43 protein-coding genes (1 of these 43 running past the window's edge) are annotated in these 57,671 nt (G+C 34.9%); 29 read left to right on the top strand and 14 right to left on the bottom strand.

What is annotated here, in order from left to right; all coding sequences use genetic code 11:
• Positions 1-714, top strand: partial view of a LacI family DNA-binding transcriptional regulator gene (locus FF52_RS01790; RefSeq protein ID WP_008462473.1) — the 3' portion only. 327 nt of this gene lie to the left of the window's left edge; 714 of the gene's 1,041 nt are visible here — the last part of the coding sequence; its start codon lies off the left edge, out of view; its stop codon occupies positions 712-714.
• 198 nt (positions 715-912) lie between these two features.
• Here the strand turns inward: FF52_RS01790 and FF52_RS01785 are convergent, their stop codons facing one another.
• A complete protein-coding gene (locus FF52_RS01785) occupies positions 913-1,551 on the bottom strand; it encodes a carbohydrate-binding family 9-like protein (protein WP_008462472.1) in 639 nt (212 codons plus the stop codon).
• Positions 1,552-2,228: 677 nt separating this feature from the next.
• On the opposite strand from FF52_RS01785, the gene FF52_RS01780 reads away from it, so the two are divergent.
• From FF52_RS01780 to FF52_RS01745, 8 genes are all read left to right on the top strand, one after another.
• Positions 2,229-5,315, top strand: coding sequence for a SusC/RagA family TonB-linked outer membrane protein (locus tag FF52_RS01780; RefSeq protein ID WP_008462471.1), 3,087 nt, complete (start codon positions 2,229-2,231; stop codon positions 5,313-5,315).
• Positions 5,316-5,351: 36 nt separating this feature from the next.
• A complete protein-coding gene (locus tag FF52_RS01775; RefSeq protein ID WP_157498485.1) occupies positions 5,352-6,863 on the top strand; it encodes a RagB/SusD family nutrient uptake outer membrane protein in 1,512 nt (503 codons plus the stop codon).
• A gap of 97 nt (positions 6,864-6,960) precedes the next feature.
• The gene (locus FF52_RS01770; protein WP_008462469.1) at positions 6,961-8,367 is read left to right on the top strand and encodes an aryl-sulfate sulfotransferase; all 1,407 of its coding nucleotides are present in this window, start codon (positions 6,961-6,963) and stop codon (positions 8,365-8,367) included.
• Positions 8,368-8,465: 98 nt separating this feature from the next.
• Positions 8,466-9,467, top strand: coding sequence for a c-type cytochrome (locus FF52_RS01765; protein WP_008462468.1), 1,002 nt, complete (start codon positions 8,466-8,468; stop codon positions 9,465-9,467).
• Positions 9,468-9,552: 85 nt separating this feature from the next.
• Complete coding sequence (locus tag FF52_RS01760) at positions 9,553-12,507, top strand: glycoside hydrolase domain-containing protein (RefSeq protein ID WP_008462467.1); 2,955 nt, start codon at positions 9,553-9,555, stop codon at positions 12,505-12,507.
• A 152-nt stretch (positions 12,508-12,659) separates the two neighbouring features.
• A complete protein-coding gene (locus FF52_RS01755) occupies positions 12,660-15,755 on the top strand; it encodes a DUF5107 domain-containing protein (protein WP_008462466.1) in 3,096 nt (1,031 codons plus the stop codon).
• 20 nt (positions 15,756-15,775) lie between these two features.
• Entirely contained in the window at positions 15,776-17,959 is a 2,184-nt protein-coding gene (locus FF52_RS01750; RefSeq protein WP_008462465.1) for a M1 family metallopeptidase, read from the top strand.
• Between the two features lie 99 nt (positions 17,960-18,058).
• Complete coding sequence (locus FF52_RS01745; RefSeq protein ID WP_008462464.1) at positions 18,059-19,438, top strand: Gfo/Idh/MocA family protein; 1,380 nt, start codon at positions 18,059-18,061, stop codon at positions 19,436-19,438.
• A 342-nt stretch (positions 19,439-19,780) separates the two neighbouring features.
• Here the strand turns inward: FF52_RS01745 and FF52_RS01740 are convergent, their stop codons facing one another.
• The 4 genes from FF52_RS01740 to guaA form a co-directional block, all read right to left on the bottom strand.
• Entirely contained in the window at positions 19,781-20,182 is a 402-nt protein-coding gene (locus FF52_RS01740; protein WP_008462463.1) for an OsmC family protein, read from the bottom strand.
• Complete coding sequence (locus tag FF52_RS01735) at positions 20,182-22,254, bottom strand: PBP1 and LysM peptidoglycan-binding domain-containing protein (protein ID WP_008462462.1); 2,073 nt, start codon at positions 22,252-22,254, stop codon at positions 20,182-20,184. The genes FF52_RS01740 and FF52_RS01735 overlap by 1 nt, the downstream gene beginning before the upstream one ends.
• A 93-nt stretch (positions 22,255-22,347) precedes the next feature.
• Positions 22,348-24,261 carry a muramidase family protein gene (locus FF52_RS01730; RefSeq protein ID WP_008462461.1) on the bottom strand — a complete coding sequence of 638 codons (1,914 nt, stop codon included), beginning with the start codon at positions 24,259-24,261 and terminating at the stop codon, positions 22,348-22,350.
• A 63-nt stretch (positions 24,262-24,324) separates the two neighbouring features.
• A complete protein-coding gene (guaA, locus tag FF52_RS01725) occupies positions 24,325-25,854 on the bottom strand; it encodes a glutamine-hydrolyzing GMP synthase (RefSeq protein ID WP_008462460.1) in 1,530 nt (509 codons plus the stop codon).
• A 236-nt stretch (positions 25,855-26,090) separates the two neighbouring features.
• Here guaA and FF52_RS01720 point away from each other — a divergent pair, with 236 nt between their 5' ends.
• A complete protein-coding gene (locus tag FF52_RS01720) occupies positions 26,091-26,618 on the top strand; it encodes a hypothetical protein (RefSeq protein ID WP_035690578.1) in 528 nt (175 codons plus the stop codon).
• 106 nt (positions 26,619-26,724) lie between these two features.
• On the opposite strand, the gene FF52_RS01715 is transcribed toward FF52_RS01720, so the two are convergent.
• Positions 26,725-27,438: a hypothetical protein gene (locus tag FF52_RS01715; RefSeq protein WP_008462459.1), complete on the bottom strand. Its 714-nt coding sequence runs from the start codon at positions 27,436-27,438 to the stop codon at positions 26,725-26,727.
• A 296-nt stretch (positions 27,439-27,734) separates the two neighbouring features.
• Here FF52_RS01715 and FF52_RS01710 point away from each other — a divergent pair, with 296 nt between their 5' ends.
• From FF52_RS01710 to FF52_RS01640, 15 genes are all read left to right on the top strand, one after another.
• The gene (locus FF52_RS01710) at positions 27,735-28,655 is read left to right on the top strand and encodes a DnaJ C-terminal domain-containing protein (protein WP_008462458.1); all 921 of its coding nucleotides are present in this window, start codon (positions 27,735-27,737) and stop codon (positions 28,653-28,655) included.
• Positions 28,652-28,957, top strand: coding sequence for a chaperone modulator CbpM (locus FF52_RS01705; RefSeq protein WP_008462457.1), 306 nt, complete (start codon positions 28,652-28,654; stop codon positions 28,955-28,957). Before FF52_RS01710 ends, FF52_RS01705 begins: the two co-directional genes overlap by 4 nt.
• Before the next feature lie 144 nt (positions 28,958-29,101).
• Entirely contained in the window at positions 29,102-29,482 is a 381-nt protein-coding gene (locus FF52_RS01700; RefSeq protein ID WP_008462456.1) for a RidA family protein, read from the top strand.
• Between the two features lie 95 nt (positions 29,483-29,577).
• Entirely contained in the window at positions 29,578-30,813 is a 1,236-nt protein-coding gene (locus FF52_RS01695; protein WP_008462455.1) for a voltage-gated chloride channel family protein, read from the top strand.
• A gap of 171 nt (positions 30,814-30,984) precedes the next feature.
• The gene (locus FF52_RS01690) at positions 30,985-31,989 is read left to right on the top strand and encodes a DHH family phosphoesterase (RefSeq protein ID WP_008462454.1); all 1,005 of its coding nucleotides are present in this window, start codon (positions 30,985-30,987) and stop codon (positions 31,987-31,989) included.
• A gap of 8 nt (positions 31,990-31,997) precedes the next feature.
• Positions 31,998-32,654 (top strand): gliding motility-associated peptidyl-prolyl isomerase GldI, encoded by a 657-nt coding sequence (gene gldI, locus FF52_RS01685; protein WP_008462453.1) that lies wholly within the window; start codon positions 31,998-32,000, stop codon positions 32,652-32,654.
• 15 nt (positions 32,655-32,669) lie between these two features.
• On the top strand, positions 32,670-33,746 hold the full coding sequence (locus FF52_RS01680; RefSeq protein ID WP_008462452.1) for a peptidylprolyl isomerase: 1,077 nt from the start codon (positions 32,670-32,672) through the stop codon (positions 33,744-33,746).
• Positions 33,747-33,775: 29 nt separating this feature from the next.
• A complete protein-coding gene (locus FF52_RS01675) occupies positions 33,776-34,900 on the top strand; it encodes a peptidylprolyl isomerase (RefSeq protein WP_008462451.1) in 1,125 nt (374 codons plus the stop codon).
• Positions 34,901-35,121: 221 nt separating this feature from the next.
• Positions 35,122-36,021: an EamA family transporter gene (locus FF52_RS01670; RefSeq protein WP_008462450.1), complete on the top strand. Its 900-nt coding sequence runs from the start codon at positions 35,122-35,124 to the stop codon at positions 36,019-36,021.
• A gap of 87 nt (positions 36,022-36,108) precedes the next feature.
• Positions 36,109-36,465, top strand: a complete 357-nt coding sequence (locus tag FF52_RS01665; RefSeq protein WP_008462449.1) for a DoxX family membrane protein — start codon at positions 36,109-36,111, stop codon at positions 36,463-36,465.
• Between the two features lie 25 nt (positions 36,466-36,490).
• On the top strand, positions 36,491-37,198 hold the full coding sequence (aqpZ, locus tag FF52_RS01660; protein WP_008462448.1) for an aquaporin Z: 708 nt from the start codon (positions 36,491-36,493) through the stop codon (positions 37,196-37,198).
• A 40-nt stretch (positions 37,199-37,238) separates the two neighbouring features.
• On the top strand, positions 37,239-37,478 hold the full coding sequence (locus FF52_RS01655) for a GlsB/YeaQ/YmgE family stress response membrane protein (protein ID WP_008462447.1): 240 nt from the start codon (positions 37,239-37,241) through the stop codon (positions 37,476-37,478).
• Between the two features lie 124 nt (positions 37,479-37,602).
• Complete coding sequence (locus FF52_RS01650; RefSeq protein WP_008462446.1) at positions 37,603-38,430, top strand: sterol desaturase family protein; 828 nt, start codon at positions 37,603-37,605, stop codon at positions 38,428-38,430.
• A gap of 121 nt (positions 38,431-38,551) precedes the next feature.
• Positions 38,552-38,830 (top strand): DUF2805 domain-containing protein, encoded by a 279-nt coding sequence (locus FF52_RS01645; protein ID WP_008462445.1) that lies wholly within the window; start codon positions 38,552-38,554, stop codon positions 38,828-38,830.
• 109 nt (positions 38,831-38,939) lie between these two features.
• Complete coding sequence (locus tag FF52_RS01640) at positions 38,940-40,796, top strand: peptidase M61 (protein WP_008462444.1); 1,857 nt, start codon at positions 38,940-38,942, stop codon at positions 40,794-40,796.
• 150 nt (positions 40,797-40,946) lie between these two features.
• Here FF52_RS01640 and FF52_RS01635 read toward each other — a convergent pair whose 3' ends face one another.
• From FF52_RS01635 to FF52_RS01625, 3 genes are all read right to left on the bottom strand, one after another.
• A complete protein-coding gene (locus tag FF52_RS01635; RefSeq protein WP_008462443.1) occupies positions 40,947-41,390 on the bottom strand; it encodes a hypothetical protein in 444 nt (147 codons plus the stop codon).
• Between the two features lie 80 nt (positions 41,391-41,470).
• On the bottom strand, positions 41,471-41,839 hold the full coding sequence (locus FF52_RS01630; protein WP_008462442.1) for a hypothetical protein: 369 nt from the start codon (positions 41,837-41,839) through the stop codon (positions 41,471-41,473).
• A 6-nt stretch (positions 41,840-41,845) separates the two neighbouring features.
• Positions 41,846-44,188, bottom strand: a complete 2,343-nt coding sequence (locus FF52_RS01625; RefSeq protein WP_008462441.1) for a GH92 family glycosyl hydrolase — start codon at positions 44,186-44,188, stop codon at positions 41,846-41,848.
• 140 nt (positions 44,189-44,328) lie between these two features.
• Here FF52_RS01625 and FF52_RS01620 point away from each other — a divergent pair, with 140 nt between their 5' ends.
• Positions 44,329-44,952 (top strand): M949_RS01915 family surface polysaccharide biosynthesis protein, encoded by a 624-nt coding sequence (locus tag FF52_RS01620; RefSeq protein ID WP_008462440.1) that lies wholly within the window; start codon positions 44,329-44,331, stop codon positions 44,950-44,952.
• Between the two features lie 44 nt (positions 44,953-44,996).
• Here FF52_RS01620 and FF52_RS01615 read toward each other — a convergent pair whose 3' ends face one another.
• The 3 genes from FF52_RS01615 to FF52_RS01605 form a co-directional block, all read right to left on the bottom strand.
• Entirely contained in the window at positions 44,997-45,353 is a 357-nt protein-coding gene (locus tag FF52_RS01615; RefSeq protein ID WP_008462439.1) for a hypothetical protein, read from the bottom strand.
• Positions 45,354-45,473: 120 nt separating this feature from the next.
• Positions 45,474-46,652 (bottom strand): AIR synthase related protein, encoded by a 1,179-nt coding sequence (locus FF52_RS01610; RefSeq protein ID WP_008462438.1) that lies wholly within the window; start codon positions 46,650-46,652, stop codon positions 45,474-45,476.
• A 215-nt stretch (positions 46,653-46,867) separates the two neighbouring features.
• The gene (locus FF52_RS01605; protein ID WP_008462435.1) at positions 46,868-49,057 is read right to left on the bottom strand and encodes a glutamine synthetase III; all 2,190 of its coding nucleotides are present in this window, start codon (positions 49,055-49,057) and stop codon (positions 46,868-46,870) included.
• 430 nt (positions 49,058-49,487) lie between these two features.
• On the opposite strand from FF52_RS01605, the gene FF52_RS01600 reads away from it, so the two are divergent.
• The 3 genes from FF52_RS01600 to FF52_RS01590 all read left to right on the top strand — a co-directional run bounded on the left by FF52_RS01600 (position 49,488) and on the right by FF52_RS01590 (position 53,654).
• The gene (locus tag FF52_RS01600) at positions 49,488-50,504 is read left to right on the top strand and encodes a glutamine synthetase beta-grasp domain-containing protein (protein WP_008462434.1); all 1,017 of its coding nucleotides are present in this window, start codon (positions 49,488-49,490) and stop codon (positions 50,502-50,504) included.
• A gap of 217 nt (positions 50,505-50,721) precedes the next feature.
• Positions 50,722-51,693: a TerC family protein gene (locus FF52_RS01595; RefSeq protein WP_008462433.1), complete on the top strand. Its 972-nt coding sequence runs from the start codon at positions 50,722-50,724 to the stop codon at positions 51,691-51,693.
• A 164-nt stretch (positions 51,694-51,857) separates the two neighbouring features.
• Entirely contained in the window at positions 51,858-53,654 is a 1,797-nt protein-coding gene (locus FF52_RS01590; RefSeq protein ID WP_008462432.1) for a T9SS type A sorting domain-containing protein, read from the top strand.
• Positions 53,655-53,712: 58 nt separating this feature from the next.
• Here FF52_RS01590 and FF52_RS01585 read toward each other — a convergent pair whose 3' ends face one another.
• Both FF52_RS01585 and FF52_RS01580 read right to left on the bottom strand, forming a co-directional pair.
• Positions 53,713-54,243: a hypothetical protein gene (locus tag FF52_RS01585; RefSeq protein ID WP_008462431.1), complete on the bottom strand. Its 531-nt coding sequence runs from the start codon at positions 54,241-54,243 to the stop codon at positions 53,713-53,715.
• Between the two features lie 221 nt (positions 54,244-54,464).
• A partial coding sequence (locus FF52_RS01580) for a T9SS type A sorting domain-containing protein (protein WP_008462430.1) occupies positions 54,465-57,671 on the bottom strand: 3,207 nt, incomplete at its 5' end.

Genomic DNA, 57,671 nt, shown 5'->3' with positions numbered 1-57,671 from the left:
AAATCGTTTCTAAAAACAAACGAAGCCATTGTAGCACAATCGCCAGATGCTGTTTTACTAACTCCTCTTTTCCATAAAGAAACCATAGAAATCATAAAACAATATGACGAATTGGGAATTATGGTAAATACTTTTAATAACCAGGTTGAATCTTCTTCCATAAAAAGTTTCGTTGGACAAGATTTATACAAAAGCGGACGTGTTGCCGCAAGTTTAATGAATTTGATTCTGCCTAAAGGACAGATTGCCATTATTCACGTTGACGAAAGCTTAAAAAATGCCGTCCACATGCAGGAAAAAGAACGAGGCTTTAGAAGCTATTTTCACGAAAAAAATCTTTCTGATTTCTCTTTAACCACATTAAAACTGAAATATTCCAACATAGAAACTAAGCTACCAGCGTTTATAAATGAAAACCCAGAGTTAAGCGGCATTTTCATTACCACCTCAAAGGCTTATCAAATCGCTTCTACTCTATCTAATATAACAGACGAAAAAATTGTTTTGATTGGCTATGACTTAATCGATAAAAATGTCAGCTTTTTAAATCAAGGATTGATTCATTTTTTAATACATCAAAACCAAAAGAGACAGGCGTATTTAGGAGTCAGCACGTTAGTAGAACACTTTTTATTCAGAAAAGACATTCCAGAAACCATTTTGCTTCCAATTGACATAATAAATGTCGAAAATGCTTCTTTTTATATTAGCTAAAGGTTTTTGCCGCTAAGACGCTAAGACATGAAGTTTTTTTTACTGTTATCAATTTAAATCTCGCAAAGACACAAAGACGCAAAGTTTTTTTTAGGTAAAAAAAGAAATATGAATTGCTTAAGCTTTAGCTGGAGGCAATTCAATTTATAGTTTGAAAGTTTTAAAAAAAACTTTGCGTCTTTGTGTCTTTGCAGCAAATCACTCCACTAAAACAAACTTTCCAAAAGAAGATGCTATGTGAAAATTCGGTTCGGGAGTATTTGGATCTACCCACGTAATCCAAGTTGGCTCATAGTTGCCATTTTTGCCTTTGGAGAATTTCGCTCTGTAAACCCCTGTTTCGATAACATTATCATGCATTAAATCTAATTTTTCTAAAGAAGCGATACTAATTACCCCTGCAACCGTAAAAGAAACCTCATCTGCAGAAGATTCCAATTTAATGTGATTTTCAGGCCATTTCCATTCGTAATCAAAGATTTTATTTGGCAAGGCATGGAAATCCAGCAATCTTGTCGAAGGATCAATTTCAAGACAGTAATACGGATTAAGCTCATCATTACTTCTAAAAAAAAGCTCCACGCGATCAGAATTACAAATACTGTCTACACTGTCATCTTTTTGATCGATATAAACATCCGTATCAAAAACCCTAAAGTTAAAATAGAAATTTTCTTGATCCCATAACGCGCGAAATTCAATTTTTAAGACCGGTTCATTATTCCACGGAGAACCAAAATCAGTTAAACAATGTGCTTTTTCCCAAAAAAAAGGATCTAAAATCTGAGTTTCGTTCTTTTGATTATTATCTATTATTTGTACGTGGTATTCTTTCAAAATTCTTCTTCTTAAAATCTGTTAATTTTTCATTTTCAAAAAGGTCAAAATGACCATTAAATCATCTTTCCATTTTTCCTTTTTCTCCATGACCAATATAGTTTAAAAATTGAATTGAAAAACAAATCAAATTCATAATTAAATCTAAATTTTCATTCTTTTTCAACATAAGAAAAGACTGCTTAATTTTTACGTTTTTACATTAGTCATTGCGAAATTCATAAGTTTTTATAAAAAGAGCATTTATTATTCAAAAATCAGTCAATTTTAAGAGCTTCAGCATTTCTAAAACATTTTAAAAATATCTCATCTTTTTAAGTCAAAAAAAACGTTTCGCACAATTTTATGTGCTCGAGAACATAAATTTTGTGTGTTCGAGCACATTTTTTGTGTTTTTTCTTGTTTTATAAAAATATAATCTCTAGTTTCGTCAGAGATTAATCTTAAAACTAAGTTAATTATGCAAAATTTCAGGTGATTTTTAAGCTCAAAAAAAGAAGAAAAACAAACTAAACAAGCCCTGTTTAGGAGTAAAAAAGAAGTCTCTGGTTGCATAAAAAAAAATTCAATCGAAAACACAACTAAAAAGACAAAATGAATTTCCAGATCAAAAAAGAAATCTAAAACCTACAAACAAAGAAAAAACAATTAAACATTAACCAAAACCAATTCAAAGTATGAAATTATTAACCCAAAAAAAGCCAAGAGATTTTCGGCTTAACAATTTATCCCGCAAAGAAATCGGAATAACAGTCCTCTCGTTATTAGTTTTTACATTTCAGGCTTCTGCAGCTTCTTCTATAAATATTTCAGACAAAACCAATACGGCATTGTTTTTTGAAAAAACTGTAAAAGGAAAAGTAACAGACGAAAAAGGTTTGCCACTTCCAGGTGCCAATGTTGTGGTTAAAGGTACTACTAAGGGAGTTCAGACTGATGTAGACGGAAGCTTTGCTATTACAGTTCCTGATAATGCCACAAAATTGATAATTACTTACATTGGTATGGAAGATCAGGAAGTTACTATTGGAACTGCGCCTCTAAAAATTGTCATGAAAGAAGCAGGACAAAAACTAGACGAGGTGGTGATTGGATACGGAAAATCTAAGAAAAAAGACCTTACAGGTTCTGTGAGTTCTCTTAGCAAAGACAATTTAAACTTAGGCGGAACGGTTGCAAACGTTGGACAGGCGCTTCAAGGACGAGCTTCTGGAGTGCAGGTGCAACAAAATAGCTATGCGCCGGGAACAAATCCGTCAGTAATAATTAGAGGAGGAAACTCTATTAATACTTCTAATGCTCCGTTGTATGTTGTTGACGGATTCATTACCAGTACTGGAGCTTCTATAAGCCCGAACGACATTGAAAACATTCAAATTCTTAAAGATGCCGCTTCTACAGCTATTTATGGTGCCCGTGGAGGAAATGGGGTAATTTTGATTACCACTAAAAAAGGAAAATCAGGAAAAATGAATGTTGAGGCTGAGATTTCTGATGGTTTTCAAAACATCATAAAAGAGCCTTCTTTAATGACTGGACAGCAATATGCCGATTATCAGAATGCTCTTAATGCTGAAAACGGAAGACCTCCGCTTTTCCCTTCCAGCTTTCCTGTTGCCAATACTAACTGGTTTGATGCTGCAACTCGTCCTGGTGAAGTGCTTAATAGAACGCTTACTTTTAGCGGAAGTGACCAAAGTTCTAAATTCTTTCTTTCTGGAAATTATTTAAAACAAACTGGAGCTATCGTAAACACTGATTTTGAAAGATATAGTGTGAGAATGGGTGGTGAAAAAAGATTCAACGAAAGACTAAATATGGGCACAAATGTATATGGTGCTGTTGCCGAAGGAAATAATAGCGATTTTGGCGATAATATTTTATCTCCGATGTTCTCTATCCAGACTGCTCCTCCAACTATTCCAATTTATAATGCAGACGGTTCGTATTATAAATTCCAAGGGAAAGACAATGCATTAGCACTTTTACTTGAACCTACAGATCACACGATCAATAGATTGGTAAACGGAAACATGTTTTTAGATTATCAGATCATTAAAGGTTTAACATACCATTTTGGTGCCGGTGCAGAATGGCAAGAAAATATTCAAGGAAAATATACTCCAAGTACTTTAGTAGCGGGAGCTGCGTTAAAGGGCTCTGGTTCTGAAGAAAATAAAACCTATTTCAGATGGAGTACAGAACAATATTTGACATATAAATTTGATATCAAAGAAGTACATGCAATTACTGCCATGATTGGTACTTCAAATCAAAAAGACACTTATGAAAGAGTAAGAGCAGCCGGTACAGGTTTCTCTAATGACTTATTGACGTATTATAATCTGCAAGGAGCTTCAGTGTATTTAAAACCTGAAACAGAAAAAACAGAAACAAAATTGACTTCTTACTTTGGAAGGTTAAATTATGCTTTCAACGATAAATACTTAGCAACTTTTACAATTAGAAAAGATGGCTCTTCTCGTTTTGGACCAAATAACCGATTTGGTATCTTCCCTTCTGGAGCTGTTGCATGGAAAATATCTAACGAATCTTTTATGCAAAACGTAAAAGCAATTTCTGAACTTAAATTGAGAGCAAGTTATGGTATTACAGGTAGTGACGGTATTGGAGATTACTCGTACATGAGCCGTTTGTCTTCTTGGGGGGTTACTATTGCGCCAGATGAATTTGTTGCAGGAACAGAACCAGCTAACTTAGCGAACCCAAATCTGAAATGGGAAGAAACAGCTCAAACTGATATCGGTTTAGATTTAGGCTTATTTAATGACAAACTTTCAATTACATTCGATTATTACAAAAAAAGAACTACAGATGCTCTTTTAAATGTTCCTGTTGGAGGATGGTGGGGATTTGGTACTCAAAGAGTTAACGCAGGGGTTATTGACAACCAAGGTATTGAGTTAGGAATAAGCACTACAAACTTCAGAACTGATACTTTTTCTTGGACTACTTCATTAAATGTAGCGTACAATAAACAAGAAGTAGTATCTCTAGCTGATAACGTTAAAATCATTAGCACAAACACTTCTAACCCAAGTGGAGTAGTTTCTGGTCAGGAATTTACCAGATTGGAACCTGGAAAAGAAATGGGAGTTTTATTTGGATATAAATATGCTGGAGTTATCAAAACTGGAGAAACTTATGCGCCTCAGCCATTATCTGCTCCTGGAGATCCTAAATATGTAGACATTGATGGCGATGGTACTATTACAGCAAAAGACAGAACTTATTTAGGAAATACTATTCCTCATTACGTCGCAGGTTTCAATAACGATTTTAAGTATAGAAATTTCGATATGAATATCTTTTTCCAAGGTGCTTTTGATTATTCAGTTTACAATATGACTAAAATGGTTGGGGAGTCTTCTACAAGTACAGATGCGTTAAACCGATGGGTTGCTGGTAAAAACGAAAACACTGATATTCCTAGAGACGGTTATTACAAAAGCACTTACGGAAGTTATGTGAATTCTAAATTTGTTGAAGAAGCTTCGTACTTACGTCTGAAAAATGTTTCTATCGGATATACGATTCCAGAAAGCGCATTAAAAACGGTAAAATTTATTGACAGTATTAGATTGTATGCCATCGGACAAAATTTATTGACAATTACCAACTATTCTGGAAATGACCCTGAGGTGAACGGGCATTCTAATAACAATTTAGGTGGAGGAATCGACTTTAACTCTTTCCCAGCCTCAAGAACTTTTATACTTGGAATTAAAGTGGCAATTCACTAGTCTAAAATGCTTTTTAGTAACATTAAAATGATTAAAATGAAAAAATATACAATCTTATTACTTTTACTTGCCGCTGGAACACAAGTTTCTTGCAATCAAGATCTTGATCCCACGGTATATAGCAGCTTGACTAATACTAATGGGTATCAGACAAAATCAGATGCTATTGCGGCTATCAATTCCATTTATGGAAGACTAAAAGGACCATCTGTGGGCGATAATTATTCATATTGGGCTACAAGACACTTTGCCTTGACTGATATTGCTACAGATTTAGGACACTGCCAATTTGGAGGAGATCCAGGGCAATTATCTTTAGGAACTTGGAATTCTGCAAATGGACTTTTAAGAGAAGACTGGAACGCCATGTATAAATTGATTGCCAATGCAAACAATGCTATTTTCAACATTATACCAATGAGTGGCATTACAGCTGCTGAAAAAGCACAATTTATTGCAGAAGCAAAATTCTTAAGATGTTCCGCTTACATGGATTTGACCGATTCTTGGGGACCAGTAATTCTAATTACCGAAGCCAATTTAGGAAACCCTGGGTATTTAGATCAAACTCCGCCTTCATCTGTTGAAGAAATAGACGCTTTCATGATTAAAGAATTGACGGAAGCTGCTGATGTTCTTCCAGTAAATTATAAAAACAATGAAATTTACGGTACAAATGATGTGGGACGTGCGACAAAAGGAGCTGCACTAACACTATTGGCAAAATTGTATTTGAGAAGCCACGATTGGCAAAAAGTAGTTACCTATACACAAAAAGTAATGGATTTGCACGAATACAGCCTATATCCTTCTTACTTAGGTTTGTTTAAAGAAAGCAACAAATGGTGCAGTGAAAACATCTTCTCTTCTTTAAGTGATGCCAACACAAATGGAACTGAATTATTAAACCACTTTGGCCCTGTTGATCACCCTGTGGTTCAAAACAGATGGCAATATTATACTGTAAACTGGGATTTCTACAACACTTTTGGCGATGAAGATGAGAGAAAACAATGTTTTTTTCCAGAGTATATGGGGACAGACGGTCTATTGCATAAACAAGCTCCATACTTAGGAGCTCAACCTCCAGCTGGAGAATTCTACATGCAAGACGTTTCTACAAAAAAATATGCTGATGATGAAACGACCACTTATTATGATGGACATAGTGTTAATATACTTCGTTATGCTGATGTTTTGTTAAGCAGAGCCGAAGCCTTAAACGAAATCAGTGGACCAACTCAAGAGGCTATTGATCTTATCAACCAAGTAAAAGGAAGATCTCATGCAAAACTTTTGGTTTTATCAGAACATACTCAAGCTAGTTTAAGAGATGCTATTTTACAAGAAAGAGGATGGGAACTTTTCTACGAAGGAAAACGTCGTGCAGATTTGATCAGAATGAACAAATATGATGTTTTAGTAAATGCATACCATCTTAGAGTTGGAGAAGCAGCTTTAATCAAAATGCCACAAAACAAATATTATACGTATCCACAGAGTCAGGTTGACCTTAATCCAAATTTAAGCAACGCCGACAGACAATAAGAATATCCAATCAAGAATAGACAGTTAAATGTCTGTCTATTCTTGATTATTTATAGCGATAAAAGTACTTTTCTGTTTCACAAAAGAAGCTTTTCAGATGATCAAAAAATTAATATTAAAAGGAAGTTTTATTTTAGTGCTGCTTACTTTGGCAAGTTGTTCTAAAAACCAAATTATCTCCAATATCAATATTGGCACTCATGGCAACAACGAATTGAAAATTCAGATCGATGTTACTACGAATGACCAAGCTCAGGTATATGCAGAATATTGGTCAGACAAAGAAGGAAATCAAAATAAAATGACCTCTCCTATTTCAAATTCTGGTTTAAAACATTCGCTGGTGCTTTGCAATATAATTCCAGAAACTGACTATAGTTTCCAATTAGTTACAGTTCAAGGTGGTAATAAACAAACCAGCAAAGTTTATAATTTTAAATCTAGAAAACTTCCAGAATGGCTACAGAAACAATTCAAAGCCAATTGTCCGAAACCAGAATTATTGCCTGAAAATTTCAAAAAAGGATTTTTGCTTTTAGCGAAAAGAGAAACTCCTGGAACTGCTTATATTGTTGATTACAAAGGAAATTTAAGATGGTACCATACGCTTGAAGGAACTGGTTTTAAAGTCGTTCATTTTACAAAAGACCAAACGATTCTTTCGATTTTGGGAACCAATGACGAGCCAACAAGCTATGGAAGCGAAATTCTTGAAATCAATCTGCAAGGTGATACTTTAACCCATATTAAAAAAGGTGATGGCGATTTAAAGCAAGTTCTTCACCATGAAATTATAAAAAAATCGGCTAACGAAATTGTCGCTTTAACTGTCGAACAAAAAATAATCGATTTAACTTCTATTGGAGGAAAAAAACAAGACACTATCAACGGTGACGGAATTATAATCTTAAATAAAAAAGGAAAACAGCTTTGGAAATGGAGTGTTTTTGATGATTTAGATCCATTTAAAGACAAAAATTTATTAAAAACCAAAAAGGACTGGACACATGCCAATAGTTTAAGCTATGATGCAGATGGAAATTTTTTAATCTCATTTTATAATAACGGCCAGATTTGGAAAATCAATTCGAAAACTGGAAAAGTAATCTGGAAATTAGGAAAAGGCGGAACAATGAAAATGGCTTCAGACACTAATTTCTCTCAGGCACATGCTGCACACATCGATCAAGATGGCAGTTTATTGTTTTTTGACAATGGCGTAGATATCAAACAATCTTCTGTTTTTGCCTTAAAAGTAGACGAAAAAAGCAATTCGGTAAAACTGGATTTTCATATAAAATTACCAAAAGATATTTACAACGATAGAATGGGAAGCGCTTATATGATTAATAAAGATGCCATATTAGTTTGCTGCTCAAAAAGACATATTACAGTTTTAACCAATAAAAAAGGCGTTTTATTATGGGCTTTAGAATCTGAAATTCCGCCATACAGAACCATCTTTATTCCTGAGGAAAAATTAAAACCTTTTCTTCTTAATTAAAGAAATGATTTCCTGCAAGGTTTAAAAACCTTGTAGGTATAAAATTTAGAAAAATACCTAACAGGTTTTAAAAACCTGTTAGGATAAAAATAATAGACATGAAAAAAACAATTCTTATCGGACTTTTTTCAGCATTTTCAGTTGCTGTTTTCAATTCCTGCAACAAATCAAATTCTCAAACTTTAGCTTCAAAAACAATTGAAGAAAAACAAGATGAAGAAGGCTATATTACAATTGATACTTCTCAGATTCCAGACGATCAATTTGGAGAATCGGTTCGCTATGGAAGAGAATTAATGATGAAAACGGCTTATTATATTGGTCCAAACGGAAAAAACGGACAATATTTGGGCAATAAAATGAACTGCACCAACTGCCATCAAAATGCAGGTACAAAACCTCATGCATTCAATTTGATGTCTTCACACGATAATTATCCACAATATCGCGGGCGCGAAAACAAAGTTCTTACATTGGCAGAAAGAGTTAATAACTGCATTATGCGCCCGCATTCTGGAAAACCACTTCCGCTGGATAGTAAAGAAATGGTGGCCTTTTTATCTTATTTCAAATGGATTAGCAAATTTGTTCCAAAAGATGGTAATTTTAAAGGAGCAAAAAATTTAGAAATCGAATTTCCAGATGTTGCTGCAAGTCCAGAAAGAGGAAAAGTTTTATTTGCCGAAAACTGCGCAAGATGCCACGGAAATAATGGTGAAGGAGTTTATAATGCAGACAAATCGGGTTACACCTATCCTCCACTTTGGGGCGAATATGGATATCAGCCAGGTTCAAGCATGCACCGCGTCATTAAACAGGCGCAATGGCTAAAAAGCAATATGCCTTACGATAAAGTACTGCTTGGAAAACCATATCTTACAGACAAACAAGCGCTTGACATTGCAGCTTATGTAAATGACGATTCACAGCATAAAAGACCAAACCCAAAAACGTTTGATTATCCAAATAAAATGGGCAAACCTATCGATTATGCACACAGTCCATTTCAAGATAATTTTTCGGAAGAGCAGCACAAATACGGACCTTACAAACCGATTATTGCTTACTGGAAAAAACAAGGATGGAAAGCCGTTTACTAAACTCAAAATATACTATTTAACTGATTTATACAATACAATGAAACTAAACCTAAACAACACAACGCTTTTAAACAGAATACTGATAATGTGTTTGATCACAATCAGCATTCCTCTAACTGCACAAATAAAATATTCAGACGGAAACGACAGCTGGAATCCGAATCAATTAGGAAATCACCGTGCTGTAATTGCCTTTTCTGGGTCTGGAAATGTTGCTAAAACGACAATCGAATGGCGAAGAAGAGACACCAATCCAGAACTTAAAAAAATTATCGTTCAGGATGCGTCTGGAAAAGAAATTCAGAACATCAAAACCGAAAATATCAATAGAGAAAACGGTACTATTTTCTTTGAACCTATTTCAGGCAAAGGAACTTATTACGTTTATTATATGCCTTATGTTGATGAAGGAACTGCAAATTATCCAAAAGGAATTTATCAAAAACCTGAAGATAAAGCTAATACTGAATGGGTTTCTAAAATCAAAAGCAATTTTAAAGAAAATGCTGCTGTAACAGAAATCCAAAGTGTAAATGCTTTCAATAGTTTTTATCCGATGGAAGTGATTGCTACAGCGTCTGAAACTTCAGCTCTTGTGGCAAAAAACAGCGGAAACTCTTTCTTGGTTTTCCCAGAAGACAGAGAGCATTCTATCAAATTAAAATCTGATTTACCGCAAAGATGGATTCAGAAAGGCGTTCAAAACAGTTTTGCTGATACGGCAATGAAAGGGGAATATTTAGCTTTTCAATTAGGTGTTTACACGCTTGAAGATTTAAAAAATGTAAAAGTATCTTTCACCAATTTAGTAAGCACAACTGGAGCTACAATAGACGCGAAAGATATCAGCTGTATCAATACTGATGGGACTCGATATGATGGCACTCCTTTTACAAATACAGTTTCAGTTTCAAAAGGAAAAATTCAAGCAATGTGGTGTGGAATTGACGTTCCGCAAACTGCTGCTGCTGGAACTTACAACGGAAAAGCAACTGTAACTGCTGACGGAAAATCAAAAGAAATCAATCTTCAAATTATAGTTTCTAACCAAGTAACAAAAAACGGAGGCATCGACAGTCCTGAAAAAATGACGCGTTTAAAATGGTTGAATTCGACATTAGCTCAAGAAAATACGGTTATTGCTCCTTATACTCCATTAACAGTAAACAATTCTGAAATTGCATTATTAGGAAGAAAACTGATTGTAGCTCCAAACGGGTTTCCTGCACAAATTCAGACTTTCTTTACGCCAGAAATGACTTCTGTTACAGCAAAAGCAAATGATATTTTAAGTGCTCCAATCGATTTTCATTTTGTTGATGCATCAGGAAAAGAAGTGCAATGGAAAAACAACGGTATAAAATTCACTAAAAAAGAAGCTGGAACGGTTTCTTGGGAAAACACCTCGACTTCAAAATCAGTTCAAATGGATGTAAACGCTTCTGTTGAATTTGATGGTTTTGTACATTATACAGTAAAAGTTACAGCTCTTGAAGACGTTTCTTTTAATGACATTAATTTCCAAATGCCAATGCAGCCAACTTCTGCAAAATACATGATGGGATTAGGTCAAAAAGGTGGAGATCGTCCTGCAACTTTCGACTGGAAATGGGATGTTGCTCACAAAAATCAAGACGGCGCTTGGATTGGTGCTGTAAATTCTGGATTGCAATTTTCTTTAAGAGACGAAAAATATAGCCGCCCTTTAAATACTAATTTCTATTTACAAAAACCTTTATTGCTGCCTACTTCATGGGGTAACGAAAATAAGGGCGGTATTACTATTAAGCCAAACCAAAAATCGGTTGTAGTAAATGCATATAGCGGTGCTAGAACAATGAAAAAAGGCGATGTTTTATACTATAATTTCAACTTATTGATTACACCATTCCATACCATAAATACCGATTTTCAATGGGATACAAAGTTTTATCACAAATACAGCCCAATCGATTCTATTGCTAAAACTGGTGCAACGGTAATTAATATTCACCATGCAAATGCAATCAATCCGTATATCAATTATCCTTTTATTGAATATAAAAAGATGAAATCGTATATCGATGAAGCACATCAAAAAGGCTTAAAAGTAAAAATCTACAACACGGTTAGAGAGGTTTCTAACAAAGCTTATGAAACTTTCGCTCTTAGAAGTTTAGGTCACGAAATTTATTCTCCAGGAAAAGGTGGAGGATTCTCTTGGCTGCAAGAGCATGTTGGAGATGATTATATCGCTGCTTGGTTTGTTCCTGAAATTAAGGACGCTGCAATCGTAAACAGTGGTATGAACCGTTGGCATAATTATTATGTAGAAGGTATGAACTGGCTGACCCAAAATGTGGGCATTGACGGAATATATCTTGACGACGTTGCTTTCGACAGAATCACAATGAAACGCATCAAAAGAGTTTTGACTAAAGATGGTCATCCTGGAATTATCGATTTACACAGTGCGAACCAGTACAACAAAAGTGACGGATTTAATAATAGTGCCAACTTATACATGGAGCACTTCCCGTACATCAATAGATTATGGTTTGGAGAATATTTTGATTATGAAAAAAATCAGCCTGACTTTTTCTTGACAGAAGTAAGCGGAATCCCGTTTGGTTTAATGGGAGAAATGCTTCAAGATGGTGGAAATCCGTGGAGAGGAATGGTTTACGGAATGACAAACAGACTACCATGGAGCGATGGTGCTGATCCAAGAAACATCTGGAAACTTTGGGATTCTTTCGGAATTAAAGGTTCTGAAATGATTGGATATTGGAGCGAAAACTGCCCTGTAAAAACAAACAACGACAAAGTACTGGCAACCGTTTACAAAAAGAACGGTACAGCTTTAATCTCAATCGCAAGCTGGGCAGATGCTGATGTAAATGTGAAATTAAATATCGACTGGAAAAAACTAGGAATCAATCCTGCAAAAGCAACAATTACAGCTCCAGAAGTTACTAATTTCCAACCAGCAAAAATATTTACAGCAAAAGACGAAATTCCAGTTTCTAAAGGAAAAGGCTGGTTGTTGATTGTGAAGTAATCAACAATTACCTCGTACTGTTTGTCATTGCGAGGAACGAAGCAATCTCACTAACAAAAGATACAAAGTGTGATTTAGCAAATGCGATTGCTTCGTTCCTCGCAATGACAAAAAACGCAAAAAAACAACCACAAATAACCAAGCTCTCCATCATGAAATTTAGACCATTATTATCAATTCTACTCCTTGGAAGCCTGTTTGTCAACGCACAAAACAAACCGACTGTAAAAGAATACAAAAAAGTATTTACCACATATCCGTTCTCAGATCCTGATCCGATTCCGAAACCTGATACTAAGTTTTATCCATATTTCCGTTTTGACGGTTTTACTGACAAACCCGTTCAGAAAGAATGGAAAGTCATCGAAATTGAAAACGATTATATCAAACTGATGATTTTGCCAGAAATTGGCGGAAAAGTCTGGTCGGCTATAGAAAAATCTACAGGAAAAGACATTGTTTACAACAATCATGTGGTAAAATTTAGAGACATTGCCATGCGCGGACCGTGGACAAGCGGAGGTGTTGAAGGCAATTACGGAATTATAGGCCACACGCCAAACTGCGCCACTCCTGTCGATTACAAAATTATAAACCGAGAAGACGGAAGCATTAGCTGCGTGATCGGAGTTTTGGATTTATTGACGAGAACTTCTTGGAAATTAGACATTAATCTGCCAAAAGACAAAGCGTATTTTACCACAAATTCGTTTTGGTCGAACACAACCGAATTTGAACAGCCTTATTACACTTGGATGAATACGGGAATAAAAGCAGCCGAAAATCTGCAGTTTATTTATCCTGGACAAACATATATCGGTCATAACGGAGAATACAATTCGTGGCCAATTGACAAAGAAAACGGCAAAGATTTATCTTTCTACAAAAACAACAATTTTGGAGGCTACAAATCGTATCACGTATTCGGGAAATATGACGATTTCTTTGGAGGATATTATCACGACGAAGATTTCGGAATGGGAAGATACGGTAATCACGATGACAAACCCGGCAAAAAAATCTGGATCTGGGGATTGTCGCAGCAAGGAATGATTTGGGAAAAATTATTGACTGATACTGACGGACAATATGTAGAAGTCCAAAGCGGCAGATTGTTTAATCAGGCAAGCGAAACCAGTAGTCTTACGCCTTTTAAGCAACGTTCGTTTGCGCCATATCAAACTGATACTTGGACCGAATATTGGTTTCCTGTAAAACACACAAAAGGATTTGTAAAAGCCAACAATTATGGTTCAGTTAATATCAAAAACGAAAATGGCTGGCTGAAAATCTATTTTTCTCCCCTTCAAAAATTAAACGAAAAAATTGAAGTTTTTGAAAACGATAAAAAAGTGTATTCTAAAGATATTGCTCTGAATACCATGCAGACTTTCAAAGATTCTATTCAAGTAAAAGTCGATTCTAATAAATTGAAATTCGTTTTAGGCCAAAATAAATTAGTTTGGAATTCTGCGCCAGAAGACGGAAACATCAATCGTCCTGTAGAAATTCCAAAAGATTTTGCTCATAATTCGGTTTATGGATTGTATCAGCAAGGAAAAAATTACATCAGTTTCAAAGATTATGTTTTGGCTGAAGAAAAACTAAATGCTTGTTTGAAACTAGATCCAAACTACGCTCCTGCCCTTTCTGCATTGGCTTCTTTGCAAATTAGAAAATTAGATTACAAAGCAGCTGTAATTTCAGCAAAAAAAGCTTTATCGGTAGATACTTACGATGCTTCGGCGAATTATTTTTATGCTTTGGCGAATTTCCATTTAGGAAATACTATTGATGCAAAAGATGGTTTTGATATTGCTGCTGCAAGTGTCGAATTCCGCAGTCCTGCTTACACCGCTTTAAGCAAAATTTATTTAGCAGAAAATGATCTGCCAAAAGCTATTGAATATGCCGAGAAAAGCTTAATCTATAATCAATACAATATAGAAGGTTTACAGGTTTTAGCGGTTTTATATCGTCTTCAAAATAATTCAGACAAGGTTAATTCAGTTTTAAAAACAATTACAAAATTGGATCCGTTGAATCATTTTGCTGATTTTGAAAAATACCTTTGGAACAATTCAAACGATTCAAAAAAAGCTTTCACAGATGCTATTCAAAACGAAATGCCAGAACAGACTTTTCTTGAATTAGGAATCTGGTATAATAATATAAGCCGAAAAGAAGAAGCTTTAAAAGTATTTTCTATTGCAGAACCAAGCGCTGAAATTATATATTGGAAAGCTTTCTTAGAAAACAAACCAGTTGATGTAAGTAAAACTAAACCTGGGACGAGTTTTCCTTTCAGAAATGAAACTGCTGAAATCCTAAAATCCTTAATTAAAACTAACGATCAATATCAGTTAAAATATCATTTAGGTTTAATTGAATGGAATCGCAACAGCATTTCCGAAGCTAAAGAATTGTTTTCACAATGCGGCGCAAAACCAAATGATCCTGCATTTTATGGAGCTAAAGCTTCTTTATTTAAAGACGATGCTTCGATAGTATTGGCAAGTCTTCAACAGGCTATAAAATTGGATCCGCAAGGTTGGAGATACCATAAAATGCTGGCAGAACATTACATCGCTCAAAAACAATTTGATAAAGCGCTTACAACGGCTGAATCTTTTTATAAAAAACATCAGAACAATTATTTAATCGGAATGCTTTACGCTAAAACTTTATTGCTAAATAAAAAATACCGTGAAGCCGATTCGTTCTTGACCAAATTGCAAATCCTTCCGTTTGAAGGCGCAACAGCAGGAAGGCAACTATATCACGAAGCGAAATTGATGCAGGCTTTGGCAGAAATTAAAAACAAGCAGTACAAAAAAGCATTACAATTTATTGCTGACGCCAAATTGTTTCCAGAGAATTTAGGCGTTGGAAAACCGTATGACGAAAATATTGACGAAAGATTAGAAAACTGGTTAGATTATCAATGTTATAACAGTCTTGGAAATAAAGAAATGGCTTCTAAATCTTTAGAAAAAATTATCGCTTTCAAACCAGTAGTCGATAATACGGTTATGAATTTCCTCCCAGCAAATCAATTGGTTTCGGCTTGGGCAATAGAAAAAACTTCCTCTGCTCAAGAAGCTGAAAAATGGATTAAAACTCAGGCAGATTTATATCCGACAAATAAAATAGTGCAATGGACTTTATTGTCTTACACTAAAAAACCATCGAATATTTTGAGTGAAGATGAAAAAGATGGCGAAGTTAGAATTATCGAAAAATTGTAAAGAACTTTCAAAACAATAAAATGAAAAAGCATTTTTTAAAATATACATTTTTGGGTCTTGCCCTTGTTTTGGCACCAAAAATAGAAGCACAAAACAAGACTGAAAAAGCAGATGAATTATCTATTTATCGCACTACTCCTTTAAAAACACATGATTTAATTCATACCAAACTCGAAGTTTCATTCGATTACGGAAAACGTTATTTATACGGAAAAGAATGGATTACTTTAAAACCGCATTTTTACGAAACCGATTCGCTTAAGCTTGACGCGAAAGGAATGGATTTTAAAGAAATTGCTATAATCGATGGTAAAAAAAGTATTCCGTTACAATACAAATATGATAACGAAGAACTTTCAATCGCTTTAAACAGAAAATACAAAAGAACTGAAAAGTACACGATTTTCATTAATTACACCGCAAAACCAGCAGAACTGAAAAGCAAAGCTGGCGAATCGATTACCAACTCAAACGGATTGTATTTTATTAATCCTGATGGAAAAGATGACAAACCAACACAAATATGGACTCAAGGCGAAACGGAAGCTTCTTCTTGCTGGTTCCCAACAATTGATAAACCAAATCAGAAAACAACTTCTGAAATTGCGATGACCGTTGAAGCAAAATATACGACGCTTTCAAACGGTAAATTAACCTCGCAAAAAGTAAATAAAGACGGGACAAGAACGGATATCTGGAAAATGGAACAGCCAAATGCGCCCTATTTGTTTATGATGGCTGTTGGTGATTTCAAAATCTATAAAGATTCATATAACGGTAAAGAAGTCAGTTATTATTTAGAGCCAAAATATGCACCGTATGCCAAACAGATTTTTTATAAAACGCCGGATATGATGAATTTTTACGGCAAAATGCTTGGCGTGGAATATCCCTGGGCAAAATATGCGCAAATTGTAGTGAAAGACTATTTTGGTGGCGCAATGGAAAATACTTCGGCAACTGTTCATGGCGAATATGTGCAAAAAACAGAACGAGAATTATTAGATGATAATCAGGAAAGTACCATTGCTCACGAGCTTTTTCATCAATGGTTTGGAGATTACGTAACGGCTGAGTCTTGGTCAAACTTAACCATGAACGAATCATTTGCCACTTTTGGAGAAGTTTTATGGCATGGTCATGATGCTGGACAAGATGCGGAAGACAGATCGCGTTATGAGAAACTTCAAAACTATTTGCGTTCTCAAAAAAATGGTGATAGTCCTATTTTAGCACGTTTTCATTACAAAAACGCAGACGATATGTTTGATAATATCAGCTATTCTAAAGGTTCTATCATTTTGTATGCCATGAAAAACCAAATGGGTGATGAAGCCTTTTTTAAAGGACTAAATCATTATTTAACCACAAATGCTTATAAATCTGGCGAACCGCATCAACTGCGCTTGTCTATGGAAGAAGTAACTGGAAAAGACTGGTTGCCTTACTTTGAGCAATGGTATTATAACGCTGGAAGTCCGATTTTGGATGTGAACTACAAATACGTAAACGGAAAAGCTATTATTACCATAAATCAATCTCAAGATAGTGCAGTGCAAACCTTTACGCTACCTTTAAAAGTTGATTTTTATGTAAACGGAACTAAAATCAGAAAGGATATTTTAATTGATAAAAGACAGCAAAGCTTCACTTTTGATCTTTCTTCAAAACCTGAATTTATAGATTTAGATCCAGATAAAATTCTAGTGGGCGAAGTGAATGTAGACAAAAAAACAGCAGCTGATTATTTGTATCAATATAAAAATGCTCCATCCTATTACAACCGAATTGAAGCTATAAAATTTGCTTCGAAAGATAGAAGTTACGAATCGCAACTTATTTTACTAGAAGGCTTAAAAGATCAACAGGAAGATTTAAGAGTATTGAGCATAAAAGCAATTGATTTAAATGAAAAGCAAACCAAAGATCAGGTTCTAAAAACGCTTCTTGATATTGCTAAAAACGATAAAAAGACAATCGCGAGAGCAAATGCAATTGTAAAATTGGCTTCTACAGGAGATGCTTCTTATAAAAGTTTGATGGACGAAAGCGTTAAAGAACAATCATACAACGTAATCGCAGCAGGATTAACAGGATTAACAAAATATGCACCAGCCGAAGCAGATAAGGCATTGGCTTCATTAGATGACGATACCCAAAAACATGTAACGCCATTAATGAAAAGATTTAGTAGTCAAAAATAATTATTAAGAGTCCTTTAGGTCTGTTTTTGTTTTTGAAAACCTCTCTAATTTGGTTCATTAGAGAGGTTATTTTAAAAAATTATCTAACAATAATCACTCATGAAAATCACCTTCTTAAAACCTATAACAATCCTTTTTCTTTTGTTCGGATGGACAATTGCATCGGCACAAATGATTAAGACCAAAACGCCTTCACGTCCAAAAGGACAGCAAGACGTATTGAGAATGGCAGCAGATCCAATTCCGACGGTTCGTGTTGCTTTCATCGGACTTGGAATGCGCGGTCCTGGGGCTGTCGAACGCATGACACATATTCCAGGTGTAGAAATTGTGGCTTTGTGCGACATGACTCAAGAAAATACTGCGAAGTCAAATGAAATCTTAACGAAAGCTGGTTTCCCAAAAGCACAAGAATTCTATGGTGATGAAAATGCTTGGAGAAAAGTTACGGCTTTGCCGAATGTAGACTTGATATATGTTGCCACAGATTGGAAACATCACGCTGTGATTGGTGTTCAGGCCATGAAAGATGGAAAACACGTTGCAATAGAAGTTCCGGGCGCTTTAACTATGAAAGAAATCTGGGAATTGATCGATACTTCAGAAAAAACGAGAAAACACTGTATGCAATTGGAAAATTGTGTTTACGATTTTTTCGAATTGACCACTTTAAATATGGCTCAGCAAGGCGTTTTTGGAGAAATTCTACACGCTGAAGGCTCTTACATTCACGGTTTACAGCCTTTCTGGGGAGAATACTGGAACAACTGGAGAATGGATTATAACATTAAACATCGTGGCGATATTTATGCCACACACGGTATGGGACCAGCATGTCAGGCACTAAACATTCACCGTGGTGATAAAATGAATTTCTTGGTCTCTATGGACACCAAAGCAGTTGGAAATCCTGCTTACATTAAAGAAAAGTCAGGAAAAGAAATTAAAGATTTTAGAAACGGAGATCATACGATGACGATGATCCGCACAGAAAACGGAAAAACAATTCAAATTCAACACGATGTTACTTCTCCTCGTCCGTACAGCAGAATGTATCAATTGAGCGGTACAAAAGGTTTTGCTAATAAATATCCGTTAGAAGGTTATGCTTTAGACGGAAAAGAATTAAGCGATGACGTAAAACCAAATCACGAAAAATTGAGCGCGCATTCTTTTGTTCCTGAAGAAGTGAAAAAAGCGTTGATGGAAAAATACAAACACCCTATTGCCAAAGGAATCGAAGAACAGGCTAAAAAAGTGGGCGGTCATGGCGGAATGGATTTTATTATGGACTATCGTTTAATTTATTGTCTGCAAAAAGGACTTCCGCTTGATATGGACGTTTATGATTTAGCCGAATGGTCTTGCCTTGGACCATTAACAGAAATTTCATTAGACCATAATTCTGCTCCTGTTGAAATTCCAGATTTTACTCGTGGAGGCTGGAACAAACTTAAAAAATTAGAGTTTTCAGAATAAATATTATTGGTTAGTTAGTAAGAGGGGCAAGAGGGCAAAGTATATGTTGCTCTCTTGTCTGTTTTAGACCATTTATAAAACAAAACAGGCAGTCCGAAAAATATTTACAAACCGTTTGATTTTGGAAATTCAGCTTCGGAGAAGCGAAACATTTATAGCAATTTAATCTATTATCATTAACAAAGCTCCAGCGGAGCGACATATCATAATTGGAAAAAAATGTCGCTCCGCTGGAGCTCTTTTGCATTCACTTTATTGAATTTCTACAAATATTTCGCTTCTCCGAAGCTTATAAAAAAAGCTGTCCTTTTGAGACAGCTCCTTTTAATATTAAGTTGAAAATTAATTCCAATTGAAAGTAATTTTCTTTTCGATTTCACTGCTTAAACTTAAAAATACTGGGCAAGTCATGGCAGCACGCTCTAAAATCGTTTTGCTTTTTTCATCAGCATTGCTTTTCATTTGAAACACAATTTCTATTGCTCCAATTCTTCTTGGTTCAGCATTCATGATCTTAGTTACTTCTGCTGTAGATCCAACAAAATCAACTTCTAAATCACGAGCTTTGATTCCCATAATGGTCATCATGCAGCTTGCTAAAGCATTTGCAACTGTATCTGTTGGAGAAAATGCTTCTCCTTTTCCGTTATTATCTAATGGTGCGTCAGAAATGATTTCGCTTCCTGATTGCACATGAATTGAACTTGTTCTTAAATCTCCTAAATAAGTTACTTTTGATGTCATTAATTTGCTACTTTTAAAGTTAAGTCACTATCATAATATAAAATGTAAACACCTTTATTAGCGTGTCCGCCATCTTCTTTTCTATAATACTGAAATTTATTATCTACCTGCTGAGTTGTCATCAAATCAGCTGTTTCTTGGAATGTTTTTCCTTGCATTAAACGCATCATCGTATCAAATGTTACGTCAAATCCTCTGGTTGCATAAGTCGTCGGATTTGCTTTGTTTTTTAGACGATATTGTTTTTCATAAATTAAAACTGGCTGTTCATCGCTTTCGCGAGTTACAGAAGGATACATTAATTTTAGTTTTACCAAGTTATCAAAATTGATTTCATCTGTATCCAGTGTACTATTTGGTTCTAAAATCACCAATTGAACCTGACACGTTTTTTGAGAATCTAGTAGAGCCTTAATTGTAGCTTTTACCATCGCTGTATTTCCTGTTTCCATCACAACATAATTCAAACGATTTGGTATTAACAGACTTTTTAAGTTAGCCACATCCAAACCGCCAGTTTCAGTTAGAGATGCAAATGCCACTCCTTTCTGATTTTGCTTAATGTAGTTGATAACAGATTCTTTTTTCTTATCAACGACCGCTACGATATTTCCGTTTTTAGAACGCATATAATCAAAAACTGAATTTCTGATTACATCGTTTGACGGTATAGTTTGGTACAAATTATCAATCGGATTAGCACTATCTTTTGATAAAGGCGAAATTACAGGAACATTATACGAACGCAACATGCTTGCTGCCGTTTCTGCGTTACTTTGGTAAAATGGCCCAATTACAGCATCTGCATCTTGAAGTTTCGGAGTCAAACCTACAACATTCGAAGTGGTTTTAGTTTCCTGAGAGTCATAAATTGCAACGTCAATTGGCAGTTTCAATGTTTTTGCAGAATCAATCGCCATCAAAGCTCCAGAATAAAAATCTAGAGTCATATTTAAGAACTTATCGTTTTTAATTCTGTTAGCGGTTCCCGAAGTATCGCTTTGCACTTTAGCCAAATTAAAAGGAAGCAATAAAACTACTTTTTTGCGCTCATTAATGCCTCTTTTTTTGGTTAATTCAACAATTTCTACATTTTCGTTTTCAGTAGATTTTACTTTATCAACAATCTTAATTCCGCCGCCAGCGTTTTCTGCTGGTTTACTTGTAGAAGAATCAGCTGGTTTATCACCAGGAACTTGTGCTGCAATAATTGGCGCAGGAGCTACATATCCAGCAGGAACTTTTAGAACCATCCCCTCTTTTACACCTTCAGAAAGTGACGGATTTAATGCCACTAATTCATCTTGAGATAAATGAAAAACTCTTCCTAAACTATAAAAAGTCTCTTTCGGTTTCACCTGATACTCCATATACGTAACCGCTTTTTTAGAAGATTCGACAGGTTTCTTATTTTCCGCAGGCTTTGCTGTTTCAGTTGCAACATGCTCTGTTTTTGGGGCTGTTCCTTTTATGGTCAGTCTGTAGCCAACTGGCAAACTAGAAACAATATCTGGATTGCGTTTTTCTAATTCTTCTACAGTCATATTATACTGCTTTGCAATTCCAAATTTTGTTTCTTTTGGTTGAACATCGTGATAAACATATTTTTCAGCGCCTTTTTCTTTCGCAGGTTTTGCCGTTACTTTTTGAGCAGATCCTTTTGCAGGAATAACCAGTTTCTGTCCAATTTGAACGCCAGTCTTCTCCAAAAACGGATTTGCTGCTTTTAAAGCTTCATCAGAGATTCCGTATTTTTTCTCAATGCTGTAAAACGTTTCTTTTGGCTGTACTTCATGAATAATTTCTTTTCCTGAAGCAACAGTTTTAGTTTCAGAAACTTCTTTTTTTGCTTCTCCGGTTGCCGTCGGAATCAGCAATACTGTATTTGGGCTTAAACCCGTTCTGGCATCTGGATTTAGCTTATAAATGTCATAAGGAGTTACCTTAAATTTTTGGGCAATCTGATTAATAGTTTCACCGCTTGACACTTTATACTTCACCACTTTTTCCTGAGAAAAAGCACTTGAACTGATAAAGAATACAAGAGACAATAATGTTAAATAGTATTTCATAATATGGCTTAAAACAATTTAATTTCTAATTTAAAAATATCTCACAGATTTCCTCAAAGCAAAATTCGAGCCGTTTGTTATTTCAATCGAAAATCATCTCAAATCGATTTCTACTTTGGCAATTATGATTTCTTTATATAACTCATCTTCTTCTTTTTTCTTGCATTTATAAAGCACTTCTTCCATGTTTTCGAATTTATCGCTGTAAACATAGTATGAAAGACTGTTAATATTGAAAAAGAAACTAGCGTTAAAATCGCCAGAATCAATGAGTTTCATAATAAGCTTATCTCGGTCAACTGCGTCTGTAAATATACCCAAAACTAAGTAATACCCGTTCGAAACTTCTCTAAGATTATCATAAACTTCTACTTTTACTGTTTTATCAGGTCTTAACGGATTGTCTTTCAATTCCTGTTTCATTTCTTCCAGCGAAATTGTTTTTGAATTTTCAGCAGTGTTGTCCTTTTTCTGTTTTTTGACTGCTTCATCCTGATATTTTTTTAGTTTAATCAAAGCCAATTTATCATCAAACTTTCGAGCTTCCATGCTATAATACGAAGCTTTACTGATATGTCTTTTTACTTCAATTTTTTTCTGATTGTCAAGTGAATCAATTTTAGCAATCAAGAGCTGATTTTTTTCGTCTCCTTTTTGCTGATCTTCTTTATAGCGTTTAATTTCTTCTAAAGATAAACGCTGTTGCAAAGGTTCTGTATTGGCTTTTTTCTCGCTTTCGCGGATTTTCTTTTTATACTCCTGATTTTCCTCAACGACAATTTTCTCTACTTTATTCATCAAACCAGCATACACTTTTCTATTTTCTGCCAGTTCCTTTTTCAGTTGAGAGGATAATTCATTTGTTTTATTGATTCCCTCAGAAGATTGTTTTTCAAGTCTTTTTGATTCTTCGACATTTAGAATATCCATTCGTTTCAATTCTTTCAAGTCATCATTCATTGTCGTAACAAGCGAATCTAATTTTGCCATTAAAACATCTTGAACATTTTTATTGGCTTCTAAAACCAAACGCAATTTTTCAACTGAATTTTCTTTAGAACCATTCATATCGTTCAGATTCACTTTCAAATCATTAATCTTTATAATTTTCTGATTCATTTCTTTCTGAACAACCAATCGGTCTTTTAAATCTTCAATTTCAACCGTTTTAGCTTTTGTTTTTTCAACCACAACTTGTTTTTCGGCAAGCGCCAGCATCAATTCTTCGCTTTCGTTTGCTGGCTTTATTGCTGTAGTATTAATAGCCAATTTGTTTCCAACAATTAATCCGTTTACAATTTCAGGATTTTGAGATTCTAGCTGATCGATTGAAATTCCGTATTTCTTTGCAATCGAAAATTTGGTTTCCTTTGGTTCAACCACATGAAAAACCGTTTCCTGGTTTATCACACGAACTCTTCCGTCCAATGTTTTTCTTTTATTTGGAATCGAAATCGTCTGTCCAATCTGCAATCCATTAATTAAAATATCTTTATTAAGATTTTCTAAATCCTGAACCGAAACATTATATTGTCTAGCAATGCTAAATAAAGATTCTTTAGCTACAACCAAATGTGTCGCTTTTGAAGAAACAACATTTTCTTGCTTTGAAAAATGATCTGGATTTTGAGGAATAATCAGTTCTTGACCGATTTGAAGTCCGTTGGCAAGAGTTTCCTGATTGGCATTTTGAATAACTTCAACTGAAACACGATATTGTTTTGATAAACCAAACAATGTTTCTTTTGGTGCAACAATATGCGTTTGCTGCTTTGAAATTGTGTTTTCTGAGTGGTGAACTGGAATCTTTAAAACCTGATTGTCTTTGATTCCGTTTTGCGATTCGGGGTTGAGTTTGTAAATCTCATCGATAGAAACCTTATACTTTTGGGCAATAAAATAAGCGGTCTCACCTTTTTGAATCTTGTGCTCGATAATTGAATCTTGCGCAATTATTTTGTTAAAAGACAAAATAAACACAAGAGAAATTGTTAAAAGTTCTCTCATAAATAGTAGGTTATAAAAAATTAAGGCCTTACAAATGTAAGACCTTAATTTTAAATTATGCTACTATTCCCACTCAATTGTTGCAGGTGGTTTTGAACTAATATCGTAAACTACACGATTCACGCCTTTTACTTTATTGATAATATCATTAGACACTTTCATCAAGAAATCGTAAGGCAAATGAACCCAGTCAGCAGTCATACCATCTGTTGATTCTACTGCTCTAAGCGCCACTACTTTTTCATAAGTACGCTCATCACCCATAACTCCAACACTGTTTACAGGAAGCAAAATTGCTCCGGCCTGCCAAACTTTGTCGTATAATCCCCAAGATTTTAATCCTTCAATAAATACAGAATCTACGTCTTGTAAAATTCTAACTTTCTCTGGAGTAATATCTCCTAAAATTCTTATTGATAATCCTGGCCCTGGGAAAGGGTGTCTTCCTAATAATTCAGGATCTATTCCTAATGTAGCTCCTACTCTTCGCACTTCGTCTTTGAAAAGCATTCTAAGCGGTTCTACAATTTTTAATTTCATATAATCTGGCAATCCACCAACGTTGTGGTGTGATTTAATAGTTGCAGATGGCCCTTTTACCGAAACAGACTCAATAACGTCTGGGTAAATAGTTCCTTGTGCCAACCATTTTACGTCTTCTAATAAGTGCGATTCATCATCAAAAACTTCAATAAATACACGACCGATTGTTTTACGTTTTGTTTCAGGATCACTAATTCCAGCTAATTCACCAAGGAAGCGATCTCCTGCATCTACACCTTTTACATTTAATCCCATTCCTTTGTATTGGTTCAATACATTTTCGAATTCATTTTTACGTAAAAGACCGTTGTTAACAAAGATGCAATATAAATTCTGTCCGATTGCTTTATTTAATAAAACTGCTGCTACAGTAGAATCTACTCCTCCAGATAAACCAAGAACTACTTTATCGTTTCCTAGTTTTTCTTTTAATTCTGCTACCATTTCGTCAACGAAAGCATTTGGAGTAAAGTTTTGAGGAACTTCAGCAATTTTCACTAAGAAGTTTTCCAACATCTTTTTTCCATCTGTTGAATGGTAAACTTCTGGATGGTATTGAATCGCATAAGTAGTTTCGCCTTCAATTTTGTAAGCTGCGTATTCTACATCATGCGTGCTAGCTAATTTCACAGCATTTGTTGGAAGCGCTTTGATACTATCGCTATGGCTCATCCAAACTTGGCTGTTTTCTGAAACTCCTTCAAAGAAAGTTTCGCCTTCTTTAATATAAGACAAGTTTGCTCTACCGTATTCTCTAGTATTTGAAGCTGCCACTTCTCCACCGCTGAAATGAGCTAAATATTGTGCTCCGTAACAAACAGCAAGTAAAGGCATCTTACCTCTAATTTGTGATAAATCAGGATGCGGTGCATCTTCTCCTCTTACAGAGAAAGGGCTTCCTCCTAAAATTACGGCTTTATAACTTGATAAATCACTTGGAATGTGATTGTAAGGAAAAATTTCGCAGAATATATTTAATTCGCGAACTCTACGCGCAATAAGCTGAGTATATTGCGATCCGAAATCTAAAATAAGTACGTTGTGTTGCATGCGCAAAAGTACTTTTTATATTCGAAATTCAAAAATCGGAACGGTGAAAAAAAAATATTTTTTTTCACAGGAAGATACTAAGAAACTAAGATGCTAAGATTCTAAGCTTTTTTCTTCACAAAACTAAAAACTTAAAATCTTAGCATCTTAGTAACTTAGAGACTTAGTATCTTCGCAAAAAAAATCCAAACAATCCAAAAATCCGTATCTAACGAAAACCCAATTTAAATTTAACTATGAAATCAAAAATTATTGCCTTGACTGCTTTTGTGTCGGTCTTTTTTTCTTCTTGTAATACGGTTGATGATTTATTGACTTTTACAATTTCGAACAATACTTCGATTACAATCAAAAGCACTTCACCTGTTAACTTGCCATCAGAAATTTTTACACCAGAGGTTACAACCAATTCTTCTGCTGAGTTTGAAAACAACAAAACCAAAGCTAGTTTGGTAAAAGATGTAAAAATCAGATCGCTGAAATTATCCATTACAGATCCTTCGGATAAAACATTTACATTTTTAAAATCGGTTCATTTGTATATCTCAACAGCAAATTCAGAAGAAATAGAATTGGCGTACGCAGATAACATTAATGTATCAAGCAATTCAGTCGATTTAATTTGTACTGATAAAAGATTAGACGAATATATTAAAGCAGACAGTTACAAAATTAGAACTAAAGTAACTTTAAAAGAAACCTTAACGCAAGATGTAACGGTTAAAGCCGAAATGAAGTTTAAGGTTACTGCGGATCCATTCTAATTTTTGAGGTTCAAAGGTTCAAAGCAACAAAGGTTCAGAGGTAAACGAAGTGTAAAACTTTGTCCCTTTGAACCTTTGCTACTTTTAACCCAGCATTAAAAACGCTCTACTCTTTTGTCACAACAATAGACGCTTTAAAACCCGCAGCAAGGTTATCCCAATAATCATTTGTTACTAGATTACCTTTATCGTCGTAGACTTGTATTTCTGCCGTATTTCCTCCTAGTGTACCTATATTTAAGGCTTCAAAGTCTAATTTATTGAATCCTTGTGCCAAATTGATTTTTACTTGCTGGAAATTGGAATCCAATAAAATTCTATCACGGATTACATAATCGTTTGAAGATACTTTTACTAAATCTCCGTCAATAGCTCCAAAATCACGGAACTTAACAATAAAGTATTCCGATTTGGTTTTAAAATCTCCTAGCGAAATATTTTTCTTTACCAAAACACCTCTGCCTTCTCTTAAACCGGCGTCTTTTAAAGATTTATCCAAATCTTTTTCCATTTTGGCTACATATCGATCGCCTGGATTAGCAAAATCTGTTTCTGTAGACATCGTAAATTTGCTTTTCTCTTCTCCAATCTGAAACTTTGATTTTGGAGTTATAGTCGTATTTTCAAAAACATTTGGAGTTTTAATTGATGGCATATCATTAAAATCTGCCAGTGGGTCTTTTGTCTCAGGAACCGGAGTCTTTTTAGGTTTTGCAGTAAACTTTCCGCCTGGAATAGTTTTGAATTTAGTACTAGACTCAATTTGGGCTGATACAGACAGTGCAGTAAAAAATAATATGAAAAATAAAATGTGCTTCATTGAAAAAAAAGTATTATCGAATCGCCTTTTATAATTAATATAATCAAAAGTCCAGCTTCACAAAAATAGTATAATTTACTTACTTGCTACAACTTTAGGAGTTTTATAACATATAATTAAGCTAATTTTTGGAAGCAAAAAACCTGCCAAGATTTTTTATTTCATAAAAAATAAATTTCAAATCTAAAATTTACAAATTCCAAAAAAATCATTTTATAAAAGCATTCAGCATTTTGATTATTAACAACTTATTCTTAACTTCAAGACTTTATTTTACCATTTAAAATCTCAATAAAATGGATTATATCGATTATTACAAAGTATTGGATGTCACAAAATCTGCTACAGAAGCGGAAATCAAAAAAGCATATAGAAAATTGGCCAGAAAATATCATCCCGATTTGAATCCGAATGATAAAGAAGCGGAAAAAAAATTCAAGGAGATAAATGAAGCCAACGAAGTTTTAAGCAATGCAGAGAACCGAAAAAAATATGATAAGTACGGAAAAGACTGGAAACATGCTGAAGAATTTGAAAAAGCGGGCTACAATACTAATCAGCAGCAAAGCAGACAGCAAGGCGGTTATCAATATTCTGAAGGCGATTTTTCTGGTTTTGGAGGCGGAGACTTTTCAGGCAGTGATTTCTCAGATTTTTTCAATTCGATGTACGGCGGAGGCAGAAGCAGATCGCAGTCCAAATATAGAGGACAGGACTTTAATGCCGAACTGGAATTAGACCTAAAATCAGCTTACACTACACACAAACAGAATTTAACCGTAAACGGAAAAAATATCCGAATTACAATTCCTGCTGGTGTCGAAAACGGACAGATCATTAAAATTCCCAATCATGGCGGACCTGGTGTAAACGGTGGCCCAAACGGCGATTTATACATCACGTTTATAATTTCTAATAATTCAGATTTTAAACGAGAAGGAAATAATTTATATGCCGAAGCTCCAATAGATCTGTACACCGCAGTTTTAGGTGGCGAAACGTATATCAACACTTTTGACGGAAAAGTAAAAATCAAAGTCCCGGCAGAAACACAGCCAGGAACAAAGGTGAAGTTGAAAGGAAAAGGTTTTCCTGTTTATAAAAAAGAGAATCAGTTTGGAGATTTATACATCACGTACACTATAAAAATTCCAACAAAACTGTCGGATAAAGAAAAAGAGTTATTTGAAGAACTAGCAAAACTTAGAAAGTCATGAAAAATAGAAATTTAATCCAGATCAAACAGTTTTGTATTTACCACGAAATTGAGAACACCTTTATAACCGAACTTCATAATTACGGACTCATTCATATTATAACGGAAGAAAATGACGAGTATCTGGAACCAGAACAGCTTCCGATAGTTGAAAAAATGATTCGTATGCATTATGATCTCAAAATAAATCTGGAAGGAATTGATGCCATTGCAAATCTTTTGAATAAGATCGAAACCCTACAGCAAAATTTGAATACCGTACAAAACAGGCTTCGTATTTACGAAGAAAAAGAAACCGAATAAAATATCACAAAAAAGCTTGATTTCTGAATTGATTTCAAGCTTTTTTTAATCGCCGAGAGAAGCATAATCCTTAAATTGCGGCATCTTTAATTAACCTGAATTTGCTTTTAAAACCATACTGACAAATTCGCAAAAATCATAAAAATGAAAAGAGAAAACATCTTGACTGGATCTCCGTGGGAAGACAAAATGGGATATTGCCGTGCCGTAAGAATTGGCAATATTGTTGAAGTTTCTGGAACTGTGGCCATTGTTGACGGCGAAAAAGTAAAAGCTGATGACGCTTATGCTCAAACATATAATATTTTGGAACGAGTAGAAAAAGTTTTAGAAGATTTAAATGTGGGGATGAAAGATGTGATTAGAACAAGAATTTTCACAACAGACGTCTCTACTTTCGAAGAAGTCGCTAGAGCGCACTCTGCTTTCTTTAAAGATGTCAAACCCACAACAGGATTTTATGAAATTAGCAAATTAGTTGCTCCAGAATATTTGGTAGAAATCGAATTTACTGCTGTAGTATAATATTTTTTGTCACGAATTTCGCTAATTCCGCCAATTATTTTCCTTTTAATTCGCGAAAATTGGCGAAATTCGTGGCAAACTTTTAGAATTCATTAATGGCTTCCCAAAATCCTAAACAATTTCTGCTTTCTCTTCCTAAATGGATTCTTATCTGTGCTTTAGTAGGCATATTTTCAGGTTCTGCATCTGCTTTCTTTTTAGTTGCTTTAGAATGGGTTACACAATTTAGAATGCAGCATGACTGGATTATCTGGCTTTTGCCTTTCGGCGGATTTTTGGTCGGATTGAGTTATTACTATTGGGGAGAATCTGTTGCCAAAGGAAATAATCTTTTACTGGAAGAATATGAAGAACCTAAGAAAGTGATACCTTTTAAAATGGCTCCTTTAGTTCTTTTAGGAACATTACTTACCCATTTATTTGGAGGATCTGCAGGACGCGAAGGAACTGCGGTACAAATGGGAGGCGCAATTGCCGACCAATTTACCAAGTTTTTCAACCTTGATCATTCAGAACGCAGAATTTTAATTATTCTCGGAATAAGCGCGGGTTTTGCCTCTGTTTTTGGAACACCTCTGGCTGGTGCCATTTTCGCATTGGAAGTTTTATATTTCAGTAAAATTAACTTCAAAAGCATTTTACTTTCTTTTCTAGTGGCTTACGCTGCTTATTTTACTGTAGAATTTTGGCAAATAAAACATACACATTACAGCATTCCAATAATTCCAGAACTTAGCTTAAACAATATAATTTTTACTCTAATTATTGGAGTTTTATCAGGATTTGCGGCTTTATTATTTTCCAGAAGTACGCATTTTTGGGGCTATATTTTTTCAAAAAACATTAAATATCCTCCGCTTCGTCCTGTAATTGGCGGTGTGATTTTAGCTATTGCTATTGCTGGTTTAGGTTTTACAAAATTCTCTGGACTAGGCGTTCCTGTTATTGTTGATTCCTTTTCAAATCCTAGCCAGTGGTACGATTTTCTGCTTAAAATTTTATTTACAGGATTTACACTCGGAGCTGGTTTTAAAGGTGGGGAAGTAACGCCTTTATTTTTTGTTGGAGCTACTTTAGGAAGCGCTTTATCAACCGTAATTCCAATGCCAATTGCTCTCTTAGCAGGAATCGGATTTGTTGCTGTCTTCTCTGGAGCAACCCATACTCCTATTGCCTGCACCGTTATGGGAATGGAATTATTCGGAATTGCTCCTGGAATCTTAATTGCAATTGCCTGCACAATCGCTTATTTTTCTTCTGGTTCTATCGGAATCTATAAATCTCAAATTGTAAAAGGCGCGAAATATAAATTATACCAAAAATTTCTTTAGAGTATCTTAGTCTCAGTCACAGTTTTCAGTCGCAGTCGTTGTTTACGCCAATAATACGCTACAAACTGGGCCTAAACAAGAAGACTGGAAACTGAGACTGAGACTGACCACTTAACACTGCCACTAAAATTATTTTCAGCATTACATTAAAAAAATGTAAATTCGCACACTATGAAAATACAAGATATTCAAGCGATTCAATTATTGCTTGCTGCACCAAAGAAAATCGCAATAATTCCGCACAGAGGGCCAGATGGTGATGCCATGGGTTCTACTCTAGCTTTGTACCATTTTTTACTCAAAAATAATCATCAGCCAACCGTTATTTCTCCAAATGATTTTCCTGATTTTTTAGCTTGGCTTCCAGGTTCAGAAACAGTAAAAATCTATGAAAAAGACACTCAAAACTGTATTAAAATACTAGAAGAAGCCGAGCTTATTTTTACGCTAGATTTTAATGCTTTTCATCGTACAGGCGAAATGGAGCATACTCTAGCAAAACTTACAGCTCCATTTATCATGATCGATCATCATGAAAAACCTCATGATTATGCGGCTTATATGTACTCAGACACTTCTTACGGATCTACTTGTGAGATGGTTTATAATTTCATTGCCTTCTTAAACAAAAAAGAAGATATTGATAAAACCATTGCCACTTGCATCTATACAGGAATTTTGACTGATTCAGGCTCTTTCCGTTTTCCAGGAACCACTGGAAACACGCATAGAATTATTGCCGAATTGATCGATTTAGGAGTCGAAAACACTCAAATTCCGGTTTTACTATACGATAATAGTTCTTTTAGCCGTTTGCAGTTATTGGGCCGAGCACTTCAAAACATGAAAATTTTTGAAGAACATAAAACGTCTTACATGACACTTACACAAGAAGAACTTGATTCGTTTAACTATGTAAAAGGTGACACTGAAGGAATCGTAAATTACGGATTAAGCATTCGCGGAATTGTTTTTACAGCCATATTTATTGAAAACAGAGAAGAAAAAATCATAAAAATTTCTTTCCGTTCTCAAGGCGGATTTGATGTGAACCAATTTGCAAGAGATCATTTTAATGGAGGTGGACATGTCAATGCAGCAGGCGGAAGATCTGAAGCTTCTATGGAAGAAACAGTAAATAAATTTGAAGATTTAGTCAAAAAACTAAAATTATAACCCAAATCATGAATTACCTAAAACTTAGCATTTACACTTTGCTTTTTACTGTTTTCTTAAGCAGCTGCAAGCATCATGAAGAAGCCAGAAGACCTATTTCTAGAGCTTCGGGAACATTCATGAAGAAATCGGCCGACCGAAATAAAAAGTTAGTCGCAAACGAAGAAAGGGTTATTAAAAAAATAATCCAAAACAATCCAAAAGTAAAATATTATGCCACTCCAAAAGGGTACTGGTTTTGCTACGAAGAAAAGAATACAGCAGAAACTGCAGCGCCAAGAAAAGGTGATATTGCTTACTTCAACATGGAAATAAAAGATATAAAAGGCAATAGTATTTACTCTGAATCTGATCTTGGCCCGCAAACCTATTATGTAGACAAACAAGATATTATGATGGGTTTACGCGACGGAATTAAAAGAATGCATAAAAATGAAACGGTTACGTTTTTATTTCCATCGCATATGGCATACGGATATCACGGAGACAACAAAAAAATTGGTCCAAACGAATCTTTAATCGTTACGGTTACGCTTAGAAATTTTGTTCCAGATCCAGCGGCACAAACGGCAAAACCAGCTACACAATCGCCTCAAACCGCAACACCAAAACCTCCAGTTGCAAAACCTGCAGCGCAAGCCAATAAAGACACATTAACTCAATAAACACAATATCTTAAAATGAAAAAGAGTATTTTATTATTACTAATAGCCGTAAGCTCATTTTATTCTTGTAAGGACGATCACAGTAATCTGCCAGATGGTTTATATGCCGATATCGAGACAAACAAAGGTCACATCATTGTGGAACTTGATTACAAAAAAGCGCCTATCACTGTAGCCAACTTTGTGACTTTAGCTGAAGGCAAAAACGAGTTCGTAACACACGAACAGTTGAAAAAGAAACCATTCTTTGATGGTCTAAAATTTCATAGAGTAATCGAAAGTTTCATGATTCAAACTGGTGACCCGTTAGGAACTGGTTCTGGTGATACTGGATATAAATTTAAAGACGAATTCTCAGATTTAAAATTTGACAAAGCAGGAGTTTTGGCAATGGCCAATAACGGACCTGGCACAAACAGCAGCCAATTTTTTATTACTCACGTAGAGACTCCTTGGTTAGATAATTTGCATACTATTTTTGGTCATGTGGTAAGTGCAAAAGATCAGGAAGTGGTCAACAAAGTGGTTCAAGGTGACAATATTGTTTCTGTTACGATCATCAGAAATGGTGAAGCTGCTAAAAAATTTGATGCTGTAAAAGTATTCCATGATTATTTTGCTGACATTGCGAAAGAACAGCAGAAATATGCTGGAGTTCAAAAAGAAAAAGTAGATTCTTATGCTGCTTTAAAAGCAAAAGCAACTAAAACGACGAGCGGTTTAGAATATGTAATTACAGAAAAAGGAAATGGCAAAAAACCTGCTGCAGGAAGTCAAATCTACATTAGCTATGCAGGTTTCCTTGAAAACGGAACTTTGTTTGACACTAGCATTGAAGAAGTGGCAAAACAATTCGGAAAATTTGATCCAGCTAGAGCAGCACAAGGCGGCTACCAGCCAATTCAATTTCAAGCTGGAAAAAAAGACGGTTTAATTCCTGGTTTTATTGAAGGGGTTGAACAATTATCTTTTGGAGACAAAGCAGTTCTTTTCATTCCATCTCACTTAGCTTACGGAGCAACTGGAGCTGGAGGAGTAATTCCGCCAAATGCTAATATTATTTTCGAAATTCAAATTTCAGATAAAAAATAACCGAATTATAGACTTAAAATTAAAAAGCAATGAAATTTAAATTTCTGTTTTTATTTTGCTTAGCAATAGTAAATATTCAGGCTCAAACTAAAAAACCTGCTGCAAAGCCAGCAGCTAAACCTGCAACAGCAGCAACTGCTGCGGCAAATCCAGGCGATGGAATTTTTGCAACAATTTCTACGACAAAAGGAGACATTGTGCTTTCTTTAGAATATGTAAAAGCTCCTGTTACAGTAGCAAACTTCATTACTTTAGCAGAAGGAACAAATCCTAATGTCAAAGCATCTCTTAAAGGAAAACCATTTTATAACGGATTAAAATTTCACAGAGTTATTAACGATTTCATGATTCAAGGTGGTGATCCTGAAGGAAATGGCACTGGAGGTCCAGGATATTCTTTTAAAGATGAATTTGTAGACGATTTAAAATTTGAAAAAGGCGGTGTGCTAGCGATGGCAAATTCTGGTCCTGCAACAAACGGAAGCCAATTTTTCATTACACATAAAGATACACCTTGGCTGAACGGAAAACATACTATTTTTGGACATGTGGTTTCTGGAATGGACGTTGTAAATAAAATTGTTCAGGACGATGTAATGACAAAAATCGTTATTACACGCAAAGGTGCAGCAGCAAAGAAATTTGATGCTTTGAAAGTTTTAAGTGATGATGTTAAAAAAGAAGCCGCTAAAAAAGAAGAAGCAAAAAAAGTAATAACGGCTAAAGCAGCTTATTTTAAAGACTTGAAAGCAAAAGCAACTGCCACTTCAACAGGTTTAAAATATGTAGTAACTCAAAAAGGTACTGGCGTTAAAGGTGCTGAAGGTTCTACAATCTACTTTCACTACGCTGGATATTTTGAAGACGGAAACTTATTTGACAGCAGCATGGCTCAAGTAGCAAAAACATACGGAAAATATGATGCAAACAGAGATGCTCAAGGCGGTTACAAAGCTTTTCCTTTTACAGTTGGTAAAAAAGACGGTATGATTCCTGGTTTTATTGAAGCGCTTGATATGATGACAGACGGAGAAAAAGCGACTTTCTTCTTGCCTTCAAATTTAGCGTATGGAGAAAAAGGCGCTGGCGGTGTAATTCCTCCAAATGCAACTTTGATTTTTGAAATTGAAACATATCAAAATCAGCCTAATTAATTAGAAAAGAGAAGATTTGTTCTTCATAAATATAAAAAGCCATCAGAATTATTTTTGATGGCTTTTCTATTTTCGCCATTTTAGTTTTTTAAAGAATTCTTAATTCAAGACTTTAAAACCCATTTTTGTTGCCATTTAATTACCATTTTCAACATAGTACGATAGAATCCTAAACAAAATAGCTTACCTTTGCCGGCTTAATTTTTTAAAACAGATAATTTATGACGTCGCAAAATAATGTATTAAAAGGTGTTTTTCTTGTTGCTTTGGGAGCAACCACTTACGGAATGTTGGCCACATTTGTAAAAATGGCTTATTCTGAAGGATACACAACTGCAGAAGTCACAACCTCACAATTTATTTACGGAATTCTAGGTATTCTTATAATCAATCTTTTTCAGCGCATTAAAAACAAAAATACAGCCGTAAAAGCATCTCCTAAAAACATTTTCAACTTAATGCTCGCAGGAACTTCATTAGGAATGACAAGTTTATTTTACTATTTGGCTGTCAAATATATTCCTGTTTCTATTGGAATCGTTTTATTAATGCAAACCGTTTGGATGGGAGTTTTACTTGAAATGATTTTAGAAAAGAAATTGCCTTCAAAACAAAAGGTAATTGCTGTATGTATTGTGCTTTTCGGAACTGTTTTAGCAACCAATATTATCAATAATGATATCAAATTAGACTGGAGAGGTTTAGTTTGGGGAATGCTGGCCGCAGCTTCTTTCACTACAACAATGTTTACTGCCAATCGTGTCGCAACCGAAATTTCTTCAGCGCAAAGAAGCCTTTATATGCTTCTAGGCGGTGCTATTATTGTTTTTTCATTCGCTTTTGCAACTCAGGTAACTGCATTCAATCTAGAAATCTTCTTAAAATGGGGAATCGTTTTATCATTGTTTGGCACTATAATTCCGCCGCTTTTAATGACTGCTGGATTTCCTTTAACGGGAATTGGATTAGGAAGTATTGTTTCTGCGCTTGAACTGCCAGTTTCTGTAATGATGGCGTATGTTTTATTAAACGAAAAAGTAATCTTTTCTCAATGGGTTGGAATTGTGTTGATCATTCTAGCCATTATTATTATGAATGTAAATTTCAAACCAAAAAGATAACTCCAAATAAGCATTATTAAAAAAAACAGTTCTGTAATGCAATAATTGTTAATTTTTTTATAATTTCGTGGTAAACAATTAAATATCATGATTTTACCTTGGCATTTATATTTAATGGCTTGCTTATATATTCTTGCTGGGATAAATCATTTTAGAAGTCCTGGAATGTACATAAAAATCATTCCGCCCGCATTTAAAAACCCCAAATTAATAAATATTTTAAGTGGTGCCGCCGAAATCATTTTAGGCATCTTTCTGCTCCTGCCTTTTTCATCACATTTTGCCGCCTGGGGAATTATAATGCTATTAATTGCTGTATTTCCTGCTAATTTGTACATGTTTCAAAATAAAAAAGCAGGTTTTGGTTTACCAAGATGGATTTTATTTGTACGTTTGCCCTTACAAATTGTTTTAATTTATTGGGCTTACCAATATACATTCTAAACATTAACCATTAAATTATTTTATTATGAAAAAATTATTTGCAGAGTTTTTTGGGACTTATTGGCTTGTTTTTGGCGGATGCGGAAGCGCAATTTTTGCTGCTGGAATTCCAGATTTAGGAATCGGATTTGCGGGTGTTGCTTTAGCTTTTGGTTTAACGGTACTTACCATGGCATACGCTGTTGGTCATATTTCTGGCGGTCATTTTAATCCAGCGGTTTCTTTTGGTTTGTGGGCAGGCGGAAGATTTTCTGGTAAAGATCTTATTCCGTACATCATTGCACAATGTGTTGGAGCTGCTGCTGCTGCCGGAACTTTATACACAATAGCTTCTGGAAAGGCTGGTTTTGCAATAGACAACACAAAAGCTGGAGCCTTTGCATCTAATGGTTTTGGAGCTTTTTCTCCTGATGGTTATTCACTACAGTCTGCTTTTATTGCAGAATTTGTACTTACTTTATTCTTCTTATTAGTAATTTTAGGAGCAACCGATAAATTTGCAAACGGCAGATTTGCTGGAATCGCAATTGGTTTGGCTTTGACATTAATACACTTAATCAGTATTCCAATTACAAATACTTCTGTAAATCCTGCAAGATCATTATCTCAAGCTATTTTTGTTGGTGGAGAGCCATTATCTCAGGTTTGGCTGTTTTGGGTCGCCCCTATTCTTGGTGCATTAGCGGCTGGTTTCCTTTATAAAACACTGCTTCAAAATCATGCCGAAGCATAAAAGAGAAAAAGTCTACATATCATCAAAAAAAAAATAAAATATGGAATTTTTATATTTCTTACTTATAGGAGCCATTTCTGGATGGCTAGCCGGTCAAATCTGGAAAGGTTCTGGTTTTGGATTACTTGGCAACATCGTTGTTGGAATCATAGGCGGATTTATCGGAGGATGGATCGCCGGAAAACTTGGTATAGGAGGCGGAGGTCTTCTTTGGCAAATTCTGATTGCCGTAGGTGGTGCTTGGGTTTTATTATTTATAATCAGCCTCATCAAAAAATAATAACCAATTAGTTGGTACATAATTGAAATCAAAAGAGAAAATCTGATATATTTATATTTGATTTTCTCTTTTTTTGGATAAAATCGACAAGAAAATTTTATTTCAACTCAAATATGTATGTATTATGAACGAAATCATTTCTTACTTCAGTACGATTCCATCGTCGCATAGAAGCCTTATTCTGGTTGGTGGCATTACTATTTTCTGGCTTATTGAAAACAGTTTCCCTTTGTTTAAAATGCAATATAAAAAATGGCCTCATGCTGGAATAAATTTCTTTTTTACCTTCACAACCATCGTGGTCAATTTTATTCTTGCGTTTATTTTAATAAAAACCGCGGCTTGGACAATCGAAAATAATTTTGGAATTCTGCAATGGCTTCCGCAAATGCCTATTTGGCTTTATACCATAATTGGGTTATTGCTTTTGGATTTAATTGGGGCTTATTTAGCTCATTTGGTAGAACACAAAGTAAAAATTTTATGGCAGTTTCATTTGGTGCATCATACCGACACTTGGATCGACACTACAACAGCAAATAGACATCATCCGGGAGAAAGCGTAGTCCGTTTTGTTTTTACCACTTTAGGCGTTTTAATTGTTGGAACACCAATGTGGATGGTCTTCCTCTATCAGTCATTATCTGTTATTGCTTCACAATTTAATCACGCCAATATTTCGCTTCCAGAAAAATTAGATGTTTTCTTAAGTTATTTTATCGTTTCTCCAAATATGCATAAAGTCCACCATCATTATGTGCTGCCTTACACGGATAGCAATTATGGAAATATTTTTTCTGTCTGGGACAGACTTTTTGGAACTTTCACCTATTTGCCCAAAGATCAGCTTGTATACGGTGTAGATACTCATATGCTTCCTGAGGAAAATAATGAATTGAAGAATTTGTTAAAAATTCCATTTCAAAAATCAAGATCCTTTAAAAACAGCTAAATTCTCTAAAAAAAGTGCACTTTCCTGAACCAACTTATTATTTTTTTTTTTAATATTGATACAAGAATTGAAAATCAATCTATTAATAATTAACACCCTATTTTGAATTAATTTTCACGAGATGAAAAAGAGTAGCCGCAAAGAATTAACTCCGGAACAAACCGAAAGACTTGTTTCGTTAGCTTTAGAAGAAAGAAATCCATTTGAAATTATAAAAAAAGAATTTGGATTGGCAGAAAAAGAAGTCCTGGACATCATGAAAAAGAAAATGCCTCTTGAAAAATTTGAGATGTGGAAAAAGAAGGCAATTGCGAACAAGCCAAAACCAAAACCAGTTAAAATAGATGATTTTGATGAAGATTTGGACGGAAAATATTATATTAAGAATAAATTAGACTAACATAGAGCTCCTGTTTTTCAGGAGTTTTTTTTATTATTAAATTTATTGTGATTTTTTAGTAACTTTTTAATGCTTTTTGTGACAAATACAATTAACTAAACATATACAAATGAAAAAAATACTTTACACCTTAGCTCTAGCGGTCACTTTTTGGAGCTGTAAAACAGGGAGCACAGGAGCCGCAAAAAGCAATATAGTTGAAGTTAATATCAATTTAACGGATGTTAAAGACGATAAAGTCTTAGTAACAGTCACACCACCAGCCATTAAAACGGATGAAATTGTTTACAGTATCCCGAAAACCGTTCCTGGAACCTATTCAACAGATAATTACGGAAAGTATTCTGAAGATTTCAGAGCATTTGATGCTAAAGGCAATCCTCTTACAGTAAAAAGATTAGACGATAATTCTTGGTCTATTTCAAACGCAAAAACACTAAAAAGAATTACTTATTTAGTAAACGATACTTTCGATACTGAAAAAGGAACTGGATTTGGAAACGATGACGTTTTCTCTCCAGCAGGAACAAATATCGATGCCGGAAAAAATTTCATGGTTAATACGCATGGATTTGTGGGGTATTTTAAAGATAAATTAGATGTTCCGTACAAAGTTACTATCACTCATCCTGAAACACTTTGGGGAGCAACTTCTATGACAGATCAGGATGCAAGCAATACTTCTGATGTGTTCACGACTTCTCGTTATGCAATTTTGGTAGAAAACCCAATTATGTATTCTAAACCTGATTACACTACTTTTAATGTAAACGGAATGGATATCTTAATTGCCGTATACTCGCCTACTGGAAAATATACTGCTGAAAGCATTACTCCAGAAATGAAAACGATGATGACAGCACAGAAAAACTTTTTAGGGAAAGTAAATTCTACTAAAAAATATACTGTGTTATTATACTTGTCAAGCATGGCAAAAGATGATGCTCACGGTTTTGGAGCTTTGGAACATCCAACTGCTACAACTGTAGTGTTGCCAGAATCTATGCCAAAAGAAAAATTGGTAGAATCTATGAAAGATGTGGTTTCTCACGAGTTTTTTCATATTGTAACTCCATTAACTATTCACTCAAAAGAAATTCAGTATTTTGATTACAATGCACCAAAAATGTCTGAACATTTATGGATGTATGAAGGTGTAACAGAATATTTTGCTAATCTTTTCCAAATCAACCAAGGTTTGATTGACGAATCTGAATTCTATACTCGTATTGCCGACAAAATTGCACAATCTAAACAATTAGATGATACAATGTCTTTTACTTTAATGAGTAAAAATGTATTAGAACAGCCTTATAAAGACCAATACTTAAATGTGTACCAAAAAGGAGCTTTAATTGGAATGTGCATCGATATTATCATTAGAGAAAAAAGCAACGGAGAAAGAGGTATTTTGAATTTAATGCATAAATTATCTGATGAATATGGTGTTGAAAAACCGTTCAATGACGATGAATTATTTGCTAAAATCACTTCATTGACTTATCCTGAAGTTGGAGAATTTTTAAACCAATATGTGGCTGGAACTACTCCAATTCCTTACGATTTTTACTTAGCTAAAGTTGGTGTCACAAAAGCAATGGAGAAAAAATCTGGAAATCCGTTTATTAAAGGGCAAACTCCATACATTACAGTTGATAAAGCAACAAAAGAAATTGCTGTTCGCCCAGATTCAGAATCTGTTGATTTCTATAAAAATCTGAATTTAAAAGGTGGCGATAAAATCTTAGCCGTAAACAATAAATCATACAATTTGGATAACATTTATGATTTGGTTACTGAAAGCGAAAACTGGAAAGATAATGACCCAATTACCTTGAAAGTAAAACGTGGCGGAAAAGAAGAAACCATTAAAGGAACTGTAAAACTACCTTTTGAAGAAGCTGAAACTTTTAAAGCGACTGATGCTTCAAAAGAGAAACTTAAAAATGCATGGTTAAAAGGTTAATTTCCTTTTAAAGCATAAAAAAACCGACAAGTGATTGTCGGTTTTTTTTATGCTGTAATTTTCTAGGTTTTGTCAGGCTGAGCGGAGTCGAAGCTCAGCGTGGATTTAACTTGCGATGGCTTCGACTCCGCTCAGCCTGACAAAAAGAGTTTATTTCTTCACAGGAAATTTCCAATCAAACTCATCTTTGTTGTTGATGATCGCTCCAATTTCAAACTTCACCACCTCATCAAATTCTGTTTGAAGGATAAACCAATTGTCTTCGTTGAAGTAATTTTCGAAAGTATCAAAAGTTTCTTGAGTATATTTTGTAATTCCTTTTGCAGCGAAATCTTTCTTTACATCAGCAATTTTTCTTCCGATTAATTTGAATCCGAAAACTTCCAGATCATTGCTTGATGCTACAATATATCCCAATTTAAGATCTTCTTCCTGATAAAAAGTTAATCTCATTTTATGAGCATTGTAAACAAAAATTACGTTATCATCTTCGTCTTTATAGTTTTTATCAGGTTTTCCTAAAGCAGCTGTTACGTCATTCTGCTTCATTCCGAAAAGCAGTTTATCTATTCCTGATTTTAAATTGATCTTCATATTGATTGTCTTTATTTGAAGTGCAAATTTCGTGAAGTTTTTATAAAATTGGATACATTTCTGTTTTTATTAAAAATTAATTATTTAATACGGCCAACTTTTCTAGCAACTGTTATATAATCTTCTGATTCAACAAATTTTATAGCTTCTAAAATTATACGATTCAATGCATCCGTTTCACTTTGAGATATGTTTGTTCCGAATTTAGCAACTTTAATTTCTGAAAGTATTTCCTTTTCTAATGATGATCGTATCTCAACCTCCTTTCTGTTTAGCAAAAGACTCCCGGGAACTAAACTATTTTCAATTTGTCTTTTACTTTTTTCTAAAATGACTTTTTGCACAAAATCAATTTCATAAAAAATTGAATTATCTTTTTTCATTTTTAATGTGACAGTTCCCCCATCCATCCAAACACCAACATTTTCAATTATAATTTCCTTTTCCATTTGAAATTATTTACCAACAAAATTCTTTTTATTCGGTTTACTGCTCATATAAAATGTAATTTTCCCTCCATTCATAACATCTTCATGTTTCAAGAAAGGTCTCGAAAGTTCTTTTCCATTCAAAAGTACTTTTGAAACAAATACATTTTTATCTGATTGATTTATGGTTTCTACTTCAAAAGTTTTTCGGTTTTCTAAATTCAAAACAGCATTTTTCATCAGCGGACTTCCTAATGCATATTCGTCTGAACCTGGAGCAACTGGATAAAATCCTAAACTGCTAAAAATATACCAAGCACTCATTTGTCCGAAATCATCATTTCCTCCTAAACCGTCAGCGCCATTTCGGTACATTTTTTTCAAAATCATTCTAATTTTATCTTGAGCTTTCCACGGAGAATCTGTCCAGTTGTACAAGTACACAACATGATGCGAAGGCTCATTTCCGTGAACATAATTTCCAATGATTCCGTCTCTGGTAATATCTTCTGTATTTTCAAAATATTTGTCTGGAAGATGCATGTTGAATAATGAATCTAAACGAACTTTAAATTTCTCATTTTCTCCCATCAATTGAATCATATCGGCAGGATCTTGCGGAACATACAAACTGTAATTCCAAGAGTTTCCTTCAATAAAACCTTGTCCGTGGGTATCTAATGGATCAAACTCTTTCTTAAATGTTCCGTCGTTTAATTTCGGACGCATAAAACCTGTTTTCTCATCATAAACATTTTTATAATTTTTCGATCTATTGATGAATTCATTATAAATAGCTGTCTTTCCTAATTTCTTCGCAGCTTGCGCAATTGCCCAATCATCATAGGCATATTCTAAAGTTTTAGAAACCGAAGCGCCGTTTTTATCTTCTGGAACATATCCTTTATTCATGTAAAATTCTAAACCATCATAATACGGCACTTTTGCAGTATTAACACAAGCTTGAAGCGCTTTTTCTGCATCAAAACTGATGTTGCCTTTTACAATTGCATCTGCCACAACCGAAACAGAATGATATCCAATCATACACCAATTTTCGTTAGCATAATGTGACCAGATTGGAAGCATTTTATGAACGCTTTGATCTGAATGTGCCAGCATCGAACTTACCATATCTCCGTTTCTTTTTGGCTGCACAATATTAAATAACGGATGTAAAGCACGATACGTATCCCAAAGCGAGTAACTGGTATAATTGGTAAAGTTTTCGGCTTTATGAACATTCATATCCAGACCCTTATAATTTCCGTTTAAATCCATGTATTCCGTTGGACCTAAAAATGCATGATACATTGCAGTATAAAAATTTACCAAATCTTCCTTTTGAATGGTTTCAACCTGAACTTTATTCAATTCTTTGTTCCAAACTTCCTGACTTTGCTTTTTTACTTTTTCGAAATCCCAATCAGGTGTTTCTTTTTTCATGTTTTCAAGTGCTCCGGCAGAACTCACAGGCGACAATGCCATTTTGATTTTGATTTTTTCTCCTTCATTCGTATCAAAATCAAAAAACAATTTTAGGTTTTGTCCTGCCATTTCTGGAAAATTTTTCGTTTGATCAAATCTTCCCCAGAAACCTCTGTAAACGCTTTTTTCTTGAGCCGCTTGTCCGTAACTCTTAATGGGTTTATTGAATGTCATTGCAAAATAAACTGTTCTGGTTCTCGCCCAACCGTTTGTCTGACGGTATCCTGTTATCAGAGTATCGTTTTCTACACGAACAAATGTCCAAACATTCTTTTTATCATAATTATAAATTCCTGAAGTCAAATCGAGAATGATGTGTGCTTCATCAGATTTTGGAAAAGTATACTGATGCATTCCGACACGAGTTGTTGCCGTAAGTTCTGCCTTTATTTTATGATCTTCCAGAAAAACGCTGTAGTAAGCTGGTTCAGCTTTTTCTGTCGAATGCGAAAATGCCGATCTATAACCCGATAATGGTTTTGATGCCACACCTGGATTTAATTGTAGTTTTCCTGTTGTTGGCATAATCAAGAAATCGCCTAAATCTGAATGTCCTGTTCCACTGAAATGGGTATGGCTGAAACCTACAATCGTTTTATCTTCGTACTGATAACCAGCACAGTATTTATAGACTTCGCCGTTATATTTTCCGTTTAAACTATAAGCAATAGTGTCCGTTTCTGGGCTCAATTGTACGCTCCCAAAAGGAACTGTTGCTCCTGGATAAGTATGACCCATTTTGGCTGTTCCAATCATCGGATCAACATACTGAATAAGGTTTCTTTTTTCAGTTACTTTCTTCTGCCCATTTACAGTATTTGAAAAAGCGAACAGTAAAATTGATAGTCCGAAAAAGCAATTTTTAAAGTTAGTTTTGATCATTTTAGATTTTTTATTTTCTGAAATCTTTGTGTTTTCAATTCATGCAGAAAAGTACAACAAAATCTATTTTTAAAAAACATAAATTTAGCAGGACTCAAAAGGTTTAAATATCTTTGGTCTACTAAAAGCCGAATCTAAACATGAAAAAATATATTTTAATTTTACTTTCTTTTTCTTCTTCATTTATTTTTTCTCAAAAAATTGAAAGCCATAGATTAACGAAACAGGAAATTGCGCAACGAGAACTCGAAAATCTAACCGATTTTCCGATCTACAGAGCGTTTGAGTTTAGTGATAAAGGCGGTGTTTATGAATTGGTTTTGGGCGAAAACCAGAAAACCATTTCTAAGAAAGATACTCTAAACACCAAAATACAGGCAATTTGTGTCATAAATGATCATGGCGGTTTTTTGGAAAAATGGAGAATTAACGACTTACTTGAAGATACTCTCCCAAAAGAAAAAAATATTTGGTTCTGGACAAAATATTGCAGCACAAAAGATATTGATGGCGACGGTTATATTGAACCTGTTATTGTTTATGGAACTCGCAACGAAGATGGCTATATAAGACGCGTAAAAATTATTACGGTTTATAAAAACAAAAAATATGTCATTCGCGCAGTTGAATGCGATTTCGATAATTGCAGAAGTTTTGAAAAGGATCAAAGTTGGAATACGCTTCCGCAGAAAATAAAAACGTACATCAATCAATTGACTGAAAAAATGAGAAAAGAACAGAATGTGCTTTTAAAAAACGGGTAGATTTAATTGATAATTGTCAATTGATAATTGTCAATTGATAATTGCTATTCGCTCATTTCATCGTAACGTTCTGGAACTTGCGGATCGTAAAGCGGACATTTGAATTCTTCCATGATATCTACTAATTTATTCATGGTTTTTCCTTCTGTTCCGTAGCAGTCAATTTTTATACTTTGCGGAGTGGTAATTACTTGAAATGCACCTTTCCCTTTAGGATTCTTCCAGCTATTTTCATCCACTCTTTCCCATTCTGAAAAAACAGAATTGATTCTATTCACGATTACTTCAACTTGAAGTTCAGCCAGACCTTCAACTTCTTGTTTTTCAACAAGCGCTTCATAAACTTCCTGATTATTCAGGTAAATTTCGTCTAGATATCTCCAAAAAAGTAATTCGTACATAATATAATGTTTTAAAAAAAGATAGAGATGCACAATTATGCATCTCTAAATTTAATAATTATTTTTAAAAGTTTCAAAATCTTTGCAACTCTGAACCTTTAAACCTTTGCAACTTTAAAATTAATAATTGAATGTTCCGTATTCGCTAGTAATAGTAAGTTTTTTAGAATCCGAAGCTTCTACTCTACCTACGATTTGTGCGTCTACATTGAATGATTTCGAAATTTCAATAATATCTTGTGCGATATTTTCCGGAACATAAAGCTCCATTCTGTGACCGCAGTTGAAGACTTGATACATTTCCTTCCAATCTGTTTTTGATTGTTCTTGAATTAATTTGAACAATGGCGGCACTGGAAATAAATTATCTTTTATAACGTGCAAATCTTTTACGAAATGTAAAATTTTAGTTTGTGCACCACCGCTGCAATGCACCATTCCGTGAATATCTTTTGGAGTATACTTATCTAAAATCTTTTTGATAATTGGGGCGTAAGTTCTAGTTGGCGAAAGCACTAACTGACCTGCATTTATCGGACTGTTTTCTACCTCATCAGTCAAATTTACTTGTCCTGAATAAATTAATTCTTCTGGAACTGCTGCATCGTAACTTTCAGGATATTTTTTTGCTAAATATTTGCCGAAAACGTCGTGACGCGCTGAAGTTAATCCATTACTTCCCATTCCGCCGTTATAGCTTTTTTCGTAAGTTGCTTGACCAAAAGAAGCTAAACCAACAATTACATCTCTAGCTTGAATGTTTGCATTATCTACAACATCAGAGCGTTTCATTCTTGCTGTTACAGTAGAATCTACAATAATAGTTCGAACGACATCGCCAACATCAGCAGTTTCCCCTCCCGTTGAATGAATAGTAACTCCAAATGATTTTAATTCGTTGATTAACTCTTCTGTTCCGTTGATGATGGCAGAAATAACTTCGGCAGGAATTAAATTTTTATTTCTTCCAATAGTAGAAGAAAGCAGAATATTATCTGTTGCACCAACACATAATAAATCATCAATATTCATGATTAAGGCATCTTGAGCAATTCCTTTCCAAACCGAAAGATCTCCAGTTTCTTTCCAATACATATAAGCCAAAGACGACTTTGTACCTGCTCCATCTGCGTGCATAACAAGGCAATGCTCATCATCCTGTGTTAGATAATCAGGAACAATTTTACAAAATGCTTGCGGAAATAAACCTTTGTCAATATTTTTTATAGCGTTATGTACGTCTTCTTTTGATGCCGAAACACCTCTTTGTGCATATCTTTTGCTAGAATCTGAACTCATGAAAATTAGTTTGTGTTGATGTGCTGCAAAGATAATCCCTTTTTTTAATTCTTTGACTTATTCGATTATTTGATTCTAAAAAAAATTGCCACGAATTACACAAATTTTCACAAATTTTTATCCTTTCTATAAAATGATCTTCATCTGAAGATTTTTGAAAAAATTAATTTGCGTGAATTCGTATAATTCGTGGCAAAAACTCTATTCCAAAATTATTATTTCGTGAATAACAATTCTCTGTATTTAGTCAATGTCCAGCTTTCGTCATCTACTAGCAGCTCTAATTTATCACAGTGATTACGAATATCTTCAAAATAAGGCTTCACATTATTGCAATACGCTTCTGCCATTTTTTGAGCATCTGTCAATTGATTTGCTTTCTTTCTTTCGTTAGTCATTGCCAATACTTTAGAATTGATTCCTTCAATATGACCTGAAATTTCTTTAATTAAAACAATCTGCTCTTTGGCTAATGCTTCAAAATCTTTTCCGAAAATTTCTTTTAATCCTTTAACGTTGTCAATTAAAGTATTTTGGTAACGAATTGCAGTCGGGATAACATGATTTCTAGCAATATCTCCTAAAACACGTCCTTCAATTTGGATTTTTTTAGTGTATTCTTCCAGTTCGATTTCATAACGCGCTTCAGCTTCAACATGATTAAAAATTCCTAATTGCTCAAACAAATCCAATGCTTGTTTAGAAACCTTAGCCTTAATCGCTTCTGGAGTAGTTTTAAAATTGCTTAAACCTCTTTTTGCCGCTTCTTTTTCCCAAGCTTCGCTATAACCGTCGCCTTCAAAAAGAATCTTTTTAGATTGTTTGATGTATTCTCTTAAGACATTAAAGATTGCATCGTCTTTTTTCATGTCTTTATTTTCAATCAAATTCTCTACTTCATTTTTAAAGTCAAATAATTGTTTTGCTACAATCGCATTCAAAGTTGTCATTGCATTTGAACAGTTTGAATTTGAACCCACCGCTCTAAACTCAAATTTATTTCCTGTAAAAGCAAAAGGCGAAGTTCTGTTACGATCTGTATTGTCTAATAATACGTCTGGAATTTTACCAACAACATTCAATTTCAAATCTGTTTTTTCTTCTGGCGAAAGTTTTCCTGTTGTTACGCTTTCTAATTCAGATAAAACTTTTGTCAATTGAGCACCAATAAATACAGACATAATCGCTGGCGGCGCTTCGTTTGCTCCCAACCTGTGGTCGTTACTTGCTGTTGCAATAGAAGCTCTAAGCAAAGTTTCGTTATCGTTTACTGCTTTTATTGTGTTAATAAAGAAAGTCAGGAACTGTAAATTGCTCATTGGCGTTTTACTCGGACTCAATAAATTAACTCCTGTATCGGTAGCCAATGACCAGTTGTTGTGTTTCCCGGAACCGTTTACCCCTTTAAATGGTTTTTCGTGAAATAATACTTTAAAGTCATGACGCTCTGCCACTCTCTGCATTACATCCATTAATAAAGAGTTATGGTCAACTGCTAAATTCGTTTCCTCAAAAATCGGAGCCAACTCAAACTGATTTGGCGCTACCTCATTATGACGTGTTTTTACAGGAATACCCAATAACATACATTCCTGCTCCAAATCTCTCATATAGGTAAGAGCGCGAGTTGGGATAGATCCGAAATAATGATCATCTAACTGCTGTCCTTTTGCAGATGTGTGTCCTAATAATGTTCTCCCTGTCATCATTAAGTCTGGGCGAGAATTTGCCAAAGCTTTATCGATCAAGAAATATTCCTGCTCCCATCCTAAAGTTGCTGTTACCTTTTTTACGTTTTTGTCAAAGTATTTACAAACTTCAGTCGCTGCCTCATCAATTGCAGATAATGCTCTTAATAAAGGAATTTTATTATCTAAAGCCTCACCAGTGTACGCAATAAATACTGTTGGAATACATAAAGTTGTACCATATATAAAAGCTGGAGAAGTTGGATCCCAAGCTGTATAACCTCTTGCTTCAAACGTATTTCTGATTCCGCCGTTCGGGAAACTAGAGGCATCTGGTTCTTGCTGTACCAATTGCGCGCCTCCAAATTTTTCTACAGATTCGCTTCCGTCATAAGAAGTTTCAAAAAAAGCATCATGTTTTTCTGCCGTAGTTCCTGTCAATGGCTGAAACCAGTGCGTATAATGAGTCACTCCCTTAGAAAGAGCCCACTCTTTCATTCCCATGGCAATATAATCGGCCAGCTTTCTATCTATTTTTGTTCCATGCTGGATGGCATCTCTTACTCCTCTAAAAGCGTCTGAAGTTAAATATTGCTTCATTGCTTTTTCATTAAACACATTTGAACCGAAAAGATTTGATTTTCGGCCAATTTCTTCAAAATGCACCGGCTTTCTGTTAGAAGCTTGCTGTAAAGCTTGAAAACGTAATGTTGACATGGTTATGTATATTTTAAATTCGTAATAATTTTCATTAAAAAAATAAGAGACAAATATAAACAATAAATGAGCCTATTTTAAATATAAACAATAGAAATTTAGTCAACGATTTTTCAACAGAAGACGCTTTTTATGAAGAATAATGAATTCAAATCGCAGAAATATAACAAAACTGTACGGTATTATTGATTAAATAAACATTTTTTCATAATTTCTTAACTCATAAATTCAAAAATGAGCCTTAATTATTACGAATTTATTTTTTTAAGGTTCATAAAATTGCTTTTTTTAAAATATACCCCTATCAAAATTGCGCTTATCCAAAAAATTATACTTCTCAAAACAAAATAGCCCCCTAATTTTTGGGACTAAAAAAATAAATCTATATTTGACCCAACGAAAAAAAACAAAAAAATTAATTTATATTATTATGGCTAAAATTAAGTTAGAGTACATTTGGTTAGACGGATATGAACCAACTCAAAATCTTAGAAGTAAAACTAAAGTTGAAGAACATGAAAACTTCAAAGGAACATTAGAAGAACTTGGAAATTGGTCATTTGATGGTTCATCAACAAGACAAGCTGAAGGTGGATCTTCTGACTGTTTATTAGTTCCAGTTGCAATCTATCCAGATCCAACTCGTATCAACGGATGGTTAGTAATGTGCGAAGTTATGTATGCTGACGGAACACCACACCCTTCTAACGGTAGAGCTACAATTGATGATGATAATGATGATTTTTGGTTTGGATTCGAACAAGAGTATTTCATTATGGATACTAAAACTCAACTTCCACTTGGTTTCCCAGTTGGAGGATACCCTGCTCCACAAGGGATGTACTACTGTTCAGTAGGTGGAAAAAACACACACGGTAGAAAATTAGTTGAAGAGCACGCTGATTTATGTATTGCTGCTGGAATCAACTTTGAAGGAATCAACCAAGAGGTTGCTTGCGGACAATGGGAGTTCCAATTATTCGCTAAAGGAGCTAAAAAAGCTGGAGACGAAATCTGGGTTGCTCGTTACCTATTAGACCGTTTAACTGAGAAATATGGTTACTATATCGAATATCACCCAAAACCTCTAGGCGATACAGACTGGAACGGTTCTGGTATGCACGCTAACTTCTCTAACACAGTTCTTAGAACATGCGGTTCTCAAGAAGTTTACGAGAAAATCTGTGAGGCTTTCCGTCCTGTTACAAAAGAGCACATCGCGGTTTACGGAGCTTACAACGAGCAACGTTTAACTGGTAAACACGAAACTGCTTCTATCAACGATTTCTCTTATGGAGTTTCAGACAGAGGATGTTCAATCAGAATTCCTTTAATGACTGTTCAAAGAGGATGGAAAGGTTGGTTGGAAGACAGAAGACCAGCTTCAAACGGAGACCCTTACAAAATCGCTGCTAGAATTATCAAAACTGTTAACTCAGCGCTATAATTCAAAGCTTACATTATATTCTAAAAGTGCCACATTTATTTGCTGGCACTTTTTTTTTGAAACAATCTTAACAAGTTCAACTTTGTCAAAGTTTGAAACTTTGACAAAGTTCACTCATAACTCATAACTTATAATTTTAAAAGCAAGTTTCTGATAAATTTAATTTTTAAGTTAAACTTCAAAACTTATCTTTGTAAATCATTTAAAAAAAATCATTATGATAGTCTGGTCACTCTTTTTACTTGCTGTAGTTTTTATTCTTGCTTTAGACTTAGGGGTCTTCAACAAAACACCACATATTATTAGCACAAAAGAAGCCAGCAAATGGACCTTAGTTTGGGTTACTTTATCCTTCCTGTTTTCGGGGGTAATTTATTGGCTGTACACTACAGATTATATCGCAAACCCAGATGATTTAAAACCATCAGTCGCTTCGATGAAGTTTATAACGGGTTACTTAATTGAACTTTCGCTAAGTGTCGATAACATTTTTGTTATTGCTATTATTTTTGCTTCATTCAAAATTCCGCAAAAATACCAGCACCGCGTTTTGTTCTGGGGAATCTTAGGCGCTATTGTTTTCCGCGGATTAATGATTTTCTTCGGAGTAATGCTGATCAATAAATTTGCTTGGACAACTTACGTCTTTGGAGTTTTCTTAATTTTTACTGCAATCAAAATGCTTTTTTCTGGAGAAGAAGAAGATTTTCACCCAAAAGATTCTTTTATCTATAAAGCTTTAGGCAAAGTGATGCCGATTACATCAGAAACTGACGGAGAGAGATTTTTCATCACAACCAAAACTGCAAAAAAAGCGGCTACTCCATTATTTGTCGCTTTAATTGTTATCGAAGTTATGGACGTTCTTTTTGCTGTTGACAGTGTTCCTGCAATTCTTGCTATTACCAAAGATCCGTTTTTAGTATTTAGCTCTAATATTTTTGCAATTCTAGGATTACGTTCTATGTATTTCTTCTTAGCAAACATGCTGGCAAAATTCAGTTATTTAGAATACAGCTTAGTTGCTATTTTAGCTTTCGTTGGATTAAAAATGCTTTTACATGATTTCTTCCACGTACCAGAATGGGCTTCTTTAGGATTTATTGCTTTATCTCTTCTAGTAGGAATTTTAGTTTCTCTTAAATTCGGACCAGAAAAAGTTTTAAATGATTCGTCAAGCGAAGAATAATTAACTTTCAAAACATATATTAATAAAAAAAGGAAATCTTAAGATTTCCTTTTTTTTATGTAGCAATTCATTTTTTTTTGCTATTTTTCTTATAATTTAACTTTTAAAAACAAAGAAATTACATATAAATATTTACTTTAGGCTTTTTAATTTAAATTATAATCATGAAAAAAAATTACTTATTTCTAATTGCAACATTAATGCTCAGTACATTAATGTTCGCACAAACGGTTACACTAACACCGACTGCAGTAAACAACACCAATGTAAATTCTGGCCCTATCAATCTAGCCTCTTTACCAAATTCAACTATCTCATTAAATATTAAAGTTGACATTCCGAGCAATGTTGCTGTTAACGATCAAGGAACAATAACTGTTTACTACTCAAATCTAAGCACATCAAACGCTAATGTCGCAGCTGGCGGAAATGGTGGAAATCTGTATTTTGGCGGAGGAAGAACTGCAACGCGAAGTATGGTAATAAATTTATATTGGAGTGATTTTCTAACTTCCGGCGGATTTGTTTTTGCTGAATACAAAACACCTGCAGGAACAGTCTATAGAAGTTCAAATTTAGCGGTGATTAAAAATTCAACGATGAGTTCGGGCACAACACTAAACCCTCCTGCAGATGCTCCAAACCCTACAAAAATTGTTAATACATTATGTTGTAATCAAACTGTTAGATTAGGAGAAAAACCACAACCTATAACTGGATCCACATTCCTAAACCCATACGAAGGAGAACCATATGGCATAAATTCGAAATGGACTTTTTTTGGAAAATTGATTGAACTAGATAATATAACTCAAACTATGAGTATAGATTACACAACACAACTTGGTACTTTTACTGTTCAAAGAAGTTTAGGATATTTATACGGTCATGAATTTCCAAACAATAGTAATAAAGTAACTGTTACTGTAATCAAATCACCATTTTCTGAAAATATAATTTCAATTGATGGGCCATTTGATTCAAATGGTTTTGCAGAAACAATGACTTCAAATCCAAAAAACATTATTGGAGCAAGGGTTAAAATAAACTTAACAATTTTACAAAATCCAAATCAAACAGAACAAAGAGGTGATAACGTTGTTAATGTGGATAGATATGAATGGGAATACACAAAAACAAATTTAATAGATTGGAAGATTATACAAAATGAAAACTCAGAAGGATTAGGGAATTTTACACCTAACGATCTTAATTTAAATGAAGATAACTACTATTTAGTAAGACGAATTGCAGTATATCAAAATTTAAAAAGAGTAAGCAATGAATTAAAAATATTAGTAAGGACAATTCGAAACAATAATACTATATGCTGTGATCAGGTTTTAAAAATTTCATCTCCTACTCAAATTGAATCTCCAGAACCTCTAAGTGGTTCATCTATAACTTCTGATCCAAATATAGTTACAATCCACCAGAACTACATCACATACCAATGGCAGCTTCAAGTAAATGGCAGCGACATTACCAATAATACCTGGCAGAACATAGCTGGAGCGACAGATAAAGATTACACACCAGCACAACCATTAGAAATTCTTGCAAGGCGAGGATTCTCATTAACATTAAAAAACAGTTATAAATATAGAAGAATTGCCGAAGTCACCTACAGTGGTTATGACCAAAATAACAGATGGATATCTGGGAAATCAAAAAGCTACAGCAATGAAGTTTCTCTAATATCTTCAACATACGATACAGCAAAGCTTTATCCAAATCCAGCATCAACAACTTTAAACATAGAAAGCCCTACTACAGATTTAACAAATGGAATTCTAAAAATTACAAACGCAATGGGAATAAATGTTAATCCAAATAGCTTCTCAATATTATCTCCAAGTCTTGCTACAATAGACATTTCCAATCTAATACAAGGGATTTACTTTATTAATATACAAATTAGCAATTCATATATTATCCAATTAAGCTTTATAAAAAATTAATAAAAAAAAGGAAATCTTACGATTTCCTTTTTTTTTATTTTATCTATATCAAAAAATACTAAAGCTTAATTTTTTGTACTTGACTTTCACTTAACTTAGCTGCTTTCATAACTTCCAAATAATTAGCCTTATTAACAGATTTTGCAAAATCAGCAGGAACTACAACAATTCTAAAAATTTGATTAAATCTGTAAGGGTCAAGTTCTGGATCAGTAAGATTATTACCATTTAAATAAATATCCACAAAAGAATCACTAAATGTAAAATCAAAAGAAAAGTCTCTTGTACCATCATCAAAGTAATGAGTTTCAGGCAAAAATTCCCAAACATCTCTACCACTATCCACACCTCCATATCGATACACCAAAACTACATCTGAATCAAAAATTCGTTGTGGGAAAACAAATCTAACTCTAAAATTTTTAAGCGGATCCGAACTTGGATTGAAGTTATAATAATTAGGAGGTGCATTTTCATAAACTGTACCAACTCCATCATATCCCGGAGGTCCTGGAGGCCCTTCTGGTCCTTCACAGCTAGAGAATGCAATTAAACCGACAACTGCAAATAAGGTAAGTATCTTTTTCATAATTATTTTTTTTTAAGGATTATACTATAAAGGTATTCCAAAAATTAAACCAAAAAAAAGAAAAACATGATTTTTCCTCTATTTTTTTTAAATCCCACCCATATTTAACAAATCGCCTTACTCGTAAAACACTCGTAATTAAAGCATAAACAGAAAAAATAATTTTCAAAAAAAAGCACCCGCTTTTAACGGATGCTTTAAAGTAAGATTTATAAATTCATTTAATTACCGGCAGAAATGATTTTTTTAGTACTACTGCCTTTATTAGTTGTAATTTGTAAAATGTAAACTTGGAATTTACCTACGTAGAAATCAATATTAAAGTTATATTCTTTTCCAAAATAAGAATCTGTATCTGTTTTTGAAGATAACAGTTTTCCTGTTAGATCAAACAATTCAATTTTGACATCTGTCGCATAATCAAAGTTATAACGAATGGTAATGTAATCTTTGAATGGAACAGGATAAGCATCAAAACCAGGTTTTTTACTTTCTTTTGCAGTACTTTCCACTACAGCTGTTTCCGTAGCAGGAGGTGTCTGAGTAACTATTGATTCTTGAGTAGCTACACAAGCAAGTGGTTGAATATTGTATCCTATTGCGATTCTACATTCATCAAATGCATTATTTATCAAATCTACCAAGCTTGCAATATCAGAAAGAGAAAGTCCATAAGTGTTTCCACCTCCTAGTGCTTGATTAGCCAAGTTAAACAAATCACCAACTGTTTTATTTCCTGCTAGTTTACTAACGACATTATTCGGAATAGTGTAATATTTGTATTCATTACTTACTGTTCCGTCAGGATTACAAGAACGCACCTTTGGAGTTTTAGATCCGCAACCACCTTCAGGTTGAGCAACTGCCAATATACCTGCCTGCAATTTAAATTTACTCAATTCACTATCAATACCTAAATTAAGTCCTAAGGTAATGGTTTGAGCCAATAAGGTATTATCAATTTTTCCTTTTTTAAGATATGATGCAGGTAATGCGCTTATATGAGGATCTCCATTTGCCAATTTTTTACTTGCACCTCCTCCTGGTAAAACTGCTATAACAGCATCAATATCAGCTTGATTATTAGATACTAAAACAGATTTACCAACTAAACCAATTGTCATTGTTCCTCCTGGATAAGCACTTAATGCTTTCGCAATAAGAGCTTTGGTTGTGTAAGATTGTCCTCCTACACAGGCCATACCTCCAACATTTCCGTAAGCTCCTTGAGTATAAGTACAAATTGGTGTTGTACACGGAGTGATCAAAAATGTAGATACTTTTTTAATCGTTTCACAATTGTTAGAAACAACGTATTCAATAACTAATGCTGTTCCAATCTGAGGTTTCACAAATTGAGATAAATCCGTAGCCTGAACATTTCCAGCGCATCCTCCCGTAAATTTAAATCCGGCAATCCAAGCTGCAAATGCACCATCTGGATCCTCACCGCAAACAACTGTTTTATTTGGAGGACTCAAAACATTAAGCAATTCAACTTTATTAATGGTAAAGTCTCGGCTGATTGTAGTTTCATAACATTTATCAGTTACTTTATAGGTAACTGTTGTTGTTCCACCCTCACATAATTTTGGTGCCACCGGACTGCCTTGAATAGCTCCTTTCGCATCACAACCGCCGCTTACTTTAAAGCCTGCTTTGAAGGTTTCAAAAGCAGCATCCAATGCAGCCTGATCAGCGTAGATACAAGCAGAAACGCTTACTGCAGCAGGAGCCTCTGGCGTTATAGCTGCAGGAACGGTAATGGTAAAGTCTCTAGTGATTGTAGTTGTATAACATTTATCAGTGATCATATAACTTACACTGGTAGTTCCGCCCTGACATAAGTTTGGCGCTGTCGGATTACCTACAAATGAACCTTTGGCATCACAACCACCACTTACGCTAAAGCCTTGTTTGAAGATTTCAAAGGCAGCATTTATAGCAGCTTGGTCAGCATAAGCGCAAGCGGAAGCGCTAAACGGATCTGGCGATACAGGAACCACTGCTGAAGGAGCAGTAATCGTGAAGTCTCGGCTGATGGTTGTCTCATAGCATTTATCAGTTACTTTATAGGTAACTGTTGCTGTTCCGCCATCGCATAGTTTCGGAGCTGTCGGACTGCCTTGGATTTCCCCTTTCGCATCGCAGCCGCCGCTTACGCTAAAGCCTGCTTTGAAGGTTTCAAAAGCTGCGTCCAATGCTGCCTGATCGGCATACGCACAAGCAGAAGAGCTAAACGGATCTGGCGCCACAGGAACTACTGCTGAAGGAGCAGTAATGGTAAAATCTCTGCTGATGGTGGTCTCATAGCATTTATCGGTGATTTTGTAACTCACACTAGTGGTTCCGCCCTGACATAAGTTTGGCGCTATAGGACTGCCCACAAACTCACCTTTAGCATCGCAGCCGCCGCTTACGCTAAAGCCTGATTTGAAGGTTTCGAAAGCTGCGTCCAATGCAGACTGATCGGCATACCCGCATGCGGAAGCATTAAACGGATCTGGAGATAAAGGAACCACTGCTGAAGGAGCTGTAATCGTAAAGTCTCTGCTGATGGTTTCTTCATAGCATTTGTCGCTCACTTTATAGGAAACCGTCACTGTTCCTCCGTCGCATAGTTTCGGAGCTGTCGGACTGCCTTGGATTTCCCCTTTCGCATCGCAGCCGCCGCTTACGCTAAAGCCTTGTTTGAATGTTTCGAAAGCTGCGTCCAATGCTGCCTGATCGGCATACGCACAGGCGGAAGCGCTAAACGGATCTGGCGATACAGGAACCACTGCTGAAGGAGCGGTAATGGTGAAGTCTCTGCTGATGGTTGTCTCATAGCATTTATCGGCCACTTTATAGGTAACTGTCACTGTTCCGCCATCGCATAGTTTCGGAGCTGTCGGACTGCCTTGGATCTCCCCTTTCGCATCACAGCCGCCGCTTACGCTAAAGCCCGCTTTGAAGGTCTCGAAAGCTGCGTCCAATGCTGCCTGATCGGCATACGCACAAGCAGAAGAGCTAAACGGATCTGGCGATACAGGAGCCACTGCTGAAGGAGCGGTAATCGTGAAGTCTCGGCTAATGGTTGTCTCATAGCATTTATCAGTCACTTTATAGGTAACTGTAACCGTTCCGCCATCGCATAGTTTCGGAGCTGTCGGACTGCCTTGGATCTCCCCTTTCGCATCGCATCCGCCGCTTACGCTAAAGCCTTGTTTGAATGTTTCGAAAGCTGCGTCCAATGCTGCCTGATCGGCATACGCGCAAGCGGAAGCGCTAAACGGATCTGGCGATACAGGAACCACTGCTGAAGGAGCGGTAATGGTGAAGTCTCTGCTGATGGTTTCTTCATAGCATTTGTCGCTCACTTTATAGGTAACCGTCACTGTTCCTCCGTCGCATAGTTTCGGAGCTGTCGGACTGCCTTGGATCTCCCC

The organism is Flavobacterium sp. F52 (genome assembly GCF_000278705.1).
GTDB lineage: Bacteria > Bacteroidota > Bacteroidia > Flavobacteriales > Flavobacteriaceae > Flavobacterium > Flavobacterium anhuiense.
This window is presented reverse-complemented; position numbering and strand designations above follow the sequence as displayed.

Coding starts and splice junctions, on each gene's coding strand:
- FF52_RS01780 (WP_008462471.1), top strand. CDS start 2,229: ATGAAATTATTAACCCAAAAAAAGCCAAGAGATTTTCGGCTTAACAAT.
- FF52_RS01775 (WP_157498485.1), top strand. CDS start 5,352: ATGAAAAAATATACAATCTTATTACTTTTACTTGCCGCTGGAACACAA.
- FF52_RS01770 (WP_008462469.1), top strand. CDS start 6,961: ATGATCAAAAAATTAATATTAAAAGGAAGTTTTATTTTAGTGCTGCTT.
- FF52_RS01765 (WP_008462468.1), top strand. CDS start 8,466: ATGAAAAAAACAATTCTTATCGGACTTTTTTCAGCATTTTCAGTTGCT.
- FF52_RS01760 (WP_008462467.1), top strand. CDS start 9,553: ATGTGTTTGATCACAATCAGCATTCCTCTAACTGCACAAATAAAATAT.
- FF52_RS01755 (WP_008462466.1), top strand. CDS start 12,660: ATGAAATTTAGACCATTATTATCAATTCTACTCCTTGGAAGCCTGTTT.
- FF52_RS01750 (WP_008462465.1), top strand. CDS start 15,776: ATGAAAAAGCATTTTTTAAAATATACATTTTTGGGTCTTGCCCTTGTT.
- FF52_RS01745 (WP_008462464.1), top strand. CDS start 18,059: ATGAAAATCACCTTCTTAAAACCTATAACAATCCTTTTTCTTTTGTTC.
- FF52_RS01740 (WP_008462463.1), bottom strand. CDS start 20,182: ATGACATCAAAAGTAACTTATTTAGGAGATTTAAGAACAAGTTCAATT.
- FF52_RS01735 (WP_008462462.1), bottom strand. CDS start 22,254: ATGAAATACTATTTAACATTATTGTCTCTTGTATTCTTTATCAGTTCA.
- FF52_RS01730 (WP_008462461.1), bottom strand. CDS start 24,261: ATGAGAGAACTTTTAACAATTTCTCTTGTGTTTATTTTGTCTTTTAAC.
- guaA (WP_008462460.1), bottom strand. CDS start 25,854: ATGCAACACAACGTACTTATTTTAGATTTCGGATCGCAATATACTCAG.
- FF52_RS01720 (WP_035690578.1), top strand. CDS start 26,091: ATGAAATCAAAAATTATTGCCTTGACTGCTTTTGTGTCGGTCTTTTTT.
- FF52_RS01715 (WP_008462459.1), bottom strand. CDS start 27,438: ATGAAGCACATTTTATTTTTCATATTATTTTTTACTGCACTGTCTGTA.
- FF52_RS01710 (WP_008462458.1), top strand. CDS start 27,735: ATGGATTATATCGATTATTACAAAGTATTGGATGTCACAAAATCTGCT.
- FF52_RS01705 (WP_008462457.1), top strand. CDS start 28,652: ATGAAAAATAGAAATTTAATCCAGATCAAACAGTTTTGTATTTACCAC.
- FF52_RS01700 (WP_008462456.1), top strand. CDS start 29,102: ATGAAAAGAGAAAACATCTTGACTGGATCTCCGTGGGAAGACAAAATG.
- FF52_RS01695 (WP_008462455.1), top strand. CDS start 29,578: ATGGCTTCCCAAAATCCTAAACAATTTCTGCTTTCTCTTCCTAAATGG.
- FF52_RS01690 (WP_008462454.1), top strand. CDS start 30,985: ATGAAAATACAAGATATTCAAGCGATTCAATTATTGCTTGCTGCACCA.
- gldI (WP_008462453.1), top strand. CDS start 31,998: ATGAATTACCTAAAACTTAGCATTTACACTTTGCTTTTTACTGTTTTC.
- FF52_RS01680 (WP_008462452.1), top strand. CDS start 32,670: ATGAAAAAGAGTATTTTATTATTACTAATAGCCGTAAGCTCATTTTAT.
- FF52_RS01675 (WP_008462451.1), top strand. CDS start 33,776: ATGAAATTTAAATTTCTGTTTTTATTTTGCTTAGCAATAGTAAATATT.
- FF52_RS01670 (WP_008462450.1), top strand. CDS start 35,122: ATGACGTCGCAAAATAATGTATTAAAAGGTGTTTTTCTTGTTGCTTTG.
- FF52_RS01665 (WP_008462449.1), top strand. CDS start 36,109: ATGATTTTACCTTGGCATTTATATTTAATGGCTTGCTTATATATTCTT.
- aqpZ (WP_008462448.1), top strand. CDS start 36,491: ATGAAAAAATTATTTGCAGAGTTTTTTGGGACTTATTGGCTTGTTTTT.
- FF52_RS01655 (WP_008462447.1), top strand. CDS start 37,239: ATGGAATTTTTATATTTCTTACTTATAGGAGCCATTTCTGGATGGCTA.
- FF52_RS01650 (WP_008462446.1), top strand. CDS start 37,603: ATGAACGAAATCATTTCTTACTTCAGTACGATTCCATCGTCGCATAGA.
- FF52_RS01645 (WP_008462445.1), top strand. CDS start 38,552: ATGAAAAAGAGTAGCCGCAAAGAATTAACTCCGGAACAAACCGAAAGA.
- FF52_RS01640 (WP_008462444.1), top strand. CDS start 38,940: ATGAAAAAAATACTTTACACCTTAGCTCTAGCGGTCACTTTTTGGAGC.
- FF52_RS01635 (WP_008462443.1), bottom strand. CDS start 41,390: ATGAAGATCAATTTAAAATCAGGAATAGATAAACTGCTTTTCGGAATG.
- FF52_RS01630 (WP_008462442.1), bottom strand. CDS start 41,839: ATGGAAAAGGAAATTATAATTGAAAATGTTGGTGTTTGGATGGATGGG.
- FF52_RS01625 (WP_008462441.1), bottom strand. CDS start 44,188: ATGATCAAAACTAACTTTAAAAATTGCTTTTTCGGACTATCAATTTTA.
- FF52_RS01620 (WP_008462440.1), top strand. CDS start 44,329: ATGAAAAAATATATTTTAATTTTACTTTCTTTTTCTTCTTCATTTATT.
- FF52_RS01615 (WP_008462439.1), bottom strand. CDS start 45,353: ATGTACGAATTACTTTTTTGGAGATATCTAGACGAAATTTACCTGAAT.
- FF52_RS01610 (WP_008462438.1), bottom strand. CDS start 46,652: ATGAGTTCAGATTCTAGCAAAAGATATGCACAAAGAGGTGTTTCGGCA.
- FF52_RS01605 (WP_008462435.1), bottom strand. CDS start 49,057: ATGTCAACATTACGTTTTCAAGCTTTACAGCAAGCTTCTAACAGAAAG.
- FF52_RS01600 (WP_008462434.1), top strand. CDS start 49,488: ATGGCTAAAATTAAGTTAGAGTACATTTGGTTAGACGGATATGAACCA.
- FF52_RS01595 (WP_008462433.1), top strand. CDS start 50,722: ATGATAGTCTGGTCACTCTTTTTACTTGCTGTAGTTTTTATTCTTGCT.
- FF52_RS01590 (WP_008462432.1), top strand. CDS start 51,858: ATGAAAAAAAATTACTTATTTCTAATTGCAACATTAATGCTCAGTACA.
- FF52_RS01585 (WP_008462431.1), bottom strand. CDS start 54,243: ATGAAAAAGATACTTACCTTATTTGCAGTTGTCGGTTTAATTGCATTC.